General features: G+C 63.5%; 60 protein-coding genes and 1 tRNA gene (2 of these 61 only partly in view). 30 read left to right on the top strand and 31 right to left on the bottom strand.

Annotated features, from left to right (window positions below; genetic code table 11):
• From AC5Y5C_RS22510 to AC5Y5C_RS22535, 6 genes are all read left to right on the top strand, one after another.
• Positions 1-484: the 3' portion of an oxygenase MpaB family protein gene (locus tag AC5Y5C_RS22510; RefSeq protein ID WP_499976599.1), read on the top strand. It extends 329 nt beyond the left edge of the window; 484 of the gene's 813 nt are visible here — the last part of the coding sequence; its start codon lies off the left edge, out of view; the stop codon is at positions 482-484.
• A 37-nt stretch (positions 485-521) separates the two neighbouring features.
• On the top strand, positions 522-1,565 hold the full coding sequence (gene nicT, locus AC5Y5C_RS22515; RefSeq protein ID WP_499976786.1) for a Nickel transporter NicT: 1,044 nt from the start codon (positions 522-524) through the stop codon (positions 1,563-1,565).
• Positions 1,566-1,679: 114 nt separating this feature from the next.
• Positions 1,680-2,048, top strand: coding sequence for a hypothetical protein (locus AC5Y5C_RS22520; RefSeq protein WP_499976600.1), 369 nt, complete (start codon positions 1,680-1,682; stop codon positions 2,046-2,048).
• Positions 2,049-2,061: 13 nt separating this feature from the next.
• Entirely contained in the window at positions 2,062-2,625 is a 564-nt protein-coding gene (locus AC5Y5C_RS22525; protein WP_499976602.1) for a DUF3558 domain-containing protein, read from the top strand.
• Between the two features lie 86 nt (positions 2,626-2,711).
• Positions 2,712-4,088, top strand: a complete 1,377-nt coding sequence (locus tag AC5Y5C_RS22530; RefSeq protein WP_499976604.1) for a hypothetical protein — start codon at positions 2,712-2,714, stop codon at positions 4,086-4,088.
• Between the two features lie 11 nt (positions 4,089-4,099).
• Positions 4,100-5,158, top strand: coding sequence for a T6SS phospholipase effector Tle1-like catalytic domain-containing protein (locus AC5Y5C_RS22535; RefSeq protein ID WP_499976606.1), 1,059 nt, complete (start codon positions 4,100-4,102; stop codon positions 5,156-5,158).
• Here AC5Y5C_RS22535 and AC5Y5C_RS22540 read toward each other — a convergent pair.
• The 3 genes from AC5Y5C_RS22540 to AC5Y5C_RS22550 form a co-directional block, all read right to left on the bottom strand.
• Entirely contained in the window at positions 5,148-5,744 is a 597-nt protein-coding gene (locus AC5Y5C_RS22540) for an LpqN/LpqT family lipoprotein (protein WP_499976788.1), read from the bottom strand. The genes AC5Y5C_RS22535 and AC5Y5C_RS22540 overlap by 11 nt on opposite strands.
• A 151-nt stretch (positions 5,745-5,895) precedes the next feature.
• Positions 5,896-7,173 carry a hypothetical protein gene (locus tag AC5Y5C_RS22545; protein WP_499976608.1) on the bottom strand — a complete coding sequence of 426 codons (1,278 nt, stop codon included), beginning with the start codon at positions 7,171-7,173 and terminating at the stop codon, positions 5,896-5,898.
• The gene (locus AC5Y5C_RS22550; RefSeq protein WP_499976610.1) at positions 7,173-7,901 is read right to left on the bottom strand and encodes an MspA family porin; all 729 of its coding nucleotides are present in this window, start codon (positions 7,899-7,901) and stop codon (positions 7,173-7,175) included. The genes AC5Y5C_RS22545 and AC5Y5C_RS22550 overlap by 1 nt, the downstream gene beginning before the upstream one ends.
• Positions 7,902-8,484: 583 nt before the next feature.
• Between AC5Y5C_RS22550 and AC5Y5C_RS22555 the strand changes: the two genes are divergently transcribed.
• The gene (locus AC5Y5C_RS22555; RefSeq protein WP_499976612.1) at positions 8,485-8,925 is read left to right on the top strand and encodes a DUF6319 family protein; all 441 of its coding nucleotides are present in this window, start codon (positions 8,485-8,487) and stop codon (positions 8,923-8,925) included.
• Between the two features lie 82 nt (positions 8,926-9,007).
• Here the strand turns inward: AC5Y5C_RS22555 and AC5Y5C_RS22560 are convergent, their stop codons facing one another.
• Both AC5Y5C_RS22560 and AC5Y5C_RS22565 read right to left on the bottom strand, forming a co-directional pair.
• Complete coding sequence (locus AC5Y5C_RS22560; RefSeq protein ID WP_499976614.1) at positions 9,008-9,715, bottom strand: hypothetical protein; 708 nt, start codon at positions 9,713-9,715, stop codon at positions 9,008-9,010.
• Positions 9,716-10,060: 345 nt separating this feature from the next.
• Positions 10,061-10,513, bottom strand: a complete 453-nt coding sequence (locus AC5Y5C_RS22565; protein ID WP_499976790.1) for an Hsp20/alpha crystallin family protein — start codon at positions 10,511-10,513, stop codon at positions 10,061-10,063.
• A gap of 111 nt (positions 10,514-10,624) precedes the next feature.
• Here AC5Y5C_RS22565 and AC5Y5C_RS22570 point away from each other — a divergent pair, with 111 nt between their 5' ends.
• Entirely contained in the window at positions 10,625-10,990 is a 366-nt protein-coding gene (locus AC5Y5C_RS22570) for a MerR family transcriptional regulator (RefSeq protein ID WP_499976615.1), read from the top strand.
• A 354-nt stretch (positions 10,991-11,344) separates the two neighbouring features.
• Positions 11,345-12,082, top strand: a complete 738-nt coding sequence (locus AC5Y5C_RS22575) for a hypothetical protein (protein WP_499976617.1) — start codon at positions 11,345-11,347, stop codon at positions 12,080-12,082.
• Positions 12,083-12,111: 29 nt separating this feature from the next.
• Here the strand turns inward: AC5Y5C_RS22575 and AC5Y5C_RS22580 are convergent, their stop codons facing one another.
• The 8 genes from AC5Y5C_RS22580 to AC5Y5C_RS22615 all read right to left on the bottom strand — a co-directional run bounded on the left by AC5Y5C_RS22580 (position 12,112) and on the right by AC5Y5C_RS22615 (position 18,408).
• Positions 12,112-12,987 (bottom strand): deaminase, encoded by an 876-nt coding sequence (locus tag AC5Y5C_RS22580; RefSeq protein WP_499976618.1) that lies wholly within the window; start codon positions 12,985-12,987, stop codon positions 12,112-12,114.
• 68 nt (positions 12,988-13,055) lie between these two features.
• A complete protein-coding gene (locus AC5Y5C_RS22585; RefSeq protein ID WP_499976619.1) occupies positions 13,056-13,208 on the bottom strand; it encodes a hypothetical protein in 153 nt (50 codons plus the stop codon).
• A gap of 214 nt (positions 13,209-13,422) precedes the next feature.
• Positions 13,423-14,445, bottom strand: a complete 1,023-nt coding sequence (locus AC5Y5C_RS22590) for an HNH endonuclease signature motif containing protein (protein ID WP_499976620.1) — start codon at positions 14,443-14,445, stop codon at positions 13,423-13,425.
• Positions 14,446-14,508: 63 nt separating this feature from the next.
• Positions 14,509-16,032: a terminase large subunit domain-containing protein gene (locus tag AC5Y5C_RS22595; RefSeq protein WP_499976622.1), complete on the bottom strand. Its 1,524-nt coding sequence runs from the start codon at positions 16,030-16,032 to the stop codon at positions 14,509-14,511.
• Positions 16,033-16,037: 5 nt separating this feature from the next.
• Positions 16,038-16,343, bottom strand: a complete 306-nt coding sequence (locus tag AC5Y5C_RS22600; protein WP_499976623.1) for a hypothetical protein — start codon at positions 16,341-16,343, stop codon at positions 16,038-16,040.
• A gap of 87 nt (positions 16,344-16,430) precedes the next feature.
• Positions 16,431-16,721 (bottom strand): hypothetical protein, encoded by a 291-nt coding sequence (locus AC5Y5C_RS22605; protein WP_499976624.1) that lies wholly within the window; start codon positions 16,719-16,721, stop codon positions 16,431-16,433.
• 788 nt (positions 16,722-17,509) lie between these two features.
• Complete coding sequence (locus AC5Y5C_RS22610; protein ID WP_499976625.1) at positions 17,510-18,178, bottom strand: hypothetical protein; 669 nt, start codon at positions 18,176-18,178, stop codon at positions 17,510-17,512.
• Positions 18,175-18,408: a hypothetical protein gene (locus tag AC5Y5C_RS22615; RefSeq protein WP_499976627.1), complete on the bottom strand. Its 234-nt coding sequence runs from the start codon at positions 18,406-18,408 to the stop codon at positions 18,175-18,177. The genes AC5Y5C_RS22610 and AC5Y5C_RS22615 overlap by 4 nt, the downstream gene beginning before the upstream one ends.
• Before the next feature lie 367 nt (positions 18,409-18,775).
• On the opposite strand from AC5Y5C_RS22615, the gene AC5Y5C_RS22620 reads away from it, so the two are divergent.
• Positions 18,776-19,075, top strand: a complete 300-nt coding sequence (locus AC5Y5C_RS22620) for a CDGP domain-containing protein (RefSeq protein WP_499976628.1) — start codon at positions 18,776-18,778, stop codon at positions 19,073-19,075.
• A gap of 370 nt (positions 19,076-19,445) precedes the next feature.
• Here AC5Y5C_RS22620 and AC5Y5C_RS22625 read toward each other — a convergent pair whose 3' ends face one another.
• The 4 genes from AC5Y5C_RS22625 to AC5Y5C_RS22640 all read right to left on the bottom strand — a co-directional run bounded on the left by AC5Y5C_RS22625 (position 19,446) and on the right by AC5Y5C_RS22640 (position 23,592).
• On the bottom strand, positions 19,446-19,910 hold the full coding sequence (locus tag AC5Y5C_RS22625; RefSeq protein ID WP_499976630.1) for a flagellar hook-length control protein: 465 nt from the start codon (positions 19,908-19,910) through the stop codon (positions 19,446-19,448).
• A complete protein-coding gene (locus tag AC5Y5C_RS22630) occupies positions 19,907-20,383 on the bottom strand; it encodes a hypothetical protein (protein ID WP_499976631.1) in 477 nt (158 codons plus the stop codon). Before AC5Y5C_RS22630 ends, AC5Y5C_RS22625 begins: the two co-directional genes overlap by 4 nt.
• A 583-nt stretch (positions 20,384-20,966) precedes the next feature.
• The gene (locus tag AC5Y5C_RS22635) at positions 20,967-23,153 is read right to left on the bottom strand and encodes a DUF5906 domain-containing protein (protein WP_499976633.1); all 2,187 of its coding nucleotides are present in this window, start codon (positions 23,151-23,153) and stop codon (positions 20,967-20,969) included.
• A 202-nt stretch (positions 23,154-23,355) separates the two neighbouring features.
• Positions 23,356-23,592 carry a helix-turn-helix transcriptional regulator gene (locus AC5Y5C_RS22640; RefSeq protein WP_499976634.1) on the bottom strand — a complete coding sequence of 79 codons (237 nt, stop codon included), beginning with the start codon at positions 23,590-23,592 and terminating at the stop codon, positions 23,356-23,358.
• A gap of 53 nt (positions 23,593-23,645) precedes the next feature.
• On the opposite strand from AC5Y5C_RS22640, the gene AC5Y5C_RS22645 reads away from it, so the two are divergent.
• Together AC5Y5C_RS22645 and AC5Y5C_RS22650 are read left to right on the top strand one after the other, a co-directional pair.
• On the top strand, positions 23,646-24,311 hold the full coding sequence (locus tag AC5Y5C_RS22645) for a hypothetical protein (protein ID WP_499976636.1): 666 nt from the start codon (positions 23,646-23,648) through the stop codon (positions 24,309-24,311).
• Complete coding sequence (locus AC5Y5C_RS22650; RefSeq protein ID WP_499976638.1) at positions 24,308-25,696, top strand: tyrosine-type recombinase/integrase; 1,389 nt, start codon at positions 24,308-24,310, stop codon at positions 25,694-25,696. The genes AC5Y5C_RS22645 and AC5Y5C_RS22650 overlap by 4 nt, the downstream gene beginning before the upstream one ends.
• 10 nt (positions 25,697-25,706) lie before the next feature.
• On the opposite strand, the gene AC5Y5C_RS22655 is transcribed toward AC5Y5C_RS22650, so the two are convergent.
• From AC5Y5C_RS22655 to AC5Y5C_RS22675, 5 genes are all read right to left on the bottom strand, one after another.
• The gene (locus tag AC5Y5C_RS22655; RefSeq protein ID WP_499976640.1) at positions 25,707-26,687 is read right to left on the bottom strand and encodes a DUF6602 domain-containing protein; all 981 of its coding nucleotides are present in this window, start codon (positions 26,685-26,687) and stop codon (positions 25,707-25,709) included.
• A 114-nt stretch (positions 26,688-26,801) separates the two neighbouring features.
• Positions 26,802-26,876 (bottom strand) — tRNA-Val (locus tag AC5Y5C_RS22660).
• Between the two features lie 31 nt (positions 26,877-26,907).
• A complete protein-coding gene (locus tag AC5Y5C_RS22665; protein WP_499976642.1) occupies positions 26,908-27,369 on the bottom strand; it encodes a peroxiredoxin in 462 nt (153 codons plus the stop codon).
• Positions 27,370-27,400: 31 nt separating this feature from the next.
• Positions 27,401-27,826, bottom strand: a complete 426-nt coding sequence (locus tag AC5Y5C_RS22670) for a DUF3052 domain-containing protein (protein ID WP_499976644.1) — start codon at positions 27,824-27,826, stop codon at positions 27,401-27,403.
• Between the two features lie 91 nt (positions 27,827-27,917).
• Entirely contained in the window at positions 27,918-28,475 is a 558-nt protein-coding gene (locus AC5Y5C_RS22675) for an Rv2240c family protein (RefSeq protein ID WP_499976646.1), read from the bottom strand.
• A gap of 140 nt (positions 28,476-28,615) precedes the next feature.
• Between AC5Y5C_RS22675 and aceE the strand changes: the two genes are divergently transcribed.
• The 11 genes from aceE to AC5Y5C_RS22730 all read left to right on the top strand — a co-directional run bounded on the left by aceE (position 28,616) and on the right by AC5Y5C_RS22730 (position 39,969).
• Complete coding sequence (gene aceE, locus AC5Y5C_RS22680; protein ID WP_499976648.1) at positions 28,616-31,405, top strand: pyruvate dehydrogenase (acetyl-transferring), homodimeric type; 2,790 nt, start codon at positions 28,616-28,618, stop codon at positions 31,403-31,405.
• 147 nt (positions 31,406-31,552) lie between these two features.
• Positions 31,553-32,020 (top strand): DM13 domain-containing protein, encoded by a 468-nt coding sequence (locus AC5Y5C_RS22685; RefSeq protein ID WP_499976649.1) that lies wholly within the window; start codon positions 31,553-31,555, stop codon positions 32,018-32,020.
• On the top strand, positions 32,017-32,499 hold the full coding sequence (locus tag AC5Y5C_RS22690; protein WP_499976650.1) for a hypothetical protein: 483 nt from the start codon (positions 32,017-32,019) through the stop codon (positions 32,497-32,499). The genes AC5Y5C_RS22685 and AC5Y5C_RS22690 overlap by 4 nt, the downstream gene beginning before the upstream one ends.
• Positions 32,489-33,118: a TetR/AcrR family transcriptional regulator gene (locus AC5Y5C_RS22695; protein WP_499976651.1), complete on the top strand. Its 630-nt coding sequence runs from the start codon at positions 32,489-32,491 to the stop codon at positions 33,116-33,118. Before AC5Y5C_RS22690 ends, AC5Y5C_RS22695 begins: the two co-directional genes overlap by 11 nt.
• A gap of 57 nt (positions 33,119-33,175) precedes the next feature.
• Positions 33,176-34,456, top strand: a complete 1,281-nt coding sequence (locus AC5Y5C_RS22700) for a PucR family transcriptional regulator (RefSeq protein ID WP_499976653.1) — start codon at positions 33,176-33,178, stop codon at positions 34,454-34,456.
• 159 nt (positions 34,457-34,615) lie between these two features.
• On the top strand, positions 34,616-35,548 hold the full coding sequence (locus tag AC5Y5C_RS22705) for an ACP S-malonyltransferase (RefSeq protein WP_499976654.1): 933 nt from the start codon (positions 34,616-34,618) through the stop codon (positions 35,546-35,548).
• 125 nt (positions 35,549-35,673) lie between these two features.
• Complete coding sequence (gene acpM, locus AC5Y5C_RS22710; protein WP_499976655.1) at positions 35,674-35,973, top strand: meromycolate extension acyl carrier protein AcpM; 300 nt, start codon at positions 35,674-35,676, stop codon at positions 35,971-35,973.
• A 5-nt stretch (positions 35,974-35,978) separates the two neighbouring features.
• Entirely contained in the window at positions 35,979-37,232 is a 1,254-nt protein-coding gene (kasA, locus tag AC5Y5C_RS22715; protein WP_499976657.1) for a 3-oxoacyl-ACP synthase KasA, read from the top strand.
• 31 nt (positions 37,233-37,263) lie between these two features.
• Positions 37,264-38,694, top strand: a complete 1,431-nt coding sequence (locus tag AC5Y5C_RS22720) for an acyl-CoA carboxylase subunit beta (protein ID WP_499976658.1) — start codon at positions 37,264-37,266, stop codon at positions 38,692-38,694.
• Positions 38,691-39,524: an alpha/beta fold hydrolase gene (locus AC5Y5C_RS22725; protein WP_499976660.1), complete on the top strand. Its 834-nt coding sequence runs from the start codon at positions 38,691-38,693 to the stop codon at positions 39,522-39,524. Before AC5Y5C_RS22720 ends, AC5Y5C_RS22725 begins: the two co-directional genes overlap by 4 nt.
• Positions 39,525-39,582: 58 nt before the next feature.
• On the top strand, positions 39,583-39,969 hold the full coding sequence (locus tag AC5Y5C_RS22730) for a DoxX-related protein (protein ID WP_499976662.1): 387 nt from the start codon (positions 39,583-39,585) through the stop codon (positions 39,967-39,969).
• A gap of 5 nt (positions 39,970-39,974) precedes the next feature.
• On the opposite strand, the gene AC5Y5C_RS22735 is transcribed toward AC5Y5C_RS22730, so the two are convergent.
• Both AC5Y5C_RS22735 and AC5Y5C_RS22740 read right to left on the bottom strand, forming a co-directional pair.
• Positions 39,975-40,508, bottom strand: a complete 534-nt coding sequence (locus tag AC5Y5C_RS22735) for a DUF3145 domain-containing protein (RefSeq protein WP_499976663.1) — start codon at positions 40,506-40,508, stop codon at positions 39,975-39,977.
• A 181-nt stretch (positions 40,509-40,689) separates the two neighbouring features.
• Positions 40,690-41,508 (bottom strand): serine hydrolase domain-containing protein, encoded by an 819-nt coding sequence (locus AC5Y5C_RS22740; RefSeq protein WP_499976665.1) that lies wholly within the window; start codon positions 41,506-41,508, stop codon positions 40,690-40,692.
• A 24-nt stretch (positions 41,509-41,532) separates the two neighbouring features.
• Here AC5Y5C_RS22740 and AC5Y5C_RS22745 point away from each other — a divergent pair, with 24 nt between their 5' ends.
• On the top strand, positions 41,533-42,621 hold the full coding sequence (locus tag AC5Y5C_RS22745) for an S-(hydroxymethyl)mycothiol dehydrogenase (protein WP_499976667.1): 1,089 nt from the start codon (positions 41,533-41,535) through the stop codon (positions 42,619-42,621).
• A gap of 6 nt (positions 42,622-42,627) precedes the next feature.
• On the opposite strand, the gene AC5Y5C_RS22750 is transcribed toward AC5Y5C_RS22745, so the two are convergent.
• Positions 42,628-43,692: a GGDEF domain-containing protein gene (locus AC5Y5C_RS22750; RefSeq protein WP_499976669.1), complete on the bottom strand. Its 1,065-nt coding sequence runs from the start codon at positions 43,690-43,692 to the stop codon at positions 42,628-42,630.
• A 76-nt stretch (positions 43,693-43,768) separates the two neighbouring features.
• Between AC5Y5C_RS22750 and AC5Y5C_RS22755 the strand changes: the two genes are divergently transcribed.
• Entirely contained in the window at positions 43,769-45,142 is a 1,374-nt protein-coding gene (locus AC5Y5C_RS22755) for a styrene monooxygenase/indole monooxygenase family protein (protein WP_499976670.1), read from the top strand.
• Here AC5Y5C_RS22755 and AC5Y5C_RS22760 read toward each other — a convergent pair.
• Both AC5Y5C_RS22760 and AC5Y5C_RS22765 read right to left on the bottom strand, forming a co-directional pair.
• Positions 45,139-46,347, bottom strand: a complete 1,209-nt coding sequence (locus AC5Y5C_RS22760) for a lipid-transfer protein (RefSeq protein ID WP_499976672.1) — start codon at positions 46,345-46,347, stop codon at positions 45,139-45,141. The two genes, AC5Y5C_RS22755 and AC5Y5C_RS22760, sit on opposite strands and share 4 nt — an antisense overlap.
• Positions 46,348-46,369: 22 nt before the next feature.
• Complete coding sequence (locus AC5Y5C_RS22765) at positions 46,370-47,530, bottom strand: acyl-CoA dehydrogenase family protein (protein WP_499976674.1); 1,161 nt, start codon at positions 47,528-47,530, stop codon at positions 46,370-46,372.
• A 104-nt stretch (positions 47,531-47,634) separates the two neighbouring features.
• Between AC5Y5C_RS22765 and AC5Y5C_RS22770 the strand changes: the two genes are divergently transcribed.
• Positions 47,635-48,219: a TetR/AcrR family transcriptional regulator gene (locus tag AC5Y5C_RS22770; RefSeq protein WP_499976676.1), complete on the top strand. Its 585-nt coding sequence runs from the start codon at positions 47,635-47,637 to the stop codon at positions 48,217-48,219.
• Between the two features lie 127 nt (positions 48,220-48,346).
• Here AC5Y5C_RS22770 and AC5Y5C_RS22775 read toward each other — a convergent pair whose 3' ends face one another.
• From AC5Y5C_RS22775 to AC5Y5C_RS22785, 3 genes are read right to left on the bottom strand one after another with little or no spacing between them, the layout of a single operon-like run.
• Complete coding sequence (locus tag AC5Y5C_RS22775) at positions 48,347-49,087, bottom strand: Rv2686c family ABC transporter permease subunit (RefSeq protein ID WP_499976678.1); 741 nt, start codon at positions 49,085-49,087, stop codon at positions 48,347-48,349.
• Positions 49,087-49,797, bottom strand: a complete 711-nt coding sequence (locus tag AC5Y5C_RS22780) for a fluoroquinolone export ABC transporter permease subunit (protein ID WP_499976680.1) — start codon at positions 49,795-49,797, stop codon at positions 49,087-49,089. Before AC5Y5C_RS22780 ends, AC5Y5C_RS22775 begins: the two co-directional genes overlap by 1 nt.
• Complete coding sequence (locus AC5Y5C_RS22785) at positions 49,794-50,660, bottom strand: ABC transporter ATP-binding protein (RefSeq protein WP_499976682.1); 867 nt, start codon at positions 50,658-50,660, stop codon at positions 49,794-49,796. The genes AC5Y5C_RS22780 and AC5Y5C_RS22785 overlap by 4 nt, the downstream gene beginning before the upstream one ends.
• 81 nt (positions 50,661-50,741) lie before the next feature.
• Between AC5Y5C_RS22785 and AC5Y5C_RS22790 the strand changes: the two genes are divergently transcribed.
• Positions 50,742-51,182: a GbsR/MarR family transcriptional regulator gene (locus tag AC5Y5C_RS22790; protein WP_499976684.1), complete on the top strand. Its 441-nt coding sequence runs from the start codon at positions 50,742-50,744 to the stop codon at positions 51,180-51,182.
• Here AC5Y5C_RS22790 and AC5Y5C_RS22795 read toward each other — a convergent pair.
• Complete coding sequence (locus AC5Y5C_RS22795) at positions 51,179-51,691, bottom strand: MarR family winged helix-turn-helix transcriptional regulator (protein WP_499976686.1); 513 nt, start codon at positions 51,689-51,691, stop codon at positions 51,179-51,181. The two genes, AC5Y5C_RS22790 and AC5Y5C_RS22795, sit on opposite strands and share 4 nt — an antisense overlap.
• Positions 51,692-51,782: 91 nt before the next feature.
• On the opposite strand from AC5Y5C_RS22795, the gene AC5Y5C_RS22800 reads away from it, so the two are divergent.
• The 3 genes in view from AC5Y5C_RS22800 to AC5Y5C_RS22810 are tightly spaced (at most 58 nt apart) and all read left to right on the top strand, a layout consistent with a single transcriptional unit that may run on beyond the window.
• Positions 51,783-52,760 (top strand): quinone oxidoreductase family protein, encoded by a 978-nt coding sequence (locus AC5Y5C_RS22800; RefSeq protein WP_499976688.1) that lies wholly within the window; start codon positions 51,783-51,785, stop codon positions 52,758-52,760.
• Positions 52,761-52,818: 58 nt separating this feature from the next.
• Positions 52,819-55,335, top strand: a complete 2,517-nt coding sequence (locus AC5Y5C_RS22805) for a glycogen/starch/alpha-glucan phosphorylase (protein ID WP_499976690.1) — start codon at positions 52,819-52,821, stop codon at positions 55,333-55,335.
• Positions 55,336-55,368: 33 nt separating this feature from the next.
• On the top strand, positions 55,369-55,485 hold the 5' portion of the coding sequence (locus AC5Y5C_RS22810; protein WP_499976693.1) for a cysteine hydrolase family protein. Its footprint extends 519 nt past the window's final position; 117 of the gene's 636 nt are visible here — the first part of the coding sequence; its start codon is at positions 55,369-55,371; the stop codon falls past the right edge of the window.

The following is a 55,485-nucleotide window of genomic DNA, read 5'->3' on the forward strand; positions in this document are numbered from 1 at the left end:
GTGCCTGTACCAGTACTACGTGCAGGCCTATGAGTCGCTGCACGGTCCGCTCGACGATGCGACGGCCGACGAGATCTATCGTGACGGCGCACGAATCGGCACGGCCTTGCAGGTGCGGCCCGAGGAGTGGCCGCCGGACCGGGATGCGTTCAACGACTACTGGAAACGCTCCGTGGACGAGCTGCGGATCGACGAGCCGGTACGCGAGCATCTGTTGGGCGTCGCATCGTTCAAGATGTTGCCGTGGCCGTTACGGATGGCCGGACGATTCAATCTGTTTGCGACCAAAGGGTTTCTGCCCCCACAGTTCCGTGAGCTGTTGCAGGTTCCGTGGACGGATCGCGACCAGCGCCGCTTCGATGCGCTGCTGAGTGCGCTGCGGATCGCGGATCGGGTGGTGCCCGCGCAGCTGTGGACGTTGTCGTATGCCGTGCTTATTTGGGACATGCGATTGCGCGAGCGCATGGGGAAGCCCGTCGTCTAGGCTCGCAGACGTGCAGATTCTCACCGGCTGGCGTCGATTGGACGAGGGTCAGAGGCGCAGCGTCATCGGAATGAGCGCCGCGGTGGGCGCGCTGCACATCCTTGGCTGGGGCCTGCTGCTTTTCCTGGTTGCCCCCGCGCATTTCACGGTGCAGGGCAGTGTGTTCGGGGTCGGGCTGGGTGTCACGGCGTACACGCTGGGCATGCGGCATGCCTTTGATGCCGACCACATCGCGGCCATCGACAACACCACCCGCAAGTTGGTGTCCGATGGACGACGCCCGATGTCGGTGGGTTTCTGGTTCTCGCTGGGGCATTCGTCAATCGTGTTCATCATGGTCGCGCTGCTGGCTCTTGGCGTTAAGGCGTTGGCGGCCAATGTTTCCGACGAGCACTCGCCGCTGCAGCAGTGGACGGGCGTGTTTGGGACAGCGGTCTCCGGCACGTTCCTGTTGCTCATTGGGCTGCTCAATTTGGTGTCGCTGATCGGGATCTACCGCATTGCCAAGCGGATGCGCGGCGGCGAGGTCGATGAGGCGGCGCTGGAGCGTGAGCTGTCCAATCGCGGCGGGCTGAACCGGCTTTTCGGGCCGTTGATGGCGGCGATCCGCAAGCCGTGGCAGATGTACCCGGTGGGCTTGTTGTTCGGGTTGGGCTTCGACACCGTCACCGAGGTGTCACTACTGGTGATCGCCGGAGGTGCCGCGGTGACCGGGCTGCCCTGGTACGCGATCTTGGTGCTGCCCATTCTGTTCAGCGCCGGGATGTCGCTCTTCGATTCACTCGACGGGTCGCTGATGAACTTCGCGTACGACTGGGCGTTCCAGGAGCCGGCCCGCAAGATCTACTACAACCTGGTGGTCACCGGGCTGTCGGTGGCAGTGGCGGTGTTGATCGGATCGCAGGAGATCATTTCGATTCTCACCGAGAAGCTGAACATCACGACGGGCCCGTTGGCGGCCGTGGGCGAGCTGGACCTGGCCGCGATGGGTTACGTGATCGTGGCGCTGTTCATCGTGACGTGGGCTTTGGCGGCGCTGGGCTGGCGGTACACCGGCGTGCGTAGGCGCTGGGGCGGGTAGCGCGACTTGTCTCACCTGCCGAAATTCGATGGAACCGATCCGGGACGTTCGACGTCCTATACACATACGATGAATCTGACCTGGCCAAATCCGGCCATGACCTGAGGGGGCTCAATGTCAATCGATCAACTGACTGAGTACGCGAAGAGCGGCCAACTGGTCCTGCACCTCGATGACGCCGCCTTCGACAAACTCATCTCTGCATGTGACGGCTACATCGACGCACTGCGCGATCTAAAGCAGGACGCGGCCGTCCTTAGCAGGTACCCCTTGGGGCTCGCCGAAGACAAACTTGACTCGGGGAAGGCGCTAAGCGACGCCTTCCAAAAGAAGGCTGACGGAGGGCCGTCTAGCGCTGGCGGCACGTTTCAGTCCCACAAAGACCAGGTTGAAGCAATGAAGACTCTCTTTGTCGCCCTTCGGACGGCGTACAGATCAACCGAGCAAAACAATGCGACCAATCTCCAGGGTCACGGCAGATAGCAGCGACAAGCAGATGTCACGGATCGCCGTGCTCGCCCTACTGACCCTGACCGCAGCCGCCTGTACTAGCCCCGTGACCGGTACGCCAACCATGTCACCGATCTCGAGCACAGTTATGCCTTCGCCGATCCCAACTAATCAGTCTGGCCGAGCGCACATCACCTTCGAACCATGCAAGGACATACCAACCGACGTAATAAAGGATCTAAAGCTCGACAGGAGCCCGCCCCGACCAGACACCCAGACGGATGGCGAGATCGAGAACGTGTTCTGCAAATACCGATCCCAAGGCAAGTACTACCTCACAATTGCGGCGTCCAACCACACACTTGAAACACTCAAGAAGACCAACAGAGGATGGGATCTCAAAGAGTTTGAGATCGGTGGGCGTCAGGCGATAAGCACCTTTGATTCCCCGCAACCGTCGACCGATGACTGCTCGATCAATGTGGCCGCAACGACTGGCGTGTATGGCGTCCTCGTTGGGACTGCAGACCATTCGTTCGACCCCTATCCCGACTGCATGACAGCAGCACGCGCTAACACCGAAGCCTTGCTCGCATATTTTCCCCGCTGAAATTCCTAAAAAGACGGAACCGAATCGCCGCACACGGCGTCTGAACCTAATGAGCTAGTTGCACGCCACGACACGAAGGAGCGGCCATGGGTGGAGAAGAAGACGGCTGGACCAGAGGCAACCGCGAACGCGAAGTGGTCTATGCGAAGCAGCGGCAACACGCGGCCAACATCGACGGCGGGACCGAATCGGCAAGCGTCCCGGCCGAGGATTTCGGCAGCTGGTCACACGAGGAGATCAAGGCGGCCTCCGACGCGTTCAATCCGGGGCAAACACACGCGGCCTCCAGCGACTGGGAGAAACTGGCGTCCGGATTCTCGGGCGCATTAGCAACGTTCAAGGCATCCTTCGACGCTGCCGTGAGCGGCAATTGGACCGGACTTGGCGCCGAGTCCGCCAAAGAGGCAGTGAACAACTACGAAAGCCACGCCGAGAAGGTCTCCGACGGTTTATCACTGATGGCCACCAAGCCAGAAGAAATAGCGACCGCGGTGTCCCAGATCAAAGACCTCATGCCCGAGGTCGTGCAGGTCCAACAACCCCAGGAACACACCCGAGCGGCCTACGAGCAGTACTACGCCCAGCAGGCGCTCGCGGATCAGAAGCAAGACGAAGCCCGCATGATCATGCGGAACGTGTGGTCACCCGTAGCGCAGCAGGCAGCATCCGGACTGCCTGCGTTTCCGCCTGCTCCGCAATTCGCCGACGCTTCCGCAGCAAGCGCAATCACCAATGCCGCTTCGAACTGGGGTGGCGGCAAAGACATCAAGCCTGACCAGATCAAGCCTATCGACGAAGCCGCAGTGCGTGCGGCTGCAGCTGCGGCTCTGGCAGACCCTGCTCAAGCATCCGCCTCCGGCGGATCCGGTGCCGCAGGTGCTGCCGCGGCCGCCGCTGGTGCGTCGGGTGGTGGTTCGGGAGCTGGCGCGGGTGGCCCAGCAGCCGCAGCGTCCGCTGCTGCCGGAGCAGGCGCCGGAGCCGGAACCAGGCCTTCCTCGGGTGGAAGCACCACCGCGACCGGTCCAAACACAGGATCAGTCCCGGGCACCTATGGCATCGGCCGGTGGGGCAAGCCGACTACCAACAAGGACGAAAACAAGGACAAGGATCAGAACGCGGATCTCACTCCCCTCGCCGCCGGACCGATCATCGCCGGCTCCTACACCGCGGGTGCAGGCATGGGGCTTTCGGCCGTACCGACAACCTCGCCGATGTCGGGTATGGGCATCGCCCAGCCGCCGACCATGATGACTCCGGGTGCTGCGGGCCAGCATCACCAGGAGGACGAGGATCAGCACTTCACCCCAGAATTCCTCGTGAGCCTCGACAACGGCAACGAGCTTGTGGGCCCGCTGCCCAAGGTGTCCCCCGCCGTCATCGGCGTGTGGAACGAGGAACACGTCGACTACCAGAATCCGCACGCATCGCCGTACGACCCGAAGCCGTACGACGGCGAGGACTAACAGCACAGACGATGGGCAAGAACATCGTCATCTGCTTCGACGGCACGGGTAACCAGATCCGCGCGGCGGGCAATACGAATGTCGTGCGCGGCTACGACATGGTGATCCATGATCTGACCGACCGCCAGATCTCGTACTACGACCCCGGCGTCGGCACCGATCCGGCCATCGCCACCTATGCACCAGTGGGACAATTCGCCGCCCGCATTCTGGCTATCGCATTCGGTATTGGCTTACGTGCCAAGCTTGCTCAGGCCTACACATATCTGATCGAGCGGTGGCAGCCCGGAGACCGCATCTTCATTTTAGGATTCAGTCGCGGCGCGTTTTGCGCGAGAGGCCTTGCCGGACTTCTCAACTCAGTTGGCATGCTGCGCCCCGGCTCGCAAAACCTCGTGCCCTACGCAGTGAGCCTATACGCGCAGTCATGTGCAACCTGGTCCCCCGACCGCTGGGATCAGCTGCATTCGTTCTCACGGACCGTGGCCCGCCGCGAAGATGGCAAGGTCTCCATTCCTATCGCATATCTGGGCTTGTGGGATACCGTCAGCGCGCCCGGCATCTTCAAGCGCAGCATGCAATGGCCTTATGCACCAAGTGTTCCTAACGTACAGGCAGGACGGCACGCGGTATCCATCGACGAGAAACGTCGGCCCTACCGCGAGTACCTCATCAAACCCCTGGGTAATCAACGGTTCGTCGACGAAGCGTGGTTCGCCGGCATCCATTCCGACATCGGCGGCGATTACGCCGACGACGACAGACTTTCCGATATCGCACTCAAGTGGGTAATTGAGGGTGCCGCCGGACACGGATTGTTGCTCAATACCGAGAAATACCACAGGTATTGCTCAGTTGAACCCACCTACGCCATGGGCAAGATTCATCAGGTCAACTGGTTCTGGGCGCTGTTGATATTCCGCCGCCGACACATCCCCGACGGCGCCTGGATTCACGCCAGCGTCGCCGACCGCATGGCAGCAGATGAGAATTATCGGCCACCGCTACCGGAGCACACCACAATTGTCGATGCCCAATGGGCCACTCCGGCAACCGATATCAGGATGTAGCGGGCGGACTGACCTGCAGCCCCGCGAGGATCGTTTCGCGGGCACTGTCGAAACCACGCACGGTGTCATCCAACGCCTGCACCGACACCCCAACCGTGAACACCTTGCTGCCATTCTTCACCACCACAATGGTGGTGGTAACCCGGTGAACAGGGATTTTCCCTAGCCCCATATTGTAGGTCAGTGTCTTCGACGGGTACCCGCAGATACCGCCCGAAGCTTCAACAAGGTCTGTGATGCCGAACATCTCCAGTCCGTCTCGCTCGGCGGCGAATGCGGCGTCTTCCGTGGACACCTTGCCGGTCAGGTTGGCCATGGCCACCGTGGCATTCGGAACAAACCCGTTGGCCCGAAGGTCTGGAGCCGCCAAGTAGACACGCACCACGCCGCTTTCGAACCGCTTGACGCGTTCCCACCCCGAGGGCTGCGGAACTTCAACGCGCGGCTCCGAGTCGTCATCCAGCGGCATCTCCAAGAGCGGCACCGTGACCGAGGTGCACTTGGGGTTGGTAAGCCGCTTGCCCTCCTCGCCGGGAGTGGCTATCGCATCGCCGTCGACGATCGCTGTACACCCCGATGCCAGCATCGTCGCGGCACAAGCCACTGCCAGCATCCATCGAGGTGTACTGATCATTGGTTCAGATTAAGGCAAGGACTGAACGCAAACAGTGAACCGGCTCGAACACTGTCACGGCCCGTTGACGCGAAGCACACCTTCCTCATTCGCATGATTTTGATCAGCTACTGCAATAACGGTTGTTGTTCGAGGGCAGGAGCCTGGTGTTGACACCTGGCCCTGCTGGTTGACATAGCCCGCCGCCCAACAAGTTCTCCTTGGACCAGGCCGCGTGTCCGTTGGCGACATTCAGGCATGCCTCGTAATCGGGGCCGGTCTGGCCGAACATGGCCGTGCACTGGGCCGACATGTTGGCGAACGCCTGGTTCTTGCACACGTCCACTGACATCTGCGCCGGCGTGACATCGAGGCACATCGCCTGCCGCTGGCACGAACTCCAAAAATCAGCCGTCCGTCCGTCCTCGGACCGGAATTCGTTCGGTCCAGACAGGCAGCGATCGGCATGCCGCTGGCCGTACAGCACCGGATCGACACTTGCAGGCCGGTAAGCGCCACCCGGGTCAACAACGTAATCACCTGGTGCACCGATGATTTGCGCAGCCTTCTTGGCTTCTGGCGGGCCACCGCCTTCAGGCAGTCCCTCCCAGTCACTGGCCAGCTGACCGCTCGCCGGGATCGACGACGCCCGGTACGACAGCGTGATCGTGATCGGGAAGGCGAAAATGTCGGCGGGTCCAAGATCCAGCGCGAGATTGGACTGCTGATACATGTAGTCGCCGTGGATCACCGGGCTCACTTGCACGGGATTGCCCTTCGCATCGCGTGCGACCGGAACCGACAACGTCGCGATGGTTGTCGCGGGCAGTCCAGGGGCAGCGTCGGATTCGACCAACACCACGTTGGAGCCCTGACGCACGTGAGTCCCCTCGGGAACCCGCAGACCGAAGGTGAAGTTCTCCGGCGTGAAGATGGTGCGCCGAATGATATTCACATCAACCCCGCCGCCCGCGAACGGCGAAATCCGGTAGTCGGTGTCATGGGAGGTAAAGGTGGCCGAACCACCGTCACCCCACTGCGCCGGCGTCAGCTCGCGCTCCTGCGGCAGGTGCAGCACAACTGTCTTGCCCGCAATCGCGGTCGGCAGATGGGTGCCATCGGTAGGCGACGGCGAGATCGTCGCGTTGCCGCGCTCACGTCCCGCGGCCAACGGGCGCCCTGTACCCGGCCCCAGACCCAACGGTGTATTGGTTTTGACCTGCGCGCCGCCAATCGGCGCGATCCGCGGCAGATCATCGGGTTGAGCCACCGGATACGGAATCGGCTTAGGTGGCGGCGGTTGGATGGGATCTGCCAAAGTCCTTGGTGCAGAACCCATCACCATGGAGAACATGAACGCCAGTGCGGCCACCAGTGCCACACTACGAGTACGGGTAGTCATCACAGGTCCTTGGGCTCGCCGTAGATGGTCTGGGTGTCGTTGCCGTTCTCGGTGCGGATCCGGAATGTCGCGAAGGACTGGATCTTCACCTGACCGCCGCACCCATCGGCCTCGACGTTCTGGTTACGTACCTGCGAGACCGCACGCATGTTCCGGAAGTTGATCCGGTCCATCGGAAGTTGAGCCAAGCCACCCGGCTTGAGCAGCACGCGCATATAGCCGCCGATGTGCTCCTGGGCGCCCAACGAACCGCCACCGGACACACCACCGAAGCCACCACCACCGCCACCGCTCTGACTACCTTGCCCGTAGCCGCCGCCATAGCCCTGGCCGAACACCTGTTGCGAAAGCGTCAAACCGAGGTCACCGCCCAGCTCCACACCCGATGAAGAATCGGTGCGGCAACCCACGAAATACCCCGTCTCCAACTGCGCATCCTGGATCACGGCACCACCGTTGCCGGTGATCGTGGCCTCGGCGCGATAGGAAACGCGTGCCTGCCAAGAGTTGCTCGCGCCCGCAATGTTGTCGATGTGATCGATGATCTCGTTAGTCAGCGTCAAACCGACGGTCCAGCCGTCATCGGTCACGAACTGCTGGTACTGGTCCGGCATCCCCTGCGGATCCGCGGCAGCGTCAGAAACGCCCACCAAGAGCCCCATCGCAATGGTCACAGACGTTGTGATTGCAGTGACACAGCTTCGACGTGCCAAATTTGGCAACTTCATGAAACCGAACCCCTCCGTGTCCCGTCCTAACCCGATCGGGCCGGACCCCCGTACGCCGCCCATTCGTAGGCAATGCCATTCATCGCATCTTCCTGGGAAAATACATCACTTGGCAATGCTGGAGAATCTAAGGCCGAGACACCCTCTTGTCAACACTGAGACCATGTCGTCACCGATTGCGTGATCAAGATCGCGAACTTTGTCGAGGTCACTGCGGACTGGATCAACGGAGTGTGATCATAGCTACAGGAAACATTTCAAGATCAGCGATAGCGAACATGTGACGTCAGATGGCGTGCCGCTCGAGAGGTTTAGGCCATCGACCCACGCCAGATCAGCGGAAACATGTCAGATAATCACAGGGGCGACGACTGAAACACCGGCAGCCAGTCAAGCGAATGGTTGCTGGAAGGAGACGTCGAGACGTTTGCCTGCTAACTAGTGTCGGCAGCCGCCGAGGACCTTGACGCCGGTCCCCGGCCCGCCAAGCGCATGGGTAGCATGTTGACCGGCCGTATCGAACGTGTGTTCTAATGACTGTCACTGCCCGCCCACGGCGCGCGAACTTCAGAAGGAGCTCACTGTGACGATGACCGTAGACACTCCAGCAGCAGATGTGTCGGACACCAACCTTGGTGCTTCCGATGTCCCGATCAGCCCAGTCGACGTTCCGATCAGCCGTGTTGACCCGCTCCCTGAAACGTCCGCAGAAGAGAAGCCGCAGAAGGCGACGGCCAAGAAGGCGACGAGCAAGAGAACCAAGACTCTCGAGCTGACGCTTACCGTCACCGGCACCGCCGACGGCGAATGGCACGCCGAACTCAAACAGGGCAGCTCCTACCTGGCCCGCAACCTCGCCGTCGCGGCCGCCGCCGTCTCTCGCGCGGCCAAGGAACTGCACGAGGACCTCTCTACTCCGATCGATGCGGTCATCGAGGAAGCTCGCTGCCAGCAGGCCGCACGGGTCGCCGCACTTGAGGCCGAACTCGACGCCGCCCGCAAGGCCCTCGCCGATTTGGACTGAAACCCCGTCAAGATGACAGAACGCGGCCGAGGGTGAGTTTCGTGCAAATTTCGACAGTGCGCCGTAAGGCAAGACCGAGCCGCTATCGGGTGGTCCTCGTGATTTCTTCGGGTAGAAGGATATTGATTTCGTTTGGGCCGCTGGCATTTTCGATGGTTCTGCGAGTGAATATTCGTAACGGAATAGTGCCGACACGTTGCAGAGGAATGCAGAGCATCGCTTCCGGAGGATCGAGGGCATCGCCGATCGCAAGTAGCGGTTTGGTCAGCGTGAGGTGACCGTTGTAGATCTGCTCCCCAAGATTGCGACAGTCGGTGCCGGTGTAGATGCGGGCCGCGACGGTGCTGTTGGTGGTGTCTGCCTCGTCGGCGGTCATGGTGTCGACGAACAGGACGTGCTCACCGACATCAAGGGCCGCGGCGCCAGGCTCCCGCATGTCGGGGCTCTCCTGGGTGCCGCGATCTTCAATCCGAACTTGGTGACCGGCGGGATAGATGTTCGTAACGAGAAGAAGTTTGTTGCGCCCCAATGCGTTTGATCTTGACGACGACCCAACGGCGATAGCAGTACGATCCTGCAGCGCGCCGCGGCCAGACAGGCTCGGCTGAAGAGGTTCGCGATCATCCATGAACGGCGTAACAGTTCGGTGTTGTTCGTGGTAGTCGGTGGGGTCAGCCTCGATCGGGATCAACAAATCAGTCGACGCATCGACATCATCCACATCGTTGACAGGGATGTGCTGTTCGATCTGGTCTACGGGATCTGCGTGAGGAAATGGCTCGGTCATCATCGTGATGCGTTGTCACCATGGTCGCTGGAACGGGCATAAGAATGGCGAGGTGGCGGCCCGGCTCCGCATAGTGGTCGGTTGCCTGGCGGGCGTGCGCGTATCGCGTGCTGGATGCCACGGGAAATGCGGCATACGAGCCGCCACCTTGTGGTCAGTGCGAAGTACTCTCACCTCCTTTCCTCATTCGTGATATTCCTGGTCGCGACCCCTCCCGCTGGCAAGGGGGACGGTTGCAAGGTGGCGGTTGGGGCCGCGACGGGGGCCGGGTCACCGGGCCATTAGCGGTGGAACATCCGGTATCCCGGGATGCCAAGCCGGCGGTGGACCGCTGCAGAGCTCGGCCAGTCAGGCGTTGATGGATTCTCTAGCCGGCGGCGATGCGGTGTCGACAATCATGGTGTCTGCGGGGCGGTCCACGACGATTTTTCGTGGCTTGGCCTTTTCGGCAATCGGAATCTGTAGGCGCAACACGCCATCGTGATAGCTGGCGGCGATCTTGTCGGTGTCCAGGTTGTCGCCCAGCACCAGCTGGCGGGAGAACACGCCCCGTGGTCGCTCGGTGGCCAACATGTCCCGGTTCGGGTCCACCGGTGCACGTTCTGCCCGCACGGTCACCACATTGTGCTCGATATCAAGATCCAAGGACTCCTGGGCGATCCCCGGCAAATCAAACTCCACAATGAACTCCTCCCCGTCACGCCAGGCGTCCATCGGCATAATCGCCGGGCGGGCAGCAGTTCCCAGCACCTGCTGGGTAAAACGATCCAGGTCACGGAACGGGTCGGTACGCATCAGCATGGTGGTCACCTCCACACATCCTTTCTCTTATTCTGCATGTCAGCCGCATGATAATCTGTGTCGTACGGCCTAGATTTTTATATATCACTGACTCAGATTGAGGGCAAGTAGGTGACACCAGAAAATTTCCTCCACCCCAGGGATGGCACTGCCCCAGGATTGAACGCAGCTCTGCCCGGAGTCGATCCGGCACGAACTCTGGGCGTGTACGGCATCTCTGTGGCAGCTGAACTCTCCGGCACCGCCGCCGATTCACTGCGATTGTGGGAACGCCACGGCCTGTTGATGCCCGCGCGCACCGACGGTGGCACCCGCCGCTATAGCAGCGATGACCTCACCCGAATCCGCCGCATCATCACCCTGGTAGCCGCGGGGGTAAACATCGCCGGCATCGCCCGCATCCTCGACCTCGAAGACGACAACACCGCTCTCCGCGCAGCCGCTAATCAGCAACAATCCCAACGCAAACCACGCTGAGCGCACAGTAGTGGGACTTCCGAGACAAACGGTGGGCGCGGAGGGTTTCGAACCCCCGACCGCTGGTGTGTAAAGGCGTCGGACACTGTTAACAAGCGTTCTACAGTGTCAAATACGTACAGGTAGGTGCACTGCCTGTGTCAAATGCGTAGTCCCCAGTGCAGCGCCGTATGTGCCCGTCTTGGCAACTTGGCGGCAACTTGGCGAACAGACATTCGAGCCCCGGGAAGAGGCGGCGGGTGCCCTTGGAAGATCTACCCCCGCCCAGACCTGATCGGGGCTGCGAAGTGGATGTGCGGTCGAGGCTTTCCGAATGCACACACGAGCTCGCACCGGAGCACTATCGTGCTACGAATGACCGCCAATGATGCGGACTCGGAGTCGTCGCCCCTAAAGCGACTGACGAACAGCGAGGCGCTGGCGAACGCCCGTTACAAGCAAGAGCAGGCTTTCAACCCCCCGACCAATATCGAGGCGTTGGTGCTGAAAATCATTGGCGGCTGGGAGCAGTTGAAGGCCGCGGTCAACATGTGCAGGTTTGTGGAGGCCGGGCCGGAGGCCGCACCGCTCGGCACTGAGAATCTTCCAGCGGCCATGAACAAGCTGGCGAAGAAGTCCCGGCTTCGTTGGCCGCATGATCGATTCGCGTCAAAGGTGCACCACTGCGACCAGGTCCGCCAGAAGTTCGCACACTTCTTTTACGTCAGCGCGATCGTCGGTGAAGAGCCGCCGGATCGAGTGCTGTACTTCACACGCCTTGGCCAGGCGGGAGATTCGTACAAAGCGCAAGGGCCGTCACTCGGGTTGCAGTGGCGCGACGACGAGTGGGCACAGCAGCACCGCCATGAAGACAGCATCACCGAGAAGGAACTGCGCGAGACGCTCGCGGAACTGAAGGAGTTGATCGATTGGTGCCGGGCTCTGCTACGCCTCGCTGGCATCCTTGAGCACAGTCCCGATATCCCCGACGATCATCCGATCAACACGTCCGAGTGGTGGATACCGTGGCGCACCGCGAAGGAGCCCTTGCTGGTCTTCGGCGATCTCCGGCTCCCCGATGAAGCTGCCACTCCGACATCTGACGCGGAGTAGACGGCGTTCTCTTAGGAGTTGGGCAGCGGTCACTTAGTCGGATCGGCTTTGGCCAGCCGAATTTCCCACTTGATAGCGACTGAGACATGCCCGGTGCCTCCGTATTCGCGCGGTGGTTCGATTCTGGTGACTTTGCACAGCACGTGCCCATGCTCGTTGCGCATCACTCCGATTGAACCCACCGGGATCTCGGGAGAATAGCTCCCGTAGTCGAGCGCGTCCGGATCATCGATGTCGCCGAATTCCTTGGCATAGCGTGCCAGCGCGACGACGCCTGGGATGCCTCCATACATGTAGATGGCCGAGGCGCCGCAGTTGAACCACTTCGTCTCCCACGAGGGCGCATCGGCCTGCTCATCGACACTGATGGTGAACAAGCCGCCGTTCGTCGTGTAATCAAACTTGGCCCCCGCGCTCATGCCGGTTCCCCGTATAAACACCTTGGTGAAGTCTTCGCTGGCGCTGTGGGCCTGTTCCCGAAGGTCTGCCGGAAAGTCCCGGAGCCTGACGCCGTTGTCGCGCAGGTACTTCCACCCGAGTCGGTTGACCTGTGGATTCAGATCATATTGACCTATGTGGACGACGGTTATGCCCGCGTCGGCAATGAGCGTTGCGCACGGAATTCGGGAGGTTGTCCTGGAGTTTGCGCATGGTTCCAGGGTTGTGTAGAGCGAGGCCCCGGCGAGATCGATACCAGCCGTGAGAGCCTTCTGGAGGGCTACCTGTTCTGCGTGTTGACCGTCAATCTCGCCCTTGTATCCGGTTGCGAGGATGGTGTTGCCCCGGGTTATGACGGCACCGACGCGAGTGTTGCCAGGCGATTTCAGCGCCTCTTCGATAGCTCGTTTGGCGAACCCGTATTCGTCCGTGATCGAGGACTCGTTGTCTTCTGGGTCTGGGGCCATACGGTAGATCGTGACAGAGACCGCCGCCGGACAGGCCTCAAACTCACGTGTGCCCTAGCGGGTGGCGGCTAGTCGTTCTGCCGCGCCTCGTAACGGGCCTTGGGGCCGTAGATGATCCGGCAGTGCGGACCCAGTTTCGGTGCGTGATCGCCGCCCCGCAATGGCAGGTCCACACGTGGTGTCGCCGCCCGCATTCGCACGGCGGGCAGCGCTGCGTCCAACCAGGCTCCTCGACGCTGTGCCAGTTCGGGCAGTACAGCGGCCCGACAACCGTCCAGCCCTTGCCGTTGGGCACGAGATCGCCGACGTACGCGTTCGGGAACCTATCGCGCGGCGGGCAAGCCATACGCCCGTTCTACAACCGGCCACCGACAACCCTGAGTTAGTCGGTCAGCTGCGCCTGCGCACTTGCGGTTTCGCCGGTAAGTGTTCTGGCTACCGCACGTCGATGTCGCAATTCCAGTCTTCGGAGCCATCGATGAGCACCTCTTCGCACTCAGTGTCCCCCAACGTCCACCCTGCCTTGACTGAGAAGCGGCCATCGACGAATGCATCACCTTGGAGATATTCGGCTGTCTCGGCGTCCATGCTCGCGACGGCGAGAAATCCTGTCAAGCTCGATTTGACAAAGCCCAGAAAACTGAACGAAAAGTAGGAGCCTTCGATATCGAGACTAATTTCGTCGATATCTATATCAATCCAGCCTTCTGGTACCGATACGTCAGCCTCCTCATTACGGTCTTGAAACTCGTAAGCTTTGAGAGCATTGTGGGCGTAATCAACTATCGCATCTCGCAAGTCCGACATGGGCTCTTGCAGAGCCTCCTCTAAGGAGACTCCACATACGTCTTCTAGGATTGTTACGCTCCTGCGGGCGGCGACGCCCAGTACCACTGATACCGCCTCTTCTAGGCAGTGCGACGCGTCGCCTATCCGTACCGTCCTTAGCTCATCGAAATCGTTTGCTTTGGAGGGATTTAGGGTTGCGAGCCTGCGCACTAATGCTGGCATGTGCTCCTCGAACACCGCTCTATTATCTGGATTATTGAAATCCATTTTCGTGATAGTGATGAGAAATTTCGCAATAGTCGTTGGCTCTTGTAAAAATTCAACTTTTCGGACGACTTTGGCCGCATTTGACCACGCACGGTCCAATTCTATAGCCATTATGGGGGACCCTGAAAGGTCGCGATTCGACTTCTTTTGGTTGCATGGTGAACAAATTGGGGCCAGGTTGTATGGCGCGTCTAGATCGTAGTCTTTTGCTCTATATTTAGAAACCCATTTTGCGATATCATCCGCCGTTGCCGTTCGAGGGACTATATGGTCGATCTGAATGGCGGCATAGTCGCTTTGCGGCTTGCCACATGAGTAACATTTCGTGCGATACACGTCGTAGAGGGCGAGTTTCAACAAGCTGTTCTCGCCATTTCTTTGGTACCTAATCTCACCGGCCACGAGAGAAACCGTAGACCAGCGCCGACGGTGCTGTGAGTGATCTCGGATGGATGTTCGGGCTGCTCACAGCCCGCCGACGCGGCGCGCCCATGGGCTGTGCAGGCTGTTGATCGGCACCACCGGTGCTAGGCCTGCGCTGCCGGACAAGCGCCCGCTGACCGGGGCGGCGATGGTGATCTGCGCCCCAGCGGTCGCCGCGAGGGTCTCGAAAACGATGGTCGTCGCCGCAACTGAGTCCGGTTGGTGCTGTCCGGCTTCCCACCCGAGCATGTCGGCCTCCAGGTCGGGCAAGCTGCCCGCGATACGGCAGCGCCCGGTCTCCAGTGCGGCGATGAGGCCCTGGGCACGGGAGAGGGAATCTCCCTTGCGTGCCTGGCCCTTTGGGGGCCAGGTAGTGACGGTGATCTGGTGCCCGGCGCGGCTGGTCGCCACCGCCTCGCGCAACAATCGGGCGTACGTAGTGGCGGCGCTGTAGCCCTCCACCACGACGCGTGAGGCGCCGATGGCCACGGCCAGCTCCACGGCCCGGTTGACCCAGCCTTCGGAGGTCAGGTGCGCGGATACGTTGTGCGTCAACGCGATCTGCCCGTCGCGGCCCACCTGTCCGGCCACAATTCCGGTCTCATCGCCCTCGCCGGACTCGGCAGGATCGACGCCGACAACGGTCATGCTGGGGCCGCGCGAGGCCGCGATGAGCCGGTGGCCGTCGATCCACTCGGCCTTGATCAGACCGCCCTCTGGGCTGGTAGGCGTGCCCAGATAGAGCGCCGCCCATTGCCGGGAGCCGACCTCGCTCTTGATCTCGGTGAACCGATCCAAGGTAAACCCATTGGCGCTGGTCAGTGGAACGCCGGGGCGGCGTCCGAGGGCATCAGGCACGCCGCTGGTGGCGATGGCCGGGATGTTCACGCAGCGCCACCTACTGCCCGGCTCGGCCAGCAGCGACCCCGCGATGTCCTCCTCGTGCCACCTCGTAAGAACCACGATGGCGGAACCGCCCGGCATGAGGCGGGTAAGCAGTGAGGCCCGGAACTCGTTGACCAGGCGGCGCCGGTGGGCGTCGGAATCGGCCTCCTGTGCCCCCTTCACCGGGTCATCGACTATCAACGTGGTAGCGCCGAATCCGGTTGTGGAGGAAAGGATGCCGCCCGCAAGCATGCCGCCGCGTCGTCCTTGTACTCGCCAGCGGCCCACGGCTGCCTTGTCCTGCGCCAGCTCGAAACCGAGCAGGTCTCGGTGTTCGGCGATGAGTGCGCGGGCGGCGGCGCTGTGCTCCTCGGCAAGCTGGTCGCCGTATGACTTAAGGATCAGCTCGGAGTCGGGGTCGCGCATGAGCAGCCATACAGGGAAGATCCGAGACACCAAGGTGGACTTGCCGGTACGTGGCGGGGTGGTCACGATCAGCCGACTATCGGGCTGCTTCACCGCCGCCACCAGTTCATCCGACAACAACCGGATTGTCGGCGTCACCAAGAACTTTGGGTCAAGCATGGTCGCGAGTTCGGCCGGCGTTTGTGGGCGGCGTCGGGATCGCGCCGTCACGATGGCACAGGCGGCGGCCAGTGTGTTTAGGTGGTTGACGGTCATCGGGGTCACGCCATCGCAAAGTCACGGCAACGCGGCAGGGGCCAACCGCGCTGAGCGGCCCGATCACGCTGTACCGCAGCGATTTCGAGATCCCATGCGGACGCACGACGGACATAATTACGCCCTCGCACCTTGACCACCGAAACCTGATACGCCTCGTGCAGACGGTCCAGCGCCCCCGCCTGGTCCCAGTAGCCGCCAGGTATCTGCGGGCGTATATCGCGCCAGGGCATCAGCGCGCCGTCGGCGGGCAGCACGGCCAGGATTGCTTGCTCGATTTCGATCTGCGCAGTCGTGGTGTCGGTGGTCATCGTCAGTCTCCTCGGTTCGTTGGTGTCGTTGGGGTCGAACGTGTTTGGTGCCACCATCTGGCCGAGGCTCCAGGCAGTGGCGTAGGTCTAGAACCGCTGGAACGGCACGCGGATTCGCGGGCTTTCGCCGCTCAAGATCAGCGAAATACCCATCGCTGCGTTTTCGCGGGTGAGCCCAAGGGAGGCCAACACCTCCCCATGGTCGACTTCACCGGCCTGGAAGATCCGCGCCGCCAGCGAGAGCACCGATGGCCAGCACAACTCCAGCAGCCGATTTTCCGCTGGGTGATCCACCGCCGCCCGACCGCTGGAGGCGACATACGCGCGCTCAATTTCCGCCCGGTCGTGACATCCGGCCCCGGCCAGCAGCGCGTCCACAGCGCTGAGAGTGGGACGATCACCGGCAAGCCACCGGCCTTGCGACCGAGGCCCGGCATAAGCTGTTGAAACGGTGCCGTCAGGGCAAAGCGTGTTGCGAAAGCGAGTCCTGCCCTCCAAGGGGACGACGCGACCGCCGAAGACCCCAACGCCGCGTACCTCGGCGCCGCGCAGGACACCACGAACAGCGTGACCTGCTTCATGTGTGCACAGGTCAAAACGTTGGAGTTCGCCGGGCCGCATCTTGGCGGCGAAGTCTTGCCGCGTAAGTACGCGAGGTCGTGCGGTTGTCGTCATGGGTATCCGTTCGGGTAGTTGGAGTTCTGCTAGTTGAGTGAGCACCGGAGTCGAGTCGGCCCAAAGCCAGTCACTCGACTCCGGCGTCACCGTTATCGACCCGGAGCAGGGTCTCTCGGGCGCCGGTTTCCCGGCGCGACGAATGGCGCTCTTGGCGGCGTCGGTGGCTGTGCCACAACGCCTTCGACGCCTTGTGCGGTCGGTCGTCCATTTCTTGCGGTCGTCATTTGAAGTCTCCTATCGGGTGGTACGGAGCTGAGATTCGGTCTCGGTGCGGTGCTTCAGCGTCGGTGCCTGATCCCAGGCCTTCCGAGCTTTGGTGCAGCGGCGGTCCAGCTCGGCACGTGCCTTGACTTCCGCCTTGGCCGCGCCCTCTTCGATGTACGTCGCCAGGCAACTTGCGCAGGTCCAGCGGTGAATTGAGCCTCTGTAGGTCGAGCACGGACCAGAGCATCGACGGCAGGCGCCGGGCGGTTCGGGCTGCTGGTGGTTCATGTCGCCAGCCCTGCCTTGACTAGTACGCGCTGAGCGCGCTCGGACTCGGCCTGCGCCTTGAGGCGTCGGTTTAATTCCGCCATGCTCGGAAGTTCTTGGCGTTGAAGGATCTTGGGTACTGACCGCTCCAACGAGATCACCGCCGTGTCGAGCCCACGGAGCGCACGTTCGACACGCTCACTGGCACTGGGGTTGCCGCGAAGGGCATCCGAGCCAGGCGCGTGAGCATTCCCAAGCACGCGGGCAAGAGGGTCACTCACAGGTTCGACGTAGGCGACCAGAACATCGACCCACGACCCGCTCGCTAGCTGCTCATCGGCGATGCCCGGTAGGCGCGGGCGGGCGGCGAGATCGGCGGCAGCGCGGCGAGATCGGCCCTCGGCGGCGACGGATTCGGCGACCAGGGCCGCGGCCACGTGCGCGACCTCTGCGACGGCATCGAGTACAGCCTCGACGCCTCGGCGCAGCGCATGGGGGTCTTTGAGCTGTGCCCCCGAGTGCGCCACCGGGGTGATCAGGTCCTGTACCTCGACGGCCAGGCTGAAATGTCCATCGAGGCGGATCGGTAGACGCTTTCGACGGCGGTCGCGCAACTCCGCCTGCGAAGCCTGGGGTACGGGTGCTGTTGTCGTGGCGGTGGATTGGGGGCGCTTACGGAGGATCACGAGGTCACCGCCAGGCGCAGGGCAGCACGGAGGCGGTCTACTGCCGGAGGCGTGAGGTTGCCCACCTCGGCGGCGATGACTTTCTCCACGCGGTAGTAGGCCAGCGACCGGCGACACGCAATGACCCGCGCGTCGGAGTCAGGCGCGCCGCGCGATTTCAGGCCTGCGAGCCGCCCCGTCCAGGTATCGCGCGGGAACCTCGCCGGATCCGTTCCTGTTGCCGTTGTCATGTGCAACAAGGTACGCCGCTTGCGTGCATATGCTGCCAAGTTGTGAACGCTCAGCGTTTCGACAATACCGCTATGCGACAACATGTTTCGTGATTATGCGCGAGCGATGATATCGGAATACGTTGACGACCAGGGACATTGGTCCAGGATAATACCGCCGTATGGACGTATTATCTTGTGCCCCAACGTTATGCGAGAGTTCGATACAGTGTGGCGCGACTCACACCCAGAGTCTGGGCAATGACGGGCTGTGGTCGACGGTCTGGGTCCTTCTCATTTCGCCGAACCATACTTGCGAACAGCGTTGGGCCTTTAGGCTGCGTGGTCGGGACGTACGTCAGCAGTCCGACACCTCGGGAGGGGTTCCATGAAGATCACCGTCATGTTGGCCGGAACAGTTATCGCTGCCGGGTCGGTGTTGGTTACCGCCCCCGCTGCCGAGGCTGTGCCCGGTGACCCGATGGCGGGGTGTGAGACGCAGGTGTTCGCTACCTACTGCGACGGGCCAATCCGTCCGGACGGATCGTGGAAACGCTGCCTATTCGCAAGCGGGCAATCAGGTGGGCCGGGCGTTTACGTTCCGCCAGTGCGAAATTGCTTCACGGTGCCCGCCGCCGATCAGATCCCGCCGACGCCGCTCGGCCAGCCTGATCATCACATCGACTGACTAGGGCTGGCGCCATACCAAGTGACCACTAGATCGACCATCAAGTGGTCGCCGGTTCGCACGTGCACGTCGATAGCGGCCCTGACCTGCGCAGATGATGGCCCGCACTCCCTCGGCGAAGCGCATCCGCTGCGTCAAGTTGCCAAGGCCGTGCCAACAGGTGGCCCAAAAGCCATGCCATTCACTTGATTTCGCGTCTAGGTAATGCGCAAGCCGTGGTCGATCGGGACGGACCGGCCACGCGCGGCCACGTGACCGTGAAACTTGGGTCCCCGGTCAAACGGAGCCGGTTCACACTTCTGACAACCCGTGGACGCCTCGGCGGTGGGCTCGGGTTCCGCTAGTACGTCGCGCATGCGATTGATCATCGTCACCGCTGTTCCTTCCGCCACTGGTCGATCACAGCCATCGCCGCCTGCTCGGCGCGGACGATCACCTCACGGGGCACGTCTGCGAGATCGTCCGGCAAGGCATCGTTCTCGGGGCTGCGTGCCACGGAGCCGGGTGGATCGTCGCTCGGCGGGGTATCGAACCCGTCGATCGCCACGGGGACGGTCGGGGCCTCCGTAGCGTCGGGATTCTCCCGACGGCGTTGGACGGCAAGCCACTCGGCGAGTTCGTCAGTCGGGACGCCGCCGTGCGCGAGGACACCAGTGGCGACCTGTACCTGTAGTGACCACAAGGGATCACCCTCACCCACGACAGTCCCAAACAACGCGCGCAGCTCGCCCAGCATCTGAGCTTCCAATTGCTCGGGATGCAGACGGCCCTCGGCGGCGTCGGTGGCGATGGACGCCGCCGCATTGATCAGGTCCTCGACGGTCGTCTCGGTCATGGGGTTACCTCGAATTCGGCGTCAATGGTTGGGGTTTGCAGCTGGCGCTGCGCTGCCACCGCCAAGAGTTCGGTGCGCATGCGGTCGATGATGGCCGTGGGCGTCTGCTCGATGTTGACGGTGACCTCAGTGCGTTCGGGCATATACGCCCCGGCCATTTTGGCGCGCTCAGCCACGATGCCCCGCAGCTCCTTTGAGTACTTGATCGCGGTGTCGTCGTCGCCGTTCTGGAGCGCCATCAGATATCTCGTGAAGTCGCTCCGCTGCAAGATCTGTAGCGCGGCGTCGTGCTTGGCTCGGGCCTGCTCCACGGTCTCGGGCACCGTGCTGACCGTCAGTCTCGCCACCGCCTGGCTAGCTGCCTGCCGGGACCGGTACCCGAGATGGTCGGCGATCTCCTGCCACGTCGCCCCGGTGGCACTCATCCGCGCTGCCTGCTCGGCACGATGCCGGGCGTCCAGTCGGGCGGTCATGTCAACATCTTGTCAACAAATGGTGCAACTAAAACAGCCCCACACGGCGGCATTGTCCTTTTCCGAGTTCGCAATTCGAGTGGACACGGCCGCCTCCACCGCTCCCAAACCCCCGACGGGTGAGCTGTGGTGCCGTCTGTCCTGTGCAGTCCACCGCCTGGCACCGCCGCATCCTCACCGCCGCACCCCATCCACTGGTGCCACTGCCACCGGATGCCGCGATCGAGGCGGCCTGCGGTAACACCGGTAACGCGTTACCGGTCCAAACCCTTTATGTATGTAATTTTTCTCTCTCCTCCTCTACTACTACCTATTTCTTAGTGTTATTAGTGTTACCGCAGGTAGAGAAAAGTTATTGCAGGTCAGGGGGTGTGTACTTTTGTGCTACCAGCGTGTTATCAGCACCGAAAACGGTGTGACCACAGCACTTTCAGGCAGCAGTGGCAGTCGCTGCAACGGCATCACCCCCCGGCGGCGGTGTGCCAGGGGGTGATTTGGCCGTCTGATAACACGGCGAAGCCGGGTAACACGGGTCTGGTCACACACCCCGAGGATGGCGAGTGTGGGGCCAGAACCTTCGCCGTCAGCCCATCGAGTATGGATCTCTGACGGTCTGTGGGTCGGCGGTGGCGCTCACCGTGCGCATGACTTCCACTCCGGTGCCGGGAGTGCGTTCGACCCACTCGTAGTCGGCGCGCTTGATCCCCCACAAGACACGCTGAGCCTTGGTGTCGGCGGTGGCTTTCCGCTGTCCGGCTTTGATCGCGTGGTCCTTCAATCCGGTTAGCGCGGCGGCGAACTTGTCCATTGGCATCCGTTCGCCGGTCTTATGAACGCGCGCCCAGGCGTCCCACACCCTGAATAGCGCGGCGCGGTCCACATAGTCGCCGCCGGTCGGATTGACCGAGCTGTCCTTGGGATCGCCGATATCGCAGCACTCCCGCACAAAGGTGAGCACATTGGACAGTTCGCCGCCGAGGTCGCCGCGCTCCTCCTCGTCGTCGCAGGGGTGAGTGAAGTGGCCACCCGTGGCGTTGAGCAGGGCCAGGCCCTCCACGGCCCAGCGCAGCACGTAAGCCAGTTCCCCAGAGATAACCTTCCCCCCAGCGTTCTTCACGTCCTCGGCGGTGTCGCGGATCGCACGGCTGGTCTTGAGCAACAGAATGCGATCCATCAGTGCGCCGGTGTGATCGGACAGGTTCGGCAAGCTGTTCGACGTGCCGTGAATCCGTACCGGAAGCACCGAGGTCGCCGGGGACTGGTACTTGATATCCACCAGCAGCGGGTCGCCGCCGGTGATGGCGATCAGCCGGTTAAGGGCCAGGCTTGAATCCCGTGAGCTGAACCGGGAGTCTGAGATCAGCGCCAACGTGGTGCCGCCCAGGTACACCTCTTCCAGCCCGAACCGGGAATTCAGCGCATCCAGGCCAACCTCGCTGACGGTGCCCAGGAGGGCCTTGAGTACCAGCGTGATCGTCGTCTTGCCGCTGCCCGGTATGCCGTAGAGCCACATGAATTTCTGCAGGTCTACACGGCCGGACAGCACGTACCCGAACCATTGCTGTAGGCAGGTCATCGCGCCCGGATCATCGGCCCACTGGGCACGCAGCAGCCGCATCCAGAGGGTGTCCGCGTAGGGATCGAGGCCGTGGTCGTAATCGGCCTCGACGCGGGTCAGGGAGAACCACAGCGGCGTATTCGCAACCAGCTGGCCGGTTCCCAGGTTCAGCACCCCGTTTCTGCACAGCGCCCAGGTACCGGTGGCCGGGTACACCCCACGCCGCTGCCCGTAGGCATCCGGCAGCTCGCGGGCGGCGGTGCTGGTGTTGTCCCCGGCGGCGACCGTCACTAGGTCAGCAAGGGCGGCCTCGACCTCGCGCAGGGTGTCGATTTTTATTGTCCAAGGCTTGAGTTCGTGAACGTCCTGTTTGTTCTCGCGGCGCACCTTGACGTAGTACATCCCGCGCAACACCTCACGCAGCTGGCTGCGCATCCAATCCCGTTGAGGGCGTGTGACCCATCGCGGTGGGCCGCCCTCTGCGGGGGTCGTGTAGTGGAACCACACACCCCCGATACGGGTCACGGTGCGCATCGGCACCAGACGGCGCTGACGGCGCCCGGTCTGCCCCGGCAGAATGTCGCGCATCGTCAGGTAGTGGCACAGCACCCAGGCCGCCACCGCTCCCGGAGCGTTCGGTGACGCGAGCACCTTGCCCGCTCTGACCTTTAGCTGATCCTCGGCGGGAAGCTCGTTGTAAATCGACTCGGGCACACCGCAGATGTGCTTCTCGGCGGGACCATCCGGCAACTCCGGGTCAAAGCAGTAGGCGGCGTAGGCGTACTCCAGGTTGGCATCACCACCGAGACCACCAGCGGCACGGTCGGCCTTGTCCCACGCGAGGCATGCCGCGCGGTCGGGAATCTCGATCCCCTTGCGGGTAAGCGCTTCTGCGATCAGCGGCCCGAGGTCCGGGACCATCGAGGTGGTAGGCACAGCCAGCAGTGCATCCAGCGGCGGATTGAGCGGATTCTCGTGCGGACCGAAGAACGATCCGTCACCGTGCTGCATTGTCAGCCGGTGCCATTCGACCAGAGCGCTGCCGAGTTCATGATCGAACAAGTCACCCACCCGAAGGCCACCCTCACCGTCAGGGTCACACAGCACATCGAGATGCGCGCCGGTCAGGCCGAGGTGCGTCTCGACCGTCCGCCCGCCGTCATTGTCATCGGCATCAATGCCTCCGTTGTTGGTATCCTGGGCCACAGTCATCGTTTGGCTCCTTTCGCGTTGGTCTCGGAAGCTGCTGGCCCGCTGTGGTTGTGGGTGAGGGATGACGGTCGTTGGTCGGCCCGGCGGGGTGGTGCTCGCCGGGCACAACGATTACGGCGGCCAGTGCAGCCGCAATCCCATTGTCATAACGGATATTCCACGCGTGTGGGGTGCACCGCCCCGGCTGCTCAACACACCGCGTCTAGACAATGCAGCCCTCGGGATCAAGCATGCGCAGCAGGGAGGCAGTGGGAACGCGAATGCGCCGGGTGCCGAGCTTGATCGTGGGAAGCAAGCCGTCCTTGGCCATGTGATACGCGTAAGCGTGACTCACTCCGATGTATTCGGCTGCGCGCCGGACGCTTACGGTAGTTCCTTCTGCGCGCAGATCCTCCAGAGTTAGAGGCCGTGCCGCAGGAGCTTCGGTAGTGGTGGTCATGTAACTAGAATCAGGCCTTGCCTGAGGAATGTCGATAGGTTACATTTCTCATTATGCGAAAGGTTAAGTGCGGAAACTTGAGTCGTGGCGACGTGGAGTCGGCCGACTCCGGCGAACCCGGACACAAACCCGGTCGCGTTCCCGAACCCCATGAACGCGTGCGAATTAGGTTGCATGGACATCCGCAAACCTATGTAGTGCGCGCCGACACCGGCCCTGACGGACCACAACTAACAGAGCTGACCATCACCGCCGACGACGGCGCGGTGGACTACGCAATCGTGCAACCTGTTGTGCGACGCCTAGCCGCGACGGCCGTGCAATGGCATCACCGCATTGGCGGTCTGATCGCAGCACCTGGTGACACCGCTCAGACCTTCACGCGCCCCGAGGCAGGCGCCGACGATCAGCTGCATATGGTCGCCCGCCTGGTCCATGAGGCGCGCGAGCTAGGCCTGCCGGTACGTAAGACCGTCAGGGAACAGATGCATCTGAGCTTCGGCACTCTCGACCGGCTAATCCGGCGCGCCAAGGACGAGGGCCTGCTCGATGACGAGTCGTTACCCAAAGCTCCCCCACCGCGCCAGCGTGACACCAGCCTCCGCACGCCGGAACAACGCAGACAGAAGCGGCAGGAGAACGCAACCGCTGCTATCGCCGAGGCGCGTGAACGCTTCCGCCAACCGAAACCCACCACCGGCAAGGAGAACGACCAATGAACACCGAACAGTCGAAGCGCACCAGGCGCGCGGAACCGATAAGCCAGCACATCGCGAAGAACGGGACAGTGAGTTACTGGTTCCAGGTCGATGTGGGGACTAAGCCCGATGGTGGCCGTGACCGCCGTAAGTTCACATTCCGCACCAAAGCCGAAGCCCGGCGCGAGTTTCGGCGTATCACCAGCGAGGTTGCCTCAGGTGCCTACAACAAGCCCACGGCCATCACGGTTGACGAGGCTTGCGACGAGTGGCTCGCCGGTCGGCGCGGCATCCGGCGCGTGACCATCTACAGCTACGAGAACGATCTGAAACCGGTGCGGCGCTACCTCGGCGGCAAGAAGCTACAGACGCTAACCAAGACAGACGGCGACAGTCTTGTGCAGTGGATGCTCACCGAAGCACGTACCTCCCCCCGCCACTACCGCTCCGATTCTCTCGCGGGCCGGGTGGTCGCGTTGGTGTCCGAGCACCCGGACGGAATCACCTCCGCTGATCTTGCCGCCGCGCTACCCGGCGACGTGCACTCGGCGCTTTCGGCTCTGCTGGGCGCAGGACGGCTCACCCGGCTAAGGCGCGGTGTGTATGCCCCTGCTGTTGAGGACAGCGCCGTCGCCGCCGAGAAGCGCGGCCTGAGCGCGCAGACCGTCCGCTCCACATTGACGGCGTTCGGCGCTGTCGTACAGAGTTACGTCGATCAAGGTGTATTGCCGCGCAATGTGATTGCGTTGGTCGAGCGGCCAAAGGATGCCGAACCTGACGACACCGAGAGCATCGACGTCGACCCCACCGCGAAGTCGTGGACGCTGGCCGAGGTCCAGGCGTTCCGCGAGTTCGTGCTCGATCACCGGTTATTCGCCTGCTGGCTTCTGTCGTGCTACGGGCTGCGACGCTCCGAAGTACTGGGTCTGCGGTGGTTGATGATCGATCTCGAAACCGGCACACTCCTGGTGCGGCGCGGTCGGGTGGCTGTGGGCAGCGCGGCAGTAGAGGGCGCGCCCAAGTCGAAGCGCAGCCGCCGCGATCTGCCATTACCGGCCGACGTGACCGAGGCGCTGCGCAGTCTCAAAACAGCCCAGAAGCGCGAGGCCATGGCGCTTGGGGTGCCGTGGTCGGATGACCATCTTGTGGCCGTGCGCGAGGACGGCCTGCCGCTGAGGCCCGAGTCCTACACCGACGAGTTCCAGCGGTTGCGCACGCGGGCAAGGCTGCGCCGGATCAAGCTGCACGGCCTACGCAACACCTCTGTGTCGCTGATGCTCGATCAGGGCCATCCCCCGCACATCGTCGCAGCCTGGCACGGCCACGACCCGGCGGTGGCGTTGTCGATCTACGCGGACGTGAAAGCCGATGAGTTGCGCGCCGTAGGCGCTTCGCTGTTTGGCTGACAAAGTCCGATCACTCGCCAGGCACATCTCTCACCGGCCGCTCCGTGCCACGGATCAAGGTATCTCGGAGCGTCGCGGCGCCGGAGTCACTGGGCGAGAACGTCACTACACTATTGCCCGGCACGATATATGGCCCAATCACCGGGTAACTGCGCACAATGCGGGGCATCGCCAAGTGCAGCCAACTCAACGTCCACGCAAGAGGTGCCGCCGTCTCGAATCCAAACCACCCGGTGTGCAGCTTTCCTTCGTCTGGGCCGCTCGACTGCCTGAACTTGATTGCTCCATCCCCGCACCGCAGGTTCCACAGAACGCCCTTGCCGAGGATGCACACGGCATCAATCGGGGGCTGCGAATGATCGTCCGAGTGACTCTTACCCTCGGGTGGCGGCACGTCGGCCACGGCTGCCAGCCTTTCGCGAACCTTGTTGATTGATAGAGCGCTCTCGAAGGCCACTAGGAAGAAGGGCGGGATCTCGTCAGTTTCGTCCATGTATTGCGACCGGTTGCTCGGTTTGTCGGTCGAACGGCGGATCGGGCGCAGTGACTTGTACTTGGTCGCAAGAGCGACTGCCTTCGTCAGTTCAGCCGCTGTGAGCTTCGACTTGATCTCGCCGACCGCTGAGACGCCCTCGATCAGGTATTCGCCGGGCACATGTTTGGGGTAGGTGAACGGCTGATCTTGATTCGCGATCACTACATCGCTCTGCCCCGACTCGCCTCCGAAGGCGTCGTAAACCTTGCCGCAGCCGACCCAGAGGTTCGACGGCAGACGCTCACTCAACAACTCGCGCGTTGCCGCCTCCACCTTGGCGCCCTTGTCACCGCCATGGCTGGTCGCGGCCCGCGCTTTCGGCAGCTCGGCGAGCAGTTGGGTTTCAAGGTGGATCAGGATCTCCTCGAAACGGGAGCCGGTCAGATTAGCAGGACTCTCGGTCACATCTCGCGACGCTACGGCGGCGGGGCAAGCGGGCCGCTGCCCGACACGCAATCGGACAATTGAACACCTGGGCCGTTTGGCAACTTATTGGCAACTTGGGACCGATCATGTAGTCGGTATCGCCGATAGCCAGGCGTCGACTACCGGCCTGAACTGGCCAAACATTGGTGGGCGCGGAGGGTTTCGAACCCCCGACCGCTGGTGTGTAAAACCAGAGCTCTACCACTGAGCTACACGCCCGGTCCACGTCGTCACCGACGTGGGAATCAGCTCACGAATGTAGCGCGGCCAGCGCTTCTACCCAACCTCCCTGGTCACGGGCTTGCCCGGGGTCCAGCATCTCGGCGAATCGGATGATTCCGTCGGCATCCACCACGAAGGTTCCGCGGTTCGGATACCCGGCCTTCTCGTTGAGCACCCCGTACGCCTCGGCAACCGCCCCGTGTGGCCAGAAGTCGGACAGGATCGGGAAGGTGAAGCCGCTGTAGCTCGACCAGATTTTGTGGATCGGCCCAGCACTCACCGACAGCCCGATGATCTGTACATCGTCGTTCTCGAAGTCTCCGATGTGGTCGCGCACATGATCGAGCTCGCCCTGACAGACCCCGGTGAACGCCAGCGGGAAGAACACCAGCAGCGCGGCCTTCTTGCCGCGAAAATCGCTCAGGCTGACCGGCTGGTTGTTCTGGTTACGCAGGGTGAAATCGGGTGCGACGGTGCCGACAGGCAGCATTAGCGAGACCTTCTGCTCTTCGCGCGAGCGCTCATCGCCGCCCGCCGCGTGACGACTTGGGCTGCACCAACCGCGTCGCGCTCCAGTCCCCCAGGTTGACCGAGGAGGTCTGTACCAGGCCCGCCGTCGGCGCCGATTCGGCAATTTCGGAGGGCTGCACATGACCCGGCAAGCCGGTCTTGGGCGTCAACACCCAGATCACACCGTCCTCAGCAAGTGGAGTAATGGCATCCATCAACGCGTCGACCAGGTCGCCGTCGTCATCGCGCCACCACAAAAGGACCACATCGACGACGTCGTCGGAGCTCTCGTCGAGAAGCTCCGAACCGCACGCGTCCTCGACGTCGGCCCGGATATTGTCATCCGTGTCCTCATCCCAGCCCAGCTCCTGCACAAGCTGATCTCGCTGGACGCCCAGCTTATGGGCGTAGTTCGAGGCGTCAGCCGCCGCGACCACCGTTCGGCCCCTCCTTGTTCACAGATGCGTGCTTTCGCACTTGGGATGAATGCTCACATCGTCGCATGCCACCGGCAATCCCCGTCAGGCACTATCGACCTTTTGTCTGGAGAAGCGGTTCGCAGATCTTCCCCGCGCGCTCCCGCGCATCGTTGAAAGTACGGACCACCGAGTTGAGAGTGCTACCACTCAGCCGATTATCGAACGCCCCGGCCAGTTTTCGCGACTGCTCGGCGTACTGCGTGAACGCGTCGCGCAGTTCGTCGGTCTCGGCGTTCGCCTTGGCGGAGTCGATTTGCCCGGCGCTGGTATTGAGGGCATTGATGACCGGCCCCACCTTGGCCTCCGCGCTCGACCCGTAGCCGCCCTCGTCGTTCATGACGGAGATCAGGTCATTACCCGCGGAAACAGCCGCGTTCGACGTCATCGCGAAGGTCTCACAGGCATCCGCTATCGCCTGCGCACGGGACGTCTCCTGGCGCTTGGACTCCTCGGACCGCGACGTCTCGATGGACTGCGAGACGTATGTGCGGTACTCCGACACCGACTCACTGGGCGCCGACGCCCGCCCTCCCGTAGTCACGGTGCAGCCCGCGGCGGCCGCGGCACAGATGGCCGCCAGCGCGATGAACAGCGCCGCAATACGCATGTCATGACGGTACCCGCTGAGTCGGTTCCAGACCTGGTGACTGGACCAGACTCGCTAGTAGCAAGTGACTTGCGGCACGATGGAGGTACCGATCTGATTGTGACGGAGATCTGCACCCCCACCCCTAAGGAGCAGAAAAGTTGACCACGGAGTTCGCTCGCCAAGACCTGGCCGGAAATTCAAGCGCCGCAAATCAATCCGAGCGCGTTCGGGTGATCCGCGAAGGTGTCGCGTCGTATCTGCCCGATATCGACCCCGACGAGACGAGCGAGTGGCTGGAATCATTTGACGGCCTGCTGGCCCGGTCAGGTCCGGCCCGGGCCCGGTACCTGATGCTGCGGCTGCTGGAACGAGCGAACGCCGGCCGCGTGGCCATTCCCGCGCTCACATCCACCGACTACGTGAACACCATCGCCACCGAGAATGAGCCGTGGTTCCCCGGCGACGAAGACACCGAACGCCGCTTCCGCGCCTGGATCCGCTGGAACGCCGCGATCATGGTGCACCGTGCGCAGCGGCCAGGGGTCGGTGTGGGCGGCCACATTTCGACATACGCCTCCTCGGCGGCCCTCTACGAGGTCGGGTTCAACCACTTCTTCCGCGGCAACGCGCATCCGGGCGGCGGCGACCAGGTATTCATCCAGGGCCACGCCTCCCCCGGCATCTACGCCCGCGCCTTCCTGGAAGGCCGGTTGACCACCGATCAGCTCGACGGGTTCCGGCAGGAAAAGAGCCACCCCGGCGGTGGCCTGCCCTCCTACCCACACCCGCGGCTCATGCCCGATTTCTGGCAATTCCCAACGGTTTCCATGGGCCTGGGGCCGATGAACGCGATCATGCAGGCGCGGTTCAACCACTACCTGCGCGACCGTGGCATCAAGGACACCTCCGATCAGCGGGTCTGGGCGTTCCTCGGCGACGGCGAGATGGACGAGCCAGAATCGCGCGGCCTGGCACATATCGCCGCGACGGAGGGCTTGGACAACCTGACATTCGTCGTCAACTGCAACCTGCAGCGTCTGGATGGCCCGGTACGCGGTAACGGCAAGATCATCCAGGAGCTGGAGTCCTTCTTCCGCGGCGCCGGCTGGAACGTCATCAAGGTGGTGTGGGGCCGCGAATGGGACGCCCTGCTGCACGCCGACCGCGACGGCGCGCTGGTCAATCTGATGAACACCACAGCCGACGGCGACTACCAGACCTATAAGGCCAACGACGGCGCGTATGTCCGCGAGCACTTCTTCGGGCGCGATCCGCGCACCAAGGAGCTCGTGAAAAACCTTACCGACGACCAGGTCTGGAACCTCAAGCGCGGCGGTCACGACTACCGCAAGGTGTACGCCGCCTACCGGGCGGCCACCGAGCACAAGGGCCAGCCCACGGTCATCTTGGCCAAGACCATCAAGGGTTACACGCTCGGTAAGCATTTCGAGGGTCGCAACGCCACCCACCAGATGAAAAAGCTGACGCTGGATGACCTGAAGGATTTCCGCGACAAGCAGCGCATCCCGATCTCCGATGCCCAGCTCGAGGAAAATCCGTACTTGCCGCCGTACTACCACCCGGGCCCGGAGGCACCGGAGGTCCGCTACATGCTCGACCGGCGCCGCGCGCTGGGCGGATTTGTGCCATCGCGGCGCACCAAATCGCGTCCGCTTACCCTGCCGAGCCCGGAGACCTACGCCCCGCTGAAGAAGGGCTCGGGCAAGCAGGAGATCGCCACCACCATGGCGTTGGTGCGTACCTTCAAGGAACTGCTGCGCGACAAGAACATTGGCAATCGCATCGTTCCGATCATCCCGGACGAGGCACGCACCTTCGGCATGGACTCGTGGTTCCCGTCGCTGAAGATCTATAACCGCAACGGCCAGCTATACACCTCGGTCGATGCCGAACTGATGTTGGCGTACAAGGAAAGTGCGCAGGGCCAGATCCTGCACGAGGGCATCAACGAGGCCGGGTCCACCGCCACGTTCACCGCGGTGGGCACCGCGTACTCGACGCACGACGAACCGATGATCCCGCTGTACATCTTCTATTCGATGTTCGGGTTCCAGCGCACCGGCGACGGTCTGTGGGCCGCCGCCGATCAGATGGCCCGCGGGTTCGTCCTGGGCGCCACGGCGGGCCGCACCACACTGACCGGCGAGGGACTGCAGCACGCCGACGGCCACTCGCTGCTGCTGGCCAGCACCAATCCCGCTGTGGTGGCTTACGATCCGGCGTTCGCCTACGAGATCGCACACATCGTCGAGCACGGCCTGCAACGGATGTACGGCGAGAACAGCGAGAACGTGTACTTCTACATCACGCTGTACAACGAGCCGTACGTGCAGCCGGTAGAGCCGGACAACGTCGATGTCGAGGGCATTCTGCGCGGCATCTACAAGTTCCGGGCGGCACCCGAGGCGCGCCAACATCAGGCACAGATCCTGGCCTCGGGGGTATCGCTGCCGGATGCACTGCGGGCGGCCGATCTGCTGGCCGAGCAGTGGGATGTGGCCGCCGATGTGTGGTCGGTGACGTCCTGGGGTGAGCTCAACCGTGACGGCCTCGCCATCGATCACCAGGCGCTGCGCCACCCGGATCGCCCCAAGGCCGTTCCCTACGTGACGAAGGCGCTGGAGAGCGCACAGGGACCCAAGGTGGCCTTCTCGGACTGGATGCGCGCGGTACCCGAGCAGATCCGGCCCTGGGTGCCAGGCACCTACCGGACACTCGGTACCGACGGATTCGGCATCTCCGATACCCGACCCGCCGCGCGCCGGTACTTCAACACCGACGCAGAGTCGGTCGTGGTCGCGGTCCTGGAGGCGCTGGCCCAGGAAGGCAGCGTGGGGGCCGACGTCCCGGTCCGTGCCGCCGCCCAATACAAGATCGATGACGTGGCGGCCGCCGACGTGTCGTTCAAGGACACCGGCAGCGCGTAACCCTTTCAGGCGCGAGCAGACATGTATTGCATATAAGTCGCAGGTCGCGAGTGCAATACATGTCTGCTCGCGCCTTTTTGTCGACAGAAATTGTACTGATCAGTACAGTCGAAATCGCTCGCTTAAACCCTCGGAAAGGAATCCACCATGCGGTTCACAGTTCTCACTGGCACAGCAGTTCTGGGCATCGGCTTAGCCGTTGCCGCGTGTAACGCGCCGTCTCGCGACGCTCAACCGGCCACCCAGTCACCGCAGGCGATGTCGTCGCAGGCCATGTCGTCACAGCCCATGACAGCGCCGGCCATGGCCGGCGCAACGCGTACGGGTTCGTTCAGCGGAATCGACGGCAAGCACGTCTCGGGAACCGTCACGATCGCCAACGGGCGGGTCAGCCTAACCGGGTTCTCCTCCGACAAGGGCCCCGACCTGCACATCTACCTGACCAAAGGCTCAGACCAGAGCGCCGTGAGCACAGGCAAGGAGCTCGGCACGGTCGCCTCCGACACGGCCTCACAGACGTTCGACGTCAGTGGCGCGGACACCTCGATGTACGACACCGTCCTGATCAACTGCGATAAGGCCAAAGAGGCCTTTGGTGCGGCGGCCTTGATGTGACAACCCACGCACGATGGATTGCCCTTGCCGCGCCGATCGCCCTCGGCGCGGCAAGGGTGACGCTGGGCGCGCTGTGGTTACACGAGGGAATGTTCAAATACAGCGCACACTTCGGCCGGGCGGACATCCTGCTCATCGCGCACAGTGCCCGATCCAACTCCCGCATACCGGATTACTTCACGGCAGTCTCGGATAACACCCTGTCCGCCTGGCCAGGCCTCTTCGGTGTCGCCATCCCCCTACTGGAGGCGACACTCGGGGTGATCCTGATCCTGGGGCTGTTTCCCCAATCCGCGGCCATGATTTCGCTGTTGACGCTCTTGACCTACTGGAGTTCGGATCAACTGATCAGCCAGTATCCGGTGATGGCGGCGCTGTCGGCGATCGTCATCGCGTTTCCGGCGGCGAGCGGTCACTACTCAATACGGCGACTCGGGCAAGCCAGGGCCAGAGCTAATGTTGTTCGGGATGATAGGTAAGTCGTCACCACAAAGCGCCAGCAAGCTGCCCGCAACCGCGCATGGCCGCCGTACCCGGGCGGCCATCGTCGATGCGGCCGCGCAGATGATGTACCGAAAAGGTGTGACGGCAACCAGTCTCGACGACATCCTCGCCGCCTCCAGCACCGGCAAGTCGCAGCTGTACCACTACTTCACGGACAGGTCCGACTTGGTGAAGGCGGTCCTGGAACGCCAGACCGAGCTCGTCCTACAGGCACAACCGTCACTCACCCGGATCGATTCGATGGAGGGCGTCGAGCAGTGGGCCCAGGAGATCGTGGCCATGCACGAGGTGCCCGGCGGTCCGTTCGGATGCCCATTGGGCAGCATGGCCGCCGAGCTCAAGAACGATCCGGCGTATCAGCCCGCGCTTGCCGCCGGGTTCCACCAATGGCAGTCATTGCTTGCCGACGGCTTGACCCGGATGCAGGACCGCGGCGACCTTGACCGCAGCGAAGATCCCCAACGGCTGGCCGCGACGATCCTTGCCACACTCCAGGGCGGCATGCTGATGGGGCGGGCGACCATGGATATCACCGTGCTGCGCGACAGCCTCGATCTGGCCGTCGAAGGCATTCGGCGCAAACTGCGCAACTGACCTCCACGAGCAGACGTTTGGCGGTTTCCCACTAGGAATCCGGGGTATCTTTTAGGGATGCCCGACAATTCGGCGAGCTCTCCCCGCGGATTTCGTGCGGCCCCGCCGCCGCGGGAACGCGCCGAGGTGCCCGAGGCACTGCTACACCGGATCAAGCAGTACTCCGGACGCCTCTCCACCGAGGCCGTACACGTCATGGAGGACCGGCTGCCGTTCTTCGCCGACCTGGAGGCCTCGCAGCGCTCCAGCGTGGCACTGGTCGTCCAGACGGCGATCAACAACTTCGTCGAGTGGATCCGCGATCCCGAGGGCACCGTCGGCTTCACCATGCAGGCCTTCGAGGTGGTGCCCCAGGACCTGGCCAAACGCATCGCGTTACGCCATTCCGTCGACATGGTGCGCACCGCGATGGAGTTCTTCGAAGAGGTGCTGCCCCTGCTGGCCCGCAACGACGAACAGCTGGTGACACTCACCGAGGGCATCCTGCGCTACAGCCGTGACCTCGCCTTCGGGGCTGCCAGCGCCTACGCCGAGGCAGCCGAAACCCGGGGTGCCTGGGATTCCCGGCTCGAGGCGACGGTGGTCGACGCGGTGGTCCGCGGTGACACCGGACCGGACATGCTCTCGCGTGCGGCAGCCCTGAACTGGGACACCACCGCGCCGGCAACCGTCATCGTCGGCACTCCCCGGCCGGAAACCATCGCCACGGCAACGACACTGGTGCATGAGGTGGCGCAACGCCATGGACGCGGAGCACTCGCCGTCATCCAGGGCACCCGGCTGCTGACCATCGTGTCGGGCAGATTCACTGCACACGACAAGTTCCTGGCCGATCTGATCAAGGTCTTCTCCGACGGCCCGGTCGTGGTGGGCCCCACCTCCGGCACCCTGAGCGCATCACACACCAGCGCCGTGGAGGCGCTCTCCGGGATGGATGCGGTATCGGGCTGGCGCGGTGCACCACGTCCGGTGTCATCGCGCGAGCTGCTCCCCGAACGCGCACTCCTGGGCGATAAGGCAGCCATCGCGGCCCTCAACACCGAAGTGATGCGCCCACTGGCCGATGCGGGCCCAGCACTCACCGAAACCCTGGACGCTTACTTAGATTCCGGGGGTGCCATCGAGGCGTGCGCGCGCGCACTGTTTGTTCACCCAAATACCGTGCGCTATCGACTTAAGCGAATCACCGATTTCACCGGAAGAGACCCAACGTCCCCGCGTGATGCCTATGTGTTGCGAGTCGCGGCTACCGTCGGCAGACTGGCCCAGGACCATGCCGACGTTTTCACTCCCGAACCAGGAACCACACCAGTCACAATCAATGTCATCAAGGCTTAGAACGGTTACTGGCCGGTCACCTGCGAGGTCCCACATTGCGGGACGGTATAGATCGGGTCGCAATGGATGCCTTTTTGTAGGCATCCCACAAATACTTAAGACAAGTTTCATTTTCTCTTACACGGCGCGAACCCCCCTTCACAGTGTTCTCTTAAACACGTGATCGCACTGCTTGCTCCCGGACAGGGATCCCAGACCCCCGGCATGTTGACACCATGGCTCGAATTGCCTGGTGCCACGGACCAGGTTGAGCAGTGGTCGAAGGCCAGCGGACTTGATCTGGTGCGCCTGGGGACCACGGCCACCGCCGAGGAGATCACCGATACCGCCATCACCCAGCCGCTGGTGGTCGCCCTGACTCTGCTGGCGTATGACGAGCTGACCAAGCGTGGCCACCTCAACGAGAAAACCGCCAGCGGCGAAATTATCGTCGCCGGCCACTCCGTCGGCGAGATCGCCGCCTACGCCATCGCCGGGGTCATCTCCGCCGACGAGGCCGTCGCTCTGGCAGCCACCCGTGGCGCCGAGATGGCCAAGGCCTGCGCGCTGGACCCGACCGGCATGTCCGCCGTCCTGGGCGGCGACGAGGCCGAGGTGCTGGAGCGCCTGGAAGCCCTCGAACTGATCCCCGCCAACCGCAATGCCGTCGGACAGATCGTCGCCGCGGGCCGCATCACCGCGCTGGAGAAGCTGGCCGAGGATCCGCCCGCCAAGGCGCGTGTCCGCCAGCTGGCCACCGCCGGCGCCTTCCACACGCACTTCATGGCTCCCGCGCAGGAGGCATACGCCGCAGCGGCCGCCGCGATCGTTCCGTCCGAACCGGTCACCACCTTGCTGTCCAACTTCGATGGCACCCCCGTCGCCTCCGGCGCCGACGCCATGGACAAGCTCGTCAACCAGCTCACCTCGCCGGTGCGCTGGGACCTGTGCACCGAGTACTTCAAGACGGCGAACGGCGGAGAGACCGTGAGCGCCGTCGTCGAACTGCCGCCTTCGGGCGCGCTGTCCGGCATTGCCAAGCGTGAGATGCGCGGCGTCACCAATCACGCCCTGAAAACCATCGAAGATCTCGACGCCCTGGCCGAGCTCTAAGCGGCCAAACCACCAAAAGGTAGTACCCCGGATGGGTGGGCAAAGCCGCCCCTCATCCAGTTTCAAATATCAGAGTTCACCCCAGGGCCGCATTCGCAGTCCATAACACCGAAGGGAGCCACCGAGTGGCCACCGCAGAAGAAAAAGATCGCATCGTCGCCGGTCTCGCCGAGATCATCGAAGAGGTCACCGGTATCGAGCCTTCCGAGGTCACCCTCGAGAAGTCCTTCGTCGACGACCTGGATATCGACTCGCTGTCGATGGTTGAGATCGCCGTTCAGACCGAGGACAAGTACGGCGTGAAGATCCCCGATGAGGATCTGGCCGGTCTGCGGACCGTTGGCGATGTCGTCAACTACATCGAGAAGCTCGAGCAGGACAACCCCGAGGCCGCAGCCAACATCCGCGCGCAGCTGGAGGGCTAGGACTAGTGACAACCCCTTCCACTGCTAACGGTGGCTTCCCCAATGTCGTTGTGACGGCTCTCGCCGCAACGACCTCTATCGCGCCTGACATCGAGGGCACGTGGAAGGGACTCATCGCCGGGGAAAGCGGTATCGAGGTTCTCGAGGACGAATTCGTCGAGAAGTTCGGTCTGCCCGTGTGGATCGGTGGGCACCTCAAGGAGCCCATCGACACCCACATGACCCGGTTGGAGCTTCGCCGGATGGCCTACGTGCAGCGCATGGCGCTGCTCGTAGGCCGTCAGGTGTGGCAGAACGCCGGTACCCCCGATGACATCGACAAGGACCGCCTCGCGGTCGTCATCGGTACCGGGCTCGGCGGTGGCGAGCGCATCGTCGAGACTTACGACACCATGAATGAGCATGGCATCCGCAAGGTTTCGCCGCTCGCCGTACAGATGTGTATGCCCAACGGTGCCGCCGCGGTGGTGGGCCTGGAGATCGGTGCCCGCGCGGGTGTCATCACTCCCGTGTCTGCATGTTCGTCCGGTTCGGAGGCCATCGCACACGCATGGCGCCAGATCGTGATGGGCGATGCCGACATGGTCGTCTGTGGTGGCGTCGAGGGCATGATCGAAGCCCTGCCGATCGCCGCGTTCTCGATGATGCGTGCCATGTCGACGCGAAACGACGAGCCGGAGAAGGCTTCTCGTCCGTTCGACAAGGACCGCGACGGATTCGTGTTCGGCGAGGCCGGCGCGCTCATGGTCATCGAGACCGAGGAGCACGCCAAGGCTCGCGGCGCACAGATCCTGGCCCGCGTGATGGGCGCCGGCATCACCTCCGACGCGTACCACATGGTGGCCCCGGGCCCCGATGGTGTGCGCGCCGGTGCGGCGATGACCCGCGCGATTCAGACAGCAGGCCTGTCCCCCAAGGATATTGACCACATCAACGCCCACGGCACGGCCACCCCGATCGGTGATGTCGCCGAGGCCAACGCCATCCACGTCGCCGGTGTGCAGCACGCCGCGGTCTATGCGCCCAAGTCGGCGCTGGGTCACTCGATTGGCGCCGTCGGCGCCCTGGAATCGGTGCTCACCGTGCTGGCTCTGCGCGACGGTGTTATCCCGCCGACGCTCAATCTTGACAACCTTGATCCCGAAATCGACCTGGATGTCGTTGCGGGAGAGCCACGACACGGGGATTTTAAATACGCAATCAATAACTCGTTTGGATTCGGCGGGCACAACGTTGCGCTTGCCTTCGGTAAGTACTGAAGTCAAGTATTAAGCACCAGAGAGGCTCAAGATGACGATCCTGGCTCCCGAGGCCATCGACGAATCGCTCGATCCGCGCGACCCGTTGCTCCGGCTGAGCACTTTCTTCGACGACGGCACCGTCGAGCTGCTACACGAGCGTGACCGCTCGGGTGTGCTGGCCGCCGGTGGCACGGTCAACGGAGTCAGGACCATCGCCTTCTGCACCGATGGCACCGTCATGGGCGGCGCCATGGGTATCGAGGGCTGCCGCCACATCGTCAACGCCTACGACACCGCCATCGAGGAGCAGAGTCCCATCGTGGGCATCTGGCACTCCGGGGGTGCCCGTCTGGCCGAGGGGGTTTCGGCCCTGCACGCTGTCGGGCTGGTCTTCGAGGCCATGATCCGGGCCTCCGGCTACGTCCCGCAGATCTCGGTCGTCGTGGGATTCGCCGCCGGCGGCGCGGCATACGGCCCGGCGCTCACCGACGTCATCATCATGGCGCCGCAAAGCCGCGTGTTCGTCACCGGCCCGGACGTGGTCCGCAGCGTCACCGGCGAAGACGTCGACATGGCCACCCTGGGCGGCCCCGAAGCCCACCACAAGAAATCGGGCGTGTGCCACATCGTGGCCGACGACGAGCTGGACGCCTACGCCCGCGGCCGCAAACTGGTCGGATTCTTCTGCCAGCAGGGCGTTTTCGATCGGGGCCGCGCCGAAGCCGATCACACCGACCTGCGCGCACTGCTGCCCGAGTCCGCCAAACGCGCCTACGACGTGCACCCCATCGTCAACGCGCTGCTCGACGGCGACAACCCCGACGAAACGTTCGAAGAGTTCCAGGGCAAGTGGGCACCGTCCATGGTCATCGGCCTGGGCCGTCTGGCCGGGCGCAGCGTCGGCGTACTGGCCAACAACCCGCTACGCCTGGGCGGCTGCCTGAACTCCGAAAGCGCCGAGAAGGCAGCGCGTTTCGTACGCCTGTGCAACGCGTTCGGCATTCCGCTGATCGTTCTCGTGGACGTGCCTGGCTACCTGCCCGGTGTGGGCCAGGAGTGGGGCGGCGTCGTGCGCCGTGGCGCCAAGCTGCTACACGCGTTCGGTGAAGCCACCGTTCCGCGCGTCACGCTGGTGACCCGCAAGATCTACGGCGGTGCCTACATCGCCATGAACTCACGCTCGCTGGGCGCCACCAAGGTGTTCGCATGGCCGGACGCCGAGGTCGCCGTGATGGGTGCCAAGGCCGCTGTCGGCATCCTGCACAAAAAGCAGCTGGCCGCCGCTCCGGAGGATGAGCGCGAAGCGCTGCATGAGGAGCTGGCCATCGAACACGAGCGGATCGCCGGTGGCGTCGATCGTGCCATCGAGATCGGCGTCGTCGACGAGGAGATCGAGCCCTCGCAGACTCGCGCGGTGCTGACCCGCGCGCTCGCCGAGGCGCCGTCGCGGCGCGGCCGGCACAAGAACATCCCGCTGTGACGGTCGGCACCACACTCACCGTCGACGGACACCGGCTGGCATATCGCCAGTTCGGTTCCGGGGACCGTGTTGTGGTGCTGTCACACGCCTTCCTCACCTCGCATTATCTGGAGCATGCGTGGGCCAAGGAGTTGGCCGCGCGCGGCTTTCGGGTGATCTGCCTGGACCTGCTTGGTACCACCGCCGACGAGCACCCGCTGGAGCCTGATCGCTACAACTCGCAGGCCTTGGGACGTCAGCTCATTGGCGCGCTGGATGCCCTCGGTATCGAACGCGCGGTGCTCGGCGGCACCTCTATCGGCGCGAACATCTCGGTAGAGGCGGCGGCATGGGCACCCGAGCGGGTGGCCGGTCTGCTGCTGGAGGGACCGTTCCTGGAGCGGGGTATCGGCGCCGCCGGTTATCTGTGGTCTGCCGGACTCACCCTTTTCACCCTCGGTCGGCCGCTCGTGTGGCTGGCCGGCGCGGTGGCCCGATCCTTCCCCGAAACCGAACAGCCCACCCTCGGCTTGCTGCGCGAATTCCTGACAGCTCCCCCGTCGCGCTCCGCGGCATTCATGAGGGGCATGTTGGTAGGCCGGATGGCACCGCCGCGCGCGGTGCGCCGGGCCGTGATTGCGCCGACGATGATTCTCGCGCTCACCGCGGACCCGCTGCATCCGGCGGCCGACGCACACAATCTCGCCATCGATATCGTTGGTGCGCAAGTGATTTCGGCCGGGACATTGGCCACCTTGCGATTCTGGCCGCGCCGCGTGACGCCTGCGATCGTGAGCTTCCTGGTCGAGACGTTCGGCATCGACGTCAGCACTCGACAGGCCGACGCCTAGCTATCCCCTCCTGCTAGAGTGACGTTTCATTCACATAATCGACAAGGGAGTCTGGGGAATGGCACTTCGGCGCAAGAAGGCACTTAAGTTGCTTGTCGACGGTCAGCCGACCGCGACGCTCGTCACGACCAAGGTCGGCCCGAGCCTGTTCCAGCGGCTTTCGGTGCTCATCGCCAACCTGATCCGCATCGGGTTCCGGGCGGGCGGCGCGGGCCTGGCGGCCACCGGTGTTGCACATTTCGTTGCCCCCCAGCCATTCGAGTCTCTCTCCAAGGTCGCCTTCCCGGAGGACACCCGCCGCTGGGTCTACCAGAACGGCGTCACCGAGCTGTTGCTCGGGCTTGCGCTGGCGTTCCGGCGTACCCGCATCGTGGGCAGCCTGGGTGGCCTTGCCTACATCGGTTTCCTGGTGAGCCGGCTGATCGGTAACGCCAACAAGGGCTGAGGTCTCTAGCCGACTCCGCGGAGCCAGGTCACCTCGGCGCCGTCGCCGCCGCTGCGGTACGGCTCCAGCGCGTCATCCCATGCGCTGCCCAGCATGTTGTCGAGTTCGGCGGTGATGCTGCCAGGATCGGCATCCATCAGACCGCGCAACCGCATCTCGCTGACCATGATGTCGCCGTTGGCACTCGTGCTGCCGCTCCACATGCCCAGCTGCGGGACGTGGCTGAAGCGCTGCCCGTCCACGCCGTCACTGGCATCCTCGGTGACTTCGAAGCGAAGCACCGGCCACGAGCGCAGGGCGTTGGCCAGGCGCGCACCGGTGCCGACCGGGCCCACCCAGTTCGTGACGGCACGCAGTTGCCCCGGCATGGCCGGTTGTGCCTGCCAGCGCAGCTTGAGCGTCTCCAGGCCGCGGGCCGAAGGAGTAGACGTCAGCGTTGACGTAAGCGCCCACTCGACGTGCGGGCACACTGCGGCGGGCGAGGCATGGACATACACCACGCCGGTTGTCGAGTCGGCGAACTGAGGCGACGCGTGCATTCGTAGTGCTCCTTTGTCTTCGACGAGGACGTCTTCCCCAACGGCTCGCGAAGCTTCTAGAGCGTGTTACTGAATTACACCTGTGTGCCTTGTGACACCATTGTGCCTTCTGATGCGCGTGTTGCGCCAGTCCTAGGTGCGAATTTGAGGTAACGGCTTCCTGAGAGTTTGTGGGGAGCCCTTATCCGAACTCGGCCAGCACCGCGTCGGAAAGCTGTGGCCACACCTGATTGGCCCAGCCGTCGAAGGATCTATCCGTGAGTACCACGAGCGCCAGGTCCACGGTCGGGTCCACCCAGATGAAGGTGCCCGCCTGCCCGAAGTGGCCATAGGTGGCCGGTGAGTTCTCGCTGCCGGTCCAGTGCGGAAGCTTGGTGCCCTTGATCTCGAAACCCAGCCCCCAGTCGTTGGGACGTTGCACGCCATAGCCGGGCAGCACTCCGTCCAGCCCCGGGAACACGACGTTCGTCGCGCGCTCGTGGGTTTCGGGGGTGACGAGTTGCGGACGTAACAGGTCGCCGGCGAAGGCGACGAGGTCGTTGACGGTCGACGAGCCTCCGTACCCTGCCGTATCTGCCCCACCGGGTAGCACCGTGTCCCCCATCCCCAGCGGTTCGAATACCGCCTCCGTCAGGTAGGTGCCGAAGTCGATGGTCGAGCCCGCGGCGACGGCATGCGCCAGCACCGCGAAGCCATAGTTGGAGTACACCCGGCGAGTACCGGGCTTGGCAATGACAGCGTCTGAGAGCAGCGACAGCCCAGAGGCGTGTGCAAGTAGGTGCTCCACGGTGGAACCGGGAGGCCCGGCGGGAGTGGCCAGGTCGATGGCGCCCTCTTCGAGGGCCACCAGAGCAGCCCGGGCTACCAGCGGCTTGGTGACCGATGCCAGGGCGAATTGGTGCGCGACGGGGCCGGTTTGGGCCCTGATCCCCTCCGGCCCCACTACCGCGGCGGCGACGGTGGGCACTGGCCAATCGGCGACAAGGTCGAGGGCAGCCATGCCTGGGACTGTAGCGTCTGACGCATGTCTCAAACTGTGCGCGGGGTGATCGCTCGGTCGGTCAAGGCTCCGGTGGAATTGGTGGACATCGTCATTCCGGATCCGGGCCCGGGTGAGGTCGTGGTGAAGGTGCAGGCGTGCGGGGTATGCCACACCGATCTGACCTACCGCGAGGGCGGGATCAACGACGAGTTCCCGTTCCTGCTCGGCCATGAAGCCGCCGGAATCGTGGAGACCGTCGGCGACGGCGTGACCACCGTGGAGCCGGGCGATTTCGTGATCCTGAACTGGCGCGCGGTGTGCGGGGTGTGCCGGGCCTGCAAGCGCGGCCGCTCGCAGTACTGCTTCGACACCTTCAACGCCACCCAGAAGATGACGCTCACCGATGGCACCGAGCTGACCCCCGCCCTGGGTATCGGGGCATTCGTCGAGAAAACCCTGGTACACGCGGGGCAATGCACCAAGGTGGACCCCTCGGCCGATCCGGCCGTGGTCGGCCTGTTGGGGTGCGGGGTGATGGCCGGCCTGGGGGCGGCCGTCAACACCGGCAATGTGGGCCGCGATGACACCGTTGCAGTCATCGGCTGCGGCGGGGTCGGCGACGCCGCGATCGCCGGGGCGAGACTGGCCGGGGCGCGCACCATCATCGCCATCGACACCGATGACAAAAAACTGGCCTGGGCCAAAGATTTCGGTGCCACGCACACCGTCAACGCCCGCCAGGTCGACGATGTGGTCACCGCGGTGCAGGAACTCACCGACGACGTCGGCGCCGATGTGGTGATCGATGCGGTCGGGCGCCCGGAAACCTGGAAACAAGCCTTCTACGCCCGCGACCTGGCCGGCACCGTCGTGCTGGTCGGCGTCCCCACCCCCGATATGACACTCGAGATGCCGCTCATCGACTTCTTCTCCCGCGGCGGCTCCCTGAAGTCCTCCTGGTACGGCGACTGCCTTCCCGAGCGCGACTTCCCCACCCTGGTCAGCCTCTATCAGCAGGGCCGGTTGCCGTTGGATCGCTTCGTCTCCGAACGCATCGCGATCGGAGACATCGAGGAAGCCTTCGAGAAAATGCACCACGGGCAGGTGTTGCGCTCAGTCGTGGTGCTGTAGTCGCGCTCAGCGCTGGGGATCGAGCATCCCGCGTGTGCTTTTGACCTTATATAGCTGGTAATCCGCCTGTTGGACAAGCGAATCCAAGTCGACTTTGCCGCCGGTTTGGGACTGCCAGGCAGCACCGACGCTGACGCTCCAGGAATCGATCCCCGCACGCGGAGTACTGACGCGGCGAATGGTGCTGTCGATGTTCTCGGCGCGGCCCGGGAACGCCACGACCAAGAATTCATCGCCACCGATGCGGGCGGCGATCTCACCGACCCGTGTGCTCGCCGTGAGCATGGCTGCCACCGACTTCAACATCGCATCACCGGCGCCATGACCGCGGGTGTCGTTGAGTTCCTTGAGCCCGTCCACATCCATCAAGACCACGACGACGTCGACAGCGTCGATGCGGCCCCGGTGCAGCAGGTCGATCGCGGTTGTCACGCCTCGACGGTTCAACAGACCCGTGAGCGGATCCCGGTTTGCCGAGACTGCCGCGGTCAGGATCGAGTCGCGGCCTCCTTCGAGAACCAGCTGGATGATGGTCGGCATCAACACCACCGCGGCGAGCACGGGCGCTCCGTAGGTGAACTGCGCGGACAACGTCGCACCGTCACACACGACATTCACCGCCAGCAGCACGCCGAACAATGCCAGGGCAAATCCACAGTGGGCCACCAAGGCGCGTCTACCCAGAAAGAAGGTGGGAAGAAGGCCGATCAGGCCCAGGTACACGACTGCGCAGAGTCTGGCCGTCGGGTCGGAAAACGTGGCTGCCGCTATCGCCACGGTCACATCCGCCCACACCACGAACGCGACCATGCCGCGCCGGCTGGGCCAGGAAAACATGATCCAACACAGACCGACGATCACCGCGATCACAGCCGCGATCGCCTGGATCGTCCGTGACCACAGTCCCTGCGGCCCTAACGGGTTGAACTGGGTGGCTCCCGCCAGAAACACGATGGAGAAGCACAAGAGCCCGATACCCACCTGGAGCTGCCTCAACTGCCCGGCACCTCGAAGCGCATCGGTAACCAGCAGGTACTGAAAACCTGGCTCTAGCTGCTGCCGATTGTGCACACCCGATTATCACCCTTGCAATCACCGTGAGCAGGTGCCTTTCGCGCACAAGGGTCGCCCGCCGATAGTGGCGGGCATGACGACACGACACGGACGCAAGGCGGCCATCATCGGCGCCGGACAGACCGGCGCCACGGCGGCACTGGGGCTGCTGGACAAAGGTTTTGACGTCACCGTCTACAGCGATCGCGATCAGCGGGGTTTGCGGCAGGATGTGCCCGCCACCGGCACCGCGCTGATCTTCGGCGAAGCGCAGCGCGCCGAGGCCGGTCTGGGGCTGTCTAGCTACCTGGAGCCGGGGCCCACCTCGACCGGCCTCAGTGTGCGCCTGGTCGACGGCAACGAACCTGGCCGCCCCGAGGTCATCGCCTTCGACGCCGACTTCGCCCGTGGCACCCAAGGCGTCGCCGTCGATACCCGGCTCAAGGCCGATGATCGCCTCACCCGGTTCCAGGAACGCGGTGGACGTTTCGTCGTGGAACAGGTGGATCCGGAAAAGCTCGACTCGATCGCCGCTGCCCACGACCTGACCCTGGTTGCGACCGGCCGCGGCGGTTTGTCCTCGCTGTTTCCGGTGGATACCGCCCGCACGGTGTACGACCGCCCACAGCGGCGGCTGCTGATGCTGACCGTCGCGGGCCTGGGACACGGGCCCGATGTCTTCGCCCACCGGGGGCCCGCCGGTGGGCGCCACAGCGCATTTTCATTCATTACCGATCAGGGCGAGGCCTGGTGGGGTCCCTACTTGCACAAGGACGCCGGACCGTCGTGGTCGTTTCTGACCTGGGCCAAATCCGGTAGCGACTGGGAACGGCGCTACGCCGGCGTCGACAGCGCCGCCTCGGCGCTACGGGCCGTCACCGATGTGCATCGCGACTACATCGACTGGGATCTACCGGAAGTGTTGTCGCTCAATGTCATCGAGGAGGATCCGCATTCCTGGATCACCGGCGCCGTCACCCAGCTGGTGCGACACGGTGTGGGCCACACCGCGAGTGGACATCCTGTCGCTGCACTCGGCGACACCGCGGTGGCTTATGACCCGATTGCCGGTCAGGGCGCGCAGGGCGGCCTGGTCCAGGCGGCAGCACTGGTCCACAAGGCCGCCGCGCATGAGGGGTCCTTCGACACCGCCTGGCTCGCTGCCGCTTTCGAGGAGTTCTACGACCGGAGAGCGCGTGCCGCGCAGCTGGTCACCAGGCTCTACCTCGGCGATGACGAGCTGCACGACTACGGCGACCTGTTCTTCGCGGCAGGTCACGTCCACGAGGGATTCGCATCCAAACTGTTCAGCCTGCTCGACGATCCGAAGCCCTTCGAGAGGGTCACCTCGATAGAGACAGCCAAGGAGCTCATCACCGAGTGGGCGGGGGAACCCGCCGACGCCATCCTTGAGCGGTTTTCCCCCGCCGGCCGGTTCGCCCGGTCCGGGCTGGTGCGCGCCGCCTAGCGCTGAGCCGGGCGGTACGCCGTGACGACCACCGAACCGCCGAGCCCAATGTTGTGCTGCACGGCCACGCCGTCCTTGGTCGCTGCGCCGGCGACCTGACGCTTGCCGGCCTGCCCGCGCAGCTGCCAGTTCAGTTCGGCACACTGGGCCAGACCGGTGGCGCCCAGCGGGTGTCCCTTGGAGATCAGACCGCCCGACGGGTTGACCACCCATTTCCCGCCAAAGGTGGTGGCCTGGTTGTCAATCAGCTTGCCGGCCTCGCCCCGCTCACAAAAGCCGAGCGCCTCGTACACCAGGATCTCGTTGGCCGAGAAGCAGTCATGCAGCTCCACCACATCGATGTCCTCGGGACCGATCTGCGCCTGCTCGTAGACGGCGGCGATCGCCGCCTTGTTCATATGCGCGCCGACGATACCCGCCGCGGTGCCGTCGAAGGTGTCGGCACGGTCGGTGACGGTGGCCTGCCCGACAATCTCGACGGCCTGGTCGGCGAGTCCGTGCTTGTCCACGAACTCCTCGCTGGCCACAATGGCCGCCGCCGACCCATCGGAAGTCGGTGAGCACTGCAGCTTGGTCAGCGGCGCCACGATGCTCCGTGACGACAGGATGTCTTCCAGGGAGTATTCGTCCTGGAACTGGCTGTACGGGTTGTTCACCGAATGCTTGTGATTCTTGTAGCCGATCCACGCCAGCTGTTCGGCGGTCAGGCCGTACTCGCGCATGTACTCCTCGGCCGCGGCGGCGAACATCCATGCGGTCATGGGCATTTGCGGCGGCGTCAGTTCACCGAGACGGTTGATCTGCGGCATCAACGGCGACTCGCGGTCGGTGAACTTCATACTCAGCGAGCCGCGTTCCATCTTCTCGAATCCGGCGGCCATCACGACATCCGATTGACCGCTGCGAATGGCGTTGGCGGCCATGAACAGTGCGGTCGAACCCGTCGAGCAGTTGCTGTTGACGTTGTAGATCGGAATGCCGGTATGGCCCAGCTCGTAGAGGGCGCGGTGCCCGGAACATGAATCGCCATAGACATTTCCGATGAAGGCCTGCTCAATCTGTTCATACCGGACCCCGGCGTCGTCGAGCGCCCTGGTTCCGCTCTCCTTGACCATGGCCGGGTAGTCCCAGCCCTCACGGCTCCCCGGCTTCTCGAATTTCGTCATGCCGACGCCGACCACGAATGCTCTGTTCTTCTGCTTCATCGTCGCTCCTTGTCGCGTCTCGTCACAGAGACCGAGAGATGAGTTCTTTCATGATTTCGCTTGTGCCGCCGTAGATTTTGTTGACGCGTGCGGCGGCGTACGCCCGGGCGATCGGGTACTCCATCATGTATCCGTATCCACCGAAGAACTGGACACACCGATCGACCACCGCAACCCCCTTGTCGGTGGCCACCAGCTTGGCAATGGAGGCCGTCGCCGGATCATTGGCGCCGTCGATGTAGTTCTGGATGCACCAGTCGACGGTCGTCTTGATGGACAGCACCTCGGCCTTCAGCTCGGCCAGCTGGAACCTAGTGTTCTGAAACTTGATGAGCGGCTGGCCGAATGCCTCGCGCTCCTTGGTGTACTTGATCGACTCCAGCACCGCGGCCTCGGCCATGCCGGCGTTCCCCGACGCGATGATGAGGCGCTCGCGCGCCAGCTGCGTCATGAGCTGGAAGAACCCCTGACCGTCTTCCTCACCGAGCCGGTTGGCCACCGGCACCCGCATATCGGTGAAGAACAGTTCACGGGTGTCCTGTCCGTGCTGCCCCACCTTCTCCAACACTCGGCCCCGCTCGAATCCCGGCAGGTCTTTGGTTTCGGCAACGATGAGCGATATCCCCTTCGCCCCCTGGGATGGATCGGTCTTGGCCACGATCACCAGCAGGTCACAGTGTGTGCCGTTGGAAATGAACGTCTTCGAGCCGTTGATCACGTAGTGATCGCCGTCCCGGACCGCGCTGGTGCGCACCCCTTGCAGATCGGATCCCGTTCCAGGCTCCGTCATGGCGATGGCGAGCACCAGGTCGCCGCTGATGATGCCCGGCATCCAGCGGTCCTTCTGCTCGGTGTTGCCATAGGTGTTGATGTAGTGCGCGACGATCGGCGAGTGCACGCCCCAGCCCGTCGCGGTGTCGTGGGCAAGTGCGAGCTCCTCGGCCACCACCGCGGAGAATCCGAAATCGCCGCCGGCGCCGCCGTATTCCTCCGGCAGGTCCAGGCCGAGCAGACCGGCGTCGCCCAGCTTGTTCCAGAATTCGCGGTCCACTTGGTGCTGCGCGCTCCAGCGTTCCTGGTGGGGCGTGGACTCCTTGCGCAGGAATTCGGCGGCATGCTTGCGCAGATCGCGGTGCGCATCGGTCTCCCAGGATGCGTGATAGGCCGGGAACAGTTCGGACATTACTTCGCTCCATTCAGGGACAACATCGTCAGACCTTATCGTCACGACGATACAAGTGTATCGTTTCAGATTCGTTTGTAAAGGGGTGCGGTACGATGAGGCCCATGGCAAACCCGCGCGCGACCGACGAGGATCTGACCGCGAAGGCGCGCATTCGCAACACCGCGCTGGATTTGTATGCCCAGTACGGCGAGGAACGAATTTCGTTGCGCGCGGTCGCATCCGAGGCCGGGGTGACACTCGGGCTGGTGCAACACCATTTCAAGACCAAGGCCGGTCTGCGCGAGGCCGTTGATCAGCTGGTCGTCGACTACCACGTCGAGGCGTTGCGCTCCGTCGACAAGGAGAAGGACCCGCGCAAGCTCGCCTCGGCCCGCGATGCCGCTGTCATCGCGATGCTCAAGGCGAATCCCCCGATCGTGAACTACGTGCGTCGGGCCGTGCTCGAGCCCTCCGAAGAACAGCTGAGCATGTTGAATGCGTTGATTCAGCTGACGCGCGACGAGGTGGCCACCCTCCGCGAGGAAGGCATGGCCCCCACCGATCGCGCCGAGTCCACTCAGGTGGTTTCCGTGATGGTTCGGCAAATGGGCGCCCTCCTGCTGCAACCCCTGATCGACGCGGTATGGGACCGGCTGGAGCACGGGGACACCCCAAAGCCCACGCTATCCATCAAAGTGCTCGACTAACCGGGCGAGTTCTCCCCCGTGCCGCGTTCCGAGGACGCCGATGAGGCCGACGGGGGTGCTCCTCGGATATGAACATTGACCTTCCGGCACGGATCCCGTTCCAGTTCCATGGCAGCTGGATCCCGGCCTAGCCGCCCTTGGCCAAGAATCTCCGAAGCAGCACCCAGGCCACTGCCAGGTTGTACACGGCCCCGATTGCGATATAGGGCCACCAAGTGCCGTGGTCACTGGCCACCCAGAACGCCTTGGCCGCCCAGAATGGGGGCAACACACCGAATGCGTAACCCCAGTTCGAGTGGATGAACCACGGCAGACAGGGCAGTCCGGCGATTAGCATGCCCAACGCCCGGACTGCGGCCAGGCCTTGAATCTTGTTGTTGGCAAAGGCAATCACCAGCAGGAGGGTCACCACCCCAGACAGCCCGGAAAGGATCCCGATCGGTATCAGCGCAGGCAGCACTCCCGGCTCAAGAATCCCGCTCAGCGACAACGTCGCGATCACATAGACCGTGGTGACCACGATGACGGTGGTGGCCCGGTAGAGGAAGTATCCCGATAACGGCACCGGAGTCACCCGCAGGGCGGTCAACGTCCCGGCGTCGACGTCATCGAGCACCAGAAACGCCGCCAGCGCCCCGGGAATGATGATGCTGGTAAGTAGCAGGAAGGCTGTCAGCACCAGCGGGTAGTACGGAACAAGGTCGAATCCCCTAGTGGTGGACAGCATTTCAGCCGCCCGCGGGGTCAGCACCGCCACCGCGCTGGTCCAGATCACCGGAGCCAGCACCACCATGATCAGTAGCGGATCGCGATAGGTCCCGCGAATATCGTTGCGACCGAATGCAGCCCATACCCGCGTGGGGATCATCACATTCCTCCGGACTTTGCCACGATGTACTTGCCGAAGGCGGCCTTGCCCGCCCAGTACAGACCCGCGATACAGATCACCGGATAGGCGACGGCATACAGCGCCAGCCACCCGGTCAGCGTCACCTGCCCGAAGGCTGCGCCGAATAGCAGCAGGGGGCCGTAGGTGGGAATCACATACAGCAACGGAGTGGCCCAGACACCCGAGAAGCCCAGGATCGGCAACGACAGGATGGCCAGCGGGATGGTCGCCGAAAGGAACCAGTCGCTAATCGATGCGAAAGGCAGGGAGCTGACGAATCCACTGAGCAGCATGATGAGCGCGCCCAGCACTACCCCGACGGTCAGCGGCACGACCCGGTAGTGAAAGCCGTTGGCGATGGTGGAAACCCCTACTCCGACCATCACCGAGATACCCAGCAGTACAGCGATTTTGGCAGCCAGATACTCACGAAATCGCAGCGGGGTACAGATGATCGCTCCCAGCGTGCGTTCCTGCTTCTCGAAGAACACGGTGCCCGCGATGAAGAAGAACCCGATGATCGAGATATCGCCAACCAAGATGTAAGGCTCCGCGATTGGCCGAAGAGCCTGCGACATAGGCAGCAGCACCGCCAGCCAGATAAACCCGGAGAAGACGGCGGCATGCAGAAACTTCTGCCGCACCTGCAAGGTCAGTTCCAGACGCAGCGCCCGGCCAAATCGATTCATGCCAGCCGCCTTCCGGTGACGGCCACGAAGACATCATCGAGGCTGGCTTCCGCACTGTGGATGGTCTCCACGTGGTGGCCACGCAGCACCGCGTGGAAGGCCTCGTCATCGGCCAGCCCGTCCAGCGGGAAGTCCTGTCCGGCGAGTTCCCCTGCAGCACCGCGATACTCGACACGTACCGAACGCCGACCGTGCTCAAGTCTGAGTTCGGCCGGAGAATTCAAGGCAACAATGCGGCCATCCACGACAAAGGCCACCCGGTCGCACAGCTCGTCGGCGGTCGCCATGTCGTGCGTCGTGAGAAAGATGGTGCGGCCGCGCGCTTTCAGATCGAGGACAATATTCTTGACCTTGCGGGCATTCACCGGGTCCAGCCCCGAGGTCGGCTCGTCCAGGAACAGCAGCTCGGGATCGTTGATGAGCGAACGCACAAACGTCAGGCGCATCTGCATGCCCTTCGAGAAGGCGCCCGCACGGGTATTGGCGTCGTCGGCCAGCCCCACCGAGTCCAACAGCTCCATGGGATCGAGCGTGGGGCCCGCATACAACGAAGCGAAGAATTGCAGGTTCTCCAGCGCGGTGAGCTTCTGGTAGTGGTTGGGCAGCTCGAACGACACACCGATGCGCTGGTAGTAGTTCTTACCCCACCCCCGCGGCTCCCGCCCCCATACCTCCGCCTTTCCTCCGTGCCCGCGCAACAGACCGATCAACAACTTCTGGGTGGTGGACTTGCCGGCACCGCTGGGCCCCAGAAATCCGAAGATCTCACCCGCATCGACATCGAAATCCATTCCGCGAACGGCCGATTCGGACGATTTGGGATAGGTGAAGGTGAGTTCGCGTACTCGGATTACCTCGGTCACGCCCTCACAATACTCAATTTTCAGTCATTTCTGAAGATACTGAGACTTTAGTATTTAGAGACATCTCAGTACTCTCGCGGTGTGGACGACTCCGCCGAACAGTTGGCGCTCACGCTGACGGACCACGGCATGCAACGCATGACCGCGCGGGTCCTCACGGCGCTGCTCTTCAGCGAGGAACCGACCATGACCTCCAGCGAGCTGTCCGAGCAGTTGCAGGCCAGCTCGGGCGCGATCTCGACCTCGGTGCGCATGCTGACCTCGGTGGGCCTGGCCGAGCGGGTTCCGATGCCGACGAGCCGTCGCGACCACTACCGGCTCCGCGACAACGCCTGGGCGGTGTTGTTCACGAATCAGAATGCCGTCCTGGCCGCCATGCAAGAGGCCGCCGCGGACGGGATCGCCGAGACCGAGAAGGGCAGCCTGGCCCGGGTACGCCTCACCCAGATGCGCGACTTCTACGCTTTCCTGCTCGGCGAAATCCCCGCGCTGCTGGACCGGTGGCGCGAGCAGCAGCCCTAGCGCTCGGGCGCCACGATCCGTACGCCGTCCCTGCCCGCGGCCAGCAGATCCTGCAGGACCTTCTCGACAACCTGCAGGTCGGCATTGCTGTAGCGCTGCAGGAAGTCGCGCACACCGTGCTCCATCTCCTCATGCAGCCGACTGTGCACGTCGGCTACGGCGCGTCCATCGGCGGTCATGATGAGTTCAATCTCCTTGCGATTACCGGGAATCGGGGTACGTTCCACCCAGCCCGCATCCACCAGACGCTGCACATGCTTGGATACCGTGCCCTTGAGCTGACCCGAGCGCGCGGCCAGGCCCACCACGCTGACCGGCCCGTCGGCGATGGCCGCCAGAAGATGTAGCGACAGCGTCGGCAGCATCCGGATGAGGTGCTCCATCCGGCGTGGGAGCCGCTCGGCCATGAAATCGCGCTCGGCGTCCACATCCTCGTCCGGATCGAACTTGTCCCCCACTGCGCCCACAAGGGTGTTGATGCTGCCGATCAACGCCGACTTGGTTTTCATGGAAACCATATTGCCATCCGGCCGCAGCCGTCGTACAGTGTTCACATGGTTTCGATGGAAACCATTTCTACTGAATCTTGAGGAGCGCGCCGTGAAGGCAGCAGTCGTACACGAGTGGGGACAGCAGCCCGCCTACGCCAACTTCCCCGACCCACAGGCCCCCGAGGGTGCCGAGGTCGCCACCGTGGAGGCATCCGCCCTGACCAATCTGACCCGGGCCGTCATCTCCGGAAAGCACTACAGCAGCAAGGAGATCACCCTTCCCGCGATCGCCGGCGTCGACGGCGTCGCCCGGCTGTCCAGCGGCCAGCGGGTGTACACCGGGTCGATCGCACCGCACGGGATGATGGCGGAGCGCACCGTCGTGTACCCCACCGGCGCCGTCGAGGTTCCCGAGCATGTCGACTCGGTGACCGCCGCCGCGATACCCAATCCGGGAATATCGGCCTGGCTGGCCCTGTCCTATGCCGCCGCAATTCAGCCCGGGCAGCATGTGCTGGTGCTGGGCGCTACCGGAGTGACCGGCTCACTGGCGGTCCAGCTGGCGAAATCGGTGTTCGGCGCCGCACATGTGACGGTCGCGGGCCGCAGCACCGAGCGGCTGGCCTGGCTGCGCACCGTGGGCGCCGACGATGTCATCACCCTGGGCAGCGATGACCTCACCGACAGCATCACCGCGCAGCACGCGGCGCGCCCGTTCGACGCCGTGCTGGACTACCTATGGGGCTCATCTGCCGAACAGACCCTGAACGCGCTGGCCGCTAGCCACCCGTCGGCACATTTCCACGCCACCCGGTTCGTGCAGATCGGCGCGATGACCGGGGAGACGATCAGCATCAACGCCTCGACCCTGCGCAGCACCGGCATCACATTGTCGGGCGTCGGTATCGGCAGTGTGCCGCCCGAGGCCATGCTGCAGGCACGCACCGAGGCCTTGCCAAAGCTGTTCGCCATGGTCGATAGCGGAGACCTGCAGCTACAGACGCTGGCGCGGCCGTTGGCCGATATCGAAACCGTCTGGGCGGCAAAGGAGCCGTCCGGGGTGCGCGTGGTGGTCACTCCCCAGTAACCTGCCGGTCGCCTATTTCCGGTGTTCCCGCGCGTCATTGAATGGCACGGTATTACCCATGAATCCCGGTCTTCCCGCAAGCGACTCATCCTCGACGCACTTCGCCGAGCTGGTTCACGACGAACACTCCCGCACCGGATTGAATGCCGAGACACTGCAACGAGCCATCATCGACCATCTGCGGTACTCGATCGGGCGCCCGGCGAGCGTGCTGACCCCCGCGCATTACTACCGAGCCCTGGCCCTCGCGGTCCGAGATCGCATGCAGCAGCGCTGGATTGCCAGCATGCAGACCTATCTGGACCTGAGCCGCAAGGTGGCGGTGTACCTGTCGGCGGAGTTCCTGATGGGACCGCAGCTCGGTAACAACCTGCTGAACCTGCAGATCGAGGCGCAGGCCCGCGACGCGTTGTCCGCGCTGGGGCAGGACCCCGACGAGGTGCTGGAGTGCGAGGAGGAACCGGGCCTGGGCAACGGCGGCCTGGGCCGCCTGGCGGCCTGCTACATGGACTCGCTCGCCACCCTGGATCGGCCCGCGATCGGCTACGGCATCCGGTACGAATACGGGATTTTCGATCAGGAGATCCGCGACGGCTGGCAGGTCGAGAAGACCGACAACTGGCTCGATAACGGAAACCCTTGGGAAATCGCCAAACCCGACCTCAACTTTCTCGTCGGGTGGGGCGGCCACACCGAGCAGTACCTGGACGAGCATGGAAACTTCCGGGCGCGCTGGATCCCGCAGCGCTTCCTCAAGGGCATCCCGTATGACACCCCCATCCAGGGTTACGGCGTGAACACGTGCAACACCCTGACGCTGTGGAGCGCCCGCGCCGTGCAGTCCTTCGAACTGGATGCCTTCAACGCCGGCGACTACTACAAGGCCGTCGAGGAAGAGGTGTCCTCCGAGACCGTCACCAAGGTGCTCTACCCCAACGACGAACCCGAGGCCGGTAAGCGGCTACGGCTGCTGCAGCAGCACTTCTTCGTCTCCTGCTCGCTGCAGCGTGTGTTGCACATCCTGGAGGATGTGGCCGAGCGACCGGTCAACGAGCTGGCCGAGCAATTCGCCTTGCAGCTCAATGACACTCACCCGTCCATCGGTGTCGCGGAGTTGATGCGGCTGCTGCTCGACGAACGCGCCCTGGGATGGGACGAAGCCTGGGAGATCACCACGGCGGCCTTCGGGTACACCAATCACACCCTGCTGCCCGAGGCGCTCGAGACGTGGCCGCTGGGACTGTTCGCCGAGTCACTGCCGCGGCACCTGGAGATCATCTACGAGATCAACCGCCGGTTCCTGGACGAGGTCCGGTCCCGCTTCCCCGGCGACGAGGCCCGGGCGCGGCGCATGTCGCTCATCGGCGAAGAGGGCGGCAAGAGCGTGCGGATGGCGCACCTGGCCACGGTCGGCAGCCATGCCATCAACGGGGTGGCCGCACTGCATTCGGAGCTGCTCAAAGAAAGCGTGCTCAAGGACTTCCACGAGCTGTGGCCCGAACGGTTCAGTAACAAGACCAACGGGGTGACGCCGCGCCGGTTCCTGGCGCTGGCCAATCCGGGCCTGCGGGAGCTGCTCGACGACACCATCGGCGAGGGCTGGGTGGCGGATCTGAAACGGCTGCGCGAGCTGGAACCGTACGCCGAGGACTCGTCCTTCCGGATGCAATGGCGAGAGGTCAAGCGTCTCAACAAGGCCCGGCTCGCCGAGTACGTGCTGGCGAGCACCGGGGTGGACCTGGACCCCAACTGGATGTTCGACATCCAGGTCAAGCGGATCCACGAGTACAAGCGCCAGCACCTCAACGTGCTGCACATCGTGACGCTGTACCACCGGCTCAAGCAGAACCCGGATCTGCGGATCGCGCCGCGCGCCTTCATTTTCGGCGGTAAGGCCGCGCCCGGATACTTCATGGCCAAGCGGATCATCAAGCTCATCAACGCGGTCGGCGAGACCGTCAACAACGACCCCCACGTCAGCCAGTTCATCAAGGTGGCGTTCCTGCCGAACTTCAACGTCAAGAGTGCGCACCTGATCTATCCGGCTGCCGATCTGTCCGAGCAGATTTCGACGGCGGGCAAGGAGGCGTCGGGCACCGGAAACATGAAGTTCATGGTCAACGGGGGGCTCACCATCGGCACGCTCGACGGTGCCAACGTCGAGATGCTCGAGGAGGCCGGGGCCGAGAACTTCTTCCTGTTCGGGCTCACCGTCGACGAGGTACAGCGCCTGGTGCACGAGGGTTACCGGCCCGAGGACTTCGTCGGGCTCAACGAAGAACTCCGTGCCGTGCTGGACTTGATTGCCAGTGGCCACTTCTCGGGTGGAGATCCCTCGGTGTTCGCGCCGATCGTGGACTCGCTGCGCGGTCACGACCCGTTCCTGGTGCTGGCCGACTACTCCTCCTACATCGAGTGCCAGCAGCGGGTGTCGCAGGCCTGGCACGACGTGACCGCGTGGACACGGATGTCGATCCTCAACACGGCACGCAGCGGCAAGTTCTCCTCGGACCGCGCCATCACCGAATACTGCGACGAGATTTGGGGTGTGCAGCCGGTCACCGTGCAGGTGTAAGCGCTTGCCGGGTTGGGCACCTACTGTTGTGCAGTGGCAAGCTTCGTGGCTCCCCAGTGGGAAAGTTCGGCATTGGTGGTCATCGACGTGCAGGCGGAGTTCGTCTCCGGCGCGATGGCGGTGCCCGGGACCGCTGATCGAATCCCCGCG

The organism is Mycobacterium sp. NGS15, from assembly GCF_059813245.1.

Excerpts from the sequence above, each read along its gene's own strand:
- AC5Y5C_RS22520 (WP_499976600.1), top strand. The coding sequence starts at position 1,680 with ATGTCAATCGATCAACTGACTGAGTACGCGAAGAGCGGCCAACTGGTC.
- AC5Y5C_RS22525 (WP_499976602.1), top strand. The coding sequence starts at position 2,062 with ATGTCACGGATCGCCGTGCTCGCCCTACTGACCCTGACCGCAGCCGCC.
- AC5Y5C_RS22530 (WP_499976604.1), top strand. The coding sequence starts at position 2,712 with ATGGGTGGAGAAGAAGACGGCTGGACCAGAGGCAACCGCGAACGCGAA.
- AC5Y5C_RS22535 (WP_499976606.1), top strand. The coding sequence starts at position 4,100 with ATGGGCAAGAACATCGTCATCTGCTTCGACGGCACGGGTAACCAGATC.
- AC5Y5C_RS22540 (WP_499976788.1), bottom strand. The coding sequence starts at position 5,744 with ATGCTGGCATCGGGGTGTACAGCGATCGTCGACGGCGATGCGATAGCC.
- AC5Y5C_RS22545 (WP_499976608.1), bottom strand. The coding sequence starts at position 7,173 with ATGACTACCCGTACTCGTAGTGTGGCACTGGTGGCCGCACTGGCGTTC.
- AC5Y5C_RS22550 (WP_499976610.1), bottom strand. The coding sequence starts at position 7,901 with ATGAAGTTGCCAAATTTGGCACGTCGAAGCTGTGTCACTGCAATCACA.
- AC5Y5C_RS22560 (WP_499976614.1), bottom strand. The coding sequence starts at position 9,715 with ATGATGACCGAGCCATTTCCTCACGCAGATCCCGTAGACCAGATCGAA.
- AC5Y5C_RS22565 (WP_499976790.1), bottom strand. The coding sequence starts at position 10,513 with ATGCTGATGCGTACCGACCCGTTCCGTGACCTGGATCGTTTTACCCAG.
- AC5Y5C_RS22575 (WP_499976617.1), top strand. The coding sequence starts at position 11,345 with ATGACCGCCAATGATGCGGACTCGGAGTCGTCGCCCCTAAAGCGACTG.
- AC5Y5C_RS22580 (WP_499976618.1), bottom strand. The coding sequence starts at position 12,987 with ATGGCCCCAGACCCAGAAGACAACGAGTCCTCGATCACGGACGAATAC.
- AC5Y5C_RS22595 (WP_499976622.1), bottom strand. The coding sequence starts at position 16,032 with ATGACCGTCAACCACCTAAACACACTGGCCGCCGCCTGTGCCATCGTG.
- AC5Y5C_RS22600 (WP_499976623.1), bottom strand. The coding sequence starts at position 16,343 with ATGACCACCGACACCACGACTGCGCAGATCGAAATCGAGCAAGCAATC.
- AC5Y5C_RS22615 (WP_499976627.1), bottom strand. The coding sequence starts at position 18,408 with ATGACAACGGCAACAGGAACGGATCCGGCGAGGTTCCCGCGCGATACC.
- AC5Y5C_RS22620 (WP_499976628.1), top strand. The coding sequence starts at position 18,776 with ATGAAGATCACCGTCATGTTGGCCGGAACAGTTATCGCTGCCGGGTCG.
- AC5Y5C_RS22625 (WP_499976630.1), bottom strand. The coding sequence starts at position 19,910 with ATGACCGAGACGACCGTCGAGGACCTGATCAATGCGGCGGCGTCCATC.
- AC5Y5C_RS22630 (WP_499976631.1), bottom strand. The coding sequence starts at position 20,383 with ATGACCGCCCGACTGGACGCCCGGCATCGTGCCGAGCAGGCAGCGCGG.
- AC5Y5C_RS22635 (WP_499976633.1), bottom strand. The coding sequence starts at position 23,153 with ATGACTGTGGCCCAGGATACCAACAACGGAGGCATTGATGCCGATGAC.
- AC5Y5C_RS22640 (WP_499976634.1), bottom strand. The coding sequence starts at position 23,592 with ATGACCACCACTACCGAAGCTCCTGCGGCACGGCCTCTAACTCTGGAG.
- AC5Y5C_RS22645 (WP_499976636.1), top strand. The coding sequence starts at position 23,646 with ATGCGAAAGGTTAAGTGCGGAAACTTGAGTCGTGGCGACGTGGAGTCG.
- AC5Y5C_RS22650 (WP_499976638.1), top strand. The coding sequence starts at position 24,308 with ATGAACACCGAACAGTCGAAGCGCACCAGGCGCGCGGAACCGATAAGC.
- AC5Y5C_RS22665 (WP_499976642.1), bottom strand. The coding sequence starts at position 27,369 with ATGCTGCCTGTCGGCACCGTCGCACCCGATTTCACCCTGCGTAACCAG.
- AC5Y5C_RS22675 (WP_499976646.1), bottom strand. The coding sequence starts at position 28,475 with ATGCGTATTGCGGCGCTGTTCATCGCGCTGGCGGCCATCTGTGCCGCG.
- AC5Y5C_RS22685 (WP_499976649.1), top strand. The coding sequence starts at position 31,553 with ATGCGGTTCACAGTTCTCACTGGCACAGCAGTTCTGGGCATCGGCTTA.
- AC5Y5C_RS22695 (WP_499976651.1), top strand. The coding sequence starts at position 32,489 with ATGATAGGTAAGTCGTCACCACAAAGCGCCAGCAAGCTGCCCGCAACC.
- AC5Y5C_RS22700 (WP_499976653.1), top strand. The coding sequence starts at position 33,176 with ATGCCCGACAATTCGGCGAGCTCTCCCCGCGGATTTCGTGCGGCCCCG.
- AC5Y5C_RS22720 (WP_499976658.1), top strand. The coding sequence starts at position 37,264 with ATGACGATCCTGGCTCCCGAGGCCATCGACGAATCGCTCGATCCGCGC.
- AC5Y5C_RS22730 (WP_499976662.1), top strand. The coding sequence starts at position 39,583 with ATGGCACTTCGGCGCAAGAAGGCACTTAAGTTGCTTGTCGACGGTCAG.
- AC5Y5C_RS22735 (WP_499976663.1), bottom strand. The coding sequence starts at position 40,508 with ATGCACGCGTCGCCTCAGTTCGCCGACTCGACAACCGGCGTGGTGTAT.
- AC5Y5C_RS22740 (WP_499976665.1), bottom strand. The coding sequence starts at position 41,508 with ATGGCTGCCCTCGACCTTGTCGCCGATTGGCCAGTGCCCACCGTCGCC.
- AC5Y5C_RS22745 (WP_499976667.1), top strand. The coding sequence starts at position 41,533 with ATGTCTCAAACTGTGCGCGGGGTGATCGCTCGGTCGGTCAAGGCTCCG.
- AC5Y5C_RS22755 (WP_499976670.1), top strand. The coding sequence starts at position 43,769 with ATGACGACACGACACGGACGCAAGGCGGCCATCATCGGCGCCGGACAG.
- AC5Y5C_RS22760 (WP_499976672.1), bottom strand. The coding sequence starts at position 46,347 with ATGAAGCAGAAGAACAGAGCATTCGTGGTCGGCGTCGGCATGACGAAA.
- AC5Y5C_RS22765 (WP_499976674.1), bottom strand. The coding sequence starts at position 47,530 with ATGTCCGAACTGTTCCCGGCCTATCACGCATCCTGGGAGACCGATGCG.
- AC5Y5C_RS22770 (WP_499976676.1), top strand. The coding sequence starts at position 47,635 with ATGGCAAACCCGCGCGCGACCGACGAGGATCTGACCGCGAAGGCGCGC.
- AC5Y5C_RS22775 (WP_499976678.1), bottom strand. The coding sequence starts at position 49,087 with ATGATCCCCACGCGGGTATGGGCTGCATTCGGTCGCAACGATATTCGC.
- AC5Y5C_RS22780 (WP_499976680.1), bottom strand. The coding sequence starts at position 49,797 with ATGAATCGATTTGGCCGGGCGCTGCGTCTGGAACTGACCTTGCAGGTG.
- AC5Y5C_RS22795 (WP_499976686.1), bottom strand. The coding sequence starts at position 51,691 with ATGAAAACCAAGTCGGCGTTGATCGGCAGCATCAACACCCTTGTGGGC.
- AC5Y5C_RS22805 (WP_499976690.1), top strand. The coding sequence starts at position 52,819 with ATGAATCCCGGTCTTCCCGCAAGCGACTCATCCTCGACGCACTTCGCC.